The organism is Novosphingobium sp. B1, assembly GCF_900176395.1.
In the GTDB taxonomy this organism is placed as follows: domain Bacteria; phylum Pseudomonadota; class Alphaproteobacteria; order Sphingomonadales; family Sphingomonadaceae; genus Novosphingobium.
Map to the genome: position 1 here is coordinate 1 of NZ_FWXL01000016.1, position 57,021 is coordinate 57,021.

53 protein-coding genes are annotated in these 57,021 nt (G+C 62.9%); 28 read left to right on the forward strand and 25 right to left on the reverse strand.

The window, feature by feature from the left end:
• Both B9A23_RS18500 and B9A23_RS18505 read left to right on the forward strand, forming a co-directional pair.
• On the forward strand, positions 1 to 741 hold a 741-nt coding region (locus B9A23_RS18500), incomplete at its 5' end, for a 4-hydroxybenzoate 3-monooxygenase (RefSeq protein WP_254895188.1).
• Positions 742 to 862: 121 nt separating this feature from the next.
• On the forward strand, positions 863 to 1,537 hold the full coding sequence (locus B9A23_RS18505; RefSeq protein WP_084280628.1) for a response regulator transcription factor: 675 nt from the start codon (positions 863 to 865) through the stop codon (positions 1,535 to 1,537).
• Here the strand turns inward: B9A23_RS18505 and B9A23_RS18510 are convergent.
• The 4 genes from B9A23_RS18510 to B9A23_RS18525 all read right to left on the reverse strand — a co-directional run bounded on the left by B9A23_RS18510 (position 1,534) and on the right by B9A23_RS18525 (position 6,787).
• Positions 1,534 to 2,022 (reverse strand): SRPBCC domain-containing protein, encoded by a 489-nt coding sequence (locus tag B9A23_RS18510; protein WP_217806626.1) that lies wholly within the window; start codon positions 2,020 to 2,022, stop codon positions 1,534 to 1,536. The two genes, B9A23_RS18505 and B9A23_RS18510, sit on opposite strands and share 4 nt — an antisense overlap.
• On the reverse strand, positions 1,997 to 2,365 hold the full coding sequence (locus B9A23_RS18515) for an ArsR/SmtB family transcription factor (RefSeq protein ID WP_084280630.1): 369 nt from the start codon (positions 2,363 to 2,365) through the stop codon (positions 1,997 to 1,999). The genes B9A23_RS18510 and B9A23_RS18515 overlap by 26 nt, the downstream gene beginning before the upstream one ends.
• A 97-nt stretch (positions 2,366 to 2,462) precedes the next feature.
• On the reverse strand, positions 2,463 to 5,141 hold the full coding sequence (locus B9A23_RS18520) for a TonB-dependent receptor domain-containing protein (RefSeq protein WP_084280631.1): 2,679 nt from the start codon (positions 5,139 to 5,141) through the stop codon (positions 2,463 to 2,465).
• 92 nt (positions 5,142 to 5,233) lie between these two features.
• Positions 5,234 to 6,787 carry a hypothetical protein gene (locus B9A23_RS18525; protein WP_084280632.1) on the reverse strand — a complete coding sequence of 518 codons (1,554 nt, stop codon included), beginning with the start codon at positions 6,785 to 6,787 and terminating at the stop codon, positions 5,234 to 5,236.
• A gap of 263 nt (positions 6,788 to 7,050) precedes the next feature.
• Between B9A23_RS18525 and B9A23_RS18530 the strand changes: the two genes are divergently transcribed.
• The 3 genes from B9A23_RS18530 (at position 7,051) to B9A23_RS18535 (ending at position 8,729) form a co-directional block, all read left to right on the forward strand.
• Positions 7,051 to 7,437, forward strand: coding sequence for a hypothetical protein (locus B9A23_RS18530; protein WP_084280633.1), 387 nt, complete (start codon positions 7,051 to 7,053; stop codon positions 7,435 to 7,437).
• Between the two features lie 341 nt (positions 7,438 to 7,778).
• Positions 7,779 to 7,946, forward strand: a complete 168-nt coding sequence (locus tag B9A23_RS22930; RefSeq protein WP_176218069.1) for a hypothetical protein — start codon at positions 7,779 to 7,781, stop codon at positions 7,944 to 7,946.
• A gap of 297 nt (positions 7,947 to 8,243) precedes the next feature.
• Positions 8,244 to 8,729 (forward strand): helix-turn-helix domain-containing protein, encoded by a 486-nt coding sequence (locus tag B9A23_RS18535; RefSeq protein ID WP_084280634.1) that lies wholly within the window; start codon positions 8,244 to 8,246, stop codon positions 8,727 to 8,729.
• 2 nt (positions 8,730 to 8,731) lie between these two features.
• Here the strand turns inward: B9A23_RS18535 and queF are convergent, their stop codons facing one another.
• Positions 8,732 to 9,199 (reverse strand): preQ(1) synthase, encoded by a 468-nt coding sequence (gene queF, locus B9A23_RS18540; RefSeq protein ID WP_084280694.1) that lies wholly within the window; start codon positions 9,197 to 9,199, stop codon positions 8,732 to 8,734.
• Between the two features lie 153 nt (positions 9,200 to 9,352).
• Here queF and B9A23_RS22395 point away from each other — a divergent pair, with 153 nt between their 5' ends.
• From B9A23_RS22395 to B9A23_RS18610, 14 genes are all read left to right on the forward strand, one after another.
• Complete coding sequence (locus tag B9A23_RS22395) at positions 9,353 to 10,570, forward strand: hypothetical protein (protein WP_139797560.1); 1,218 nt, start codon at positions 9,353 to 9,355, stop codon at positions 10,568 to 10,570.
• Between the two features lie 126 nt (positions 10,571 to 10,696).
• Positions 10,697 to 11,539, forward strand: coding sequence for a 3-mercaptopyruvate sulfurtransferase (gene sseA, locus B9A23_RS18555; protein WP_084280638.1), 843 nt, complete (start codon positions 10,697 to 10,699; stop codon positions 11,537 to 11,539).
• Between the two features lie 39 nt (positions 11,540 to 11,578).
• Positions 11,579 to 12,820, forward strand: coding sequence for a cystathionine beta-lyase (metC, locus tag B9A23_RS18560; RefSeq protein ID WP_084280639.1), 1,242 nt, complete (start codon positions 11,579 to 11,581; stop codon positions 12,818 to 12,820).
• Positions 12,817 to 13,755 carry a mechanosensitive ion channel family protein gene (locus B9A23_RS18565; RefSeq protein ID WP_254895189.1) on the forward strand — a complete coding sequence of 313 codons (939 nt, stop codon included), beginning with the start codon at positions 12,817 to 12,819 and terminating at the stop codon, positions 13,753 to 13,755. The genes metC and B9A23_RS18565 overlap by 4 nt, the downstream gene beginning before the upstream one ends.
• Before the next feature lie 99 nt (positions 13,756 to 13,854).
• Positions 13,855 to 14,625, forward strand: a complete 771-nt coding sequence (gene cobA, locus B9A23_RS18570) for a uroporphyrinogen-III C-methyltransferase (protein ID WP_084280642.1) — start codon at positions 13,855 to 13,857, stop codon at positions 14,623 to 14,625.
• Positions 14,622 to 14,918: a DUF2849 domain-containing protein gene (locus B9A23_RS18575; protein ID WP_084280643.1), complete on the forward strand. Its 297-nt coding sequence runs from the start codon at positions 14,622 to 14,624 to the stop codon at positions 14,916 to 14,918. The genes cobA and B9A23_RS18575 overlap by 4 nt, the downstream gene beginning before the upstream one ends.
• A 1-nt stretch (position 14,919) precedes the next feature.
• Positions 14,920 to 16,572, forward strand: coding sequence for a nitrite/sulfite reductase (locus tag B9A23_RS18580; protein ID WP_084280644.1), 1,653 nt, complete (start codon positions 14,920 to 14,922; stop codon positions 16,570 to 16,572).
• Positions 16,565 to 16,996 carry a DUF934 domain-containing protein gene (locus tag B9A23_RS18585; RefSeq protein WP_084280645.1) on the forward strand — a complete coding sequence of 144 codons (432 nt, stop codon included), beginning with the start codon at positions 16,565 to 16,567 and terminating at the stop codon, positions 16,994 to 16,996. Before B9A23_RS18580 ends, B9A23_RS18585 begins: the two co-directional genes overlap by 8 nt.
• A gap of 24 nt (positions 16,997 to 17,020) precedes the next feature.
• Positions 17,021 to 17,821: a phosphoadenylyl-sulfate reductase gene (locus B9A23_RS18590; protein ID WP_084280647.1), complete on the forward strand. Its 801-nt coding sequence runs from the start codon at positions 17,021 to 17,023 to the stop codon at positions 17,819 to 17,821.
• Between the two features lie 241 nt (positions 17,822 to 18,062).
• Entirely contained in the window at positions 18,063 to 18,728 is a 666-nt protein-coding gene (locus B9A23_RS18595) for a hypothetical protein (protein WP_084280648.1), read from the forward strand.
• On the forward strand, positions 18,728 to 19,471 hold the full coding sequence (locus tag B9A23_RS18600) for a hypothetical protein (RefSeq protein WP_084280649.1): 744 nt from the start codon (positions 18,728 to 18,730) through the stop codon (positions 19,469 to 19,471). The genes B9A23_RS18595 and B9A23_RS18600 overlap by 1 nt, the downstream gene beginning before the upstream one ends.
• A gap of 16 nt (positions 19,472 to 19,487) precedes the next feature.
• Entirely contained in the window at positions 19,488 to 20,834 is a 1,347-nt protein-coding gene (locus B9A23_RS22400; RefSeq protein WP_139797561.1) for a tetratricopeptide repeat protein, read from the forward strand.
• Complete coding sequence (locus B9A23_RS18605; RefSeq protein ID WP_176218070.1) at positions 20,773 to 21,942, forward strand: HupE/UreJ family protein; 1,170 nt, start codon at positions 20,773 to 20,775, stop codon at positions 21,940 to 21,942. Before B9A23_RS22400 ends, B9A23_RS18605 begins: the two co-directional genes overlap by 62 nt.
• Before the next feature lie 51 nt (positions 21,943 to 21,993).
• Positions 21,994 to 23,091: a potassium channel family protein gene (locus B9A23_RS18610; protein WP_084280652.1), complete on the forward strand. Its 1,098-nt coding sequence runs from the start codon at positions 21,994 to 21,996 to the stop codon at positions 23,089 to 23,091.
• 21 nt (positions 23,092 to 23,112) lie between these two features.
• On the opposite strand, the gene B9A23_RS18615 is transcribed toward B9A23_RS18610, so the two are convergent.
• From B9A23_RS18615 to ccoN, 12 genes are all read right to left on the reverse strand, one after another.
• The gene (locus B9A23_RS18615; protein WP_084280653.1) at positions 23,113 to 25,896 is read right to left on the reverse strand and encodes a phosphoenolpyruvate carboxylase; all 2,784 of its coding nucleotides are present in this window, start codon (positions 25,894 to 25,896) and stop codon (positions 23,113 to 23,115) included.
• 24 nt (positions 25,897 to 25,920) lie between these two features.
• Positions 25,921 to 26,535 carry a bifunctional 4-hydroxy-2-oxoglutarate aldolase/2-dehydro-3-deoxy-phosphogluconate aldolase gene (gene eda, locus B9A23_RS18620; protein ID WP_084280654.1) on the reverse strand — a complete coding sequence of 205 codons (615 nt, stop codon included), beginning with the start codon at positions 26,533 to 26,535 and terminating at the stop codon, positions 25,921 to 25,923.
• 126 nt (positions 26,536 to 26,661) lie between these two features.
• Positions 26,662 to 28,011 carry an oxygen-independent coproporphyrinogen III oxidase gene (gene hemN / locus B9A23_RS18625; RefSeq protein ID WP_084280656.1) on the reverse strand — a complete coding sequence of 450 codons (1,350 nt, stop codon included), beginning with the start codon at positions 28,009 to 28,011 and terminating at the stop codon, positions 26,662 to 26,664.
• The gene (locus tag B9A23_RS18630; RefSeq protein ID WP_084280657.1) at positions 28,001 to 28,261 is read right to left on the reverse strand and encodes a hypothetical protein; all 261 of its coding nucleotides are present in this window, start codon (positions 28,259 to 28,261) and stop codon (positions 28,001 to 28,003) included. Before B9A23_RS18630 ends, hemN begins: the two co-directional genes overlap by 11 nt.
• The gene (gene ccoS / locus B9A23_RS18635; RefSeq protein ID WP_084280658.1) at positions 28,258 to 28,407 is read right to left on the reverse strand and encodes a cbb3-type cytochrome oxidase assembly protein CcoS; all 150 of its coding nucleotides are present in this window, start codon (positions 28,405 to 28,407) and stop codon (positions 28,258 to 28,260) included. The genes B9A23_RS18630 and ccoS overlap by 4 nt, the downstream gene beginning before the upstream one ends.
• On the reverse strand, positions 28,404 to 30,527 hold the full coding sequence (locus B9A23_RS18640) for a heavy metal translocating P-type ATPase (RefSeq protein ID WP_254895190.1): 2,124 nt from the start codon (positions 30,525 to 30,527) through the stop codon (positions 28,404 to 28,406). Before B9A23_RS18640 ends, ccoS begins: the two co-directional genes overlap by 4 nt.
• Positions 30,524 to 30,994 carry a FixH family protein gene (locus tag B9A23_RS18645; protein WP_084280659.1) on the reverse strand — a complete coding sequence of 157 codons (471 nt, stop codon included), beginning with the start codon at positions 30,992 to 30,994 and terminating at the stop codon, positions 30,524 to 30,526. Before B9A23_RS18645 ends, B9A23_RS18640 begins: the two co-directional genes overlap by 4 nt.
• Positions 30,991 to 32,508, reverse strand: coding sequence for a cytochrome c oxidase accessory protein CcoG (gene ccoG / locus B9A23_RS18650; RefSeq protein ID WP_084280661.1), 1,518 nt, complete (start codon positions 32,506 to 32,508; stop codon positions 30,991 to 30,993). The genes B9A23_RS18645 and ccoG overlap by 4 nt, the downstream gene beginning before the upstream one ends.
• Positions 32,509 to 32,531: 23 nt before the next feature.
• Positions 32,532 to 33,455 carry a cytochrome-c oxidase, cbb3-type subunit III gene (gene ccoP / locus B9A23_RS18655; RefSeq protein WP_084280662.1) on the reverse strand — a complete coding sequence of 308 codons (924 nt, stop codon included), beginning with the start codon at positions 33,453 to 33,455 and terminating at the stop codon, positions 32,532 to 32,534.
• A complete protein-coding gene (locus B9A23_RS18660) occupies positions 33,448 to 33,618 on the reverse strand; it encodes a cbb3-type cytochrome c oxidase subunit 3 (RefSeq protein WP_084280663.1) in 171 nt (56 codons plus the stop codon). Before B9A23_RS18660 ends, ccoP begins: the two co-directional genes overlap by 8 nt.
• Positions 33,615 to 34,364: a cytochrome-c oxidase, cbb3-type subunit II gene (gene ccoO / locus B9A23_RS18665; RefSeq protein WP_084280664.1), complete on the reverse strand. Its 750-nt coding sequence runs from the start codon at positions 34,362 to 34,364 to the stop codon at positions 33,615 to 33,617. The genes B9A23_RS18660 and ccoO overlap by 4 nt, the downstream gene beginning before the upstream one ends.
• Before the next feature lie 24 nt (positions 34,365 to 34,388).
• A complete protein-coding gene (ccoN, locus tag B9A23_RS18670) occupies positions 34,389 to 36,035 on the reverse strand; it encodes a cytochrome-c oxidase, cbb3-type subunit I (protein ID WP_084280696.1) in 1,647 nt (548 codons plus the stop codon).
• A 235-nt stretch (positions 36,036 to 36,270) separates the two neighbouring features.
• Here ccoN and B9A23_RS18675 point away from each other — a divergent pair, with 235 nt between their 5' ends.
• Positions 36,271 to 36,957 carry an OmpW/AlkL family protein gene (locus tag B9A23_RS18675; RefSeq protein ID WP_084280666.1) on the forward strand — a complete coding sequence of 229 codons (687 nt, stop codon included), beginning with the start codon at positions 36,271 to 36,273 and terminating at the stop codon, positions 36,955 to 36,957.
• A 311-nt stretch (positions 36,958 to 37,268) separates the two neighbouring features.
• Positions 37,269 to 39,680 carry a TonB-dependent receptor gene (locus B9A23_RS18680; protein ID WP_084280668.1) on the forward strand — a complete coding sequence of 804 codons (2,412 nt, stop codon included), beginning with the start codon at positions 37,269 to 37,271 and terminating at the stop codon, positions 39,678 to 39,680.
• A gap of 58 nt (positions 39,681 to 39,738) precedes the next feature.
• On the opposite strand, the gene B9A23_RS18685 is transcribed toward B9A23_RS18680, so the two are convergent.
• From B9A23_RS18685 to B9A23_RS18700, 4 genes are all read right to left on the reverse strand, one after another.
• The gene (locus tag B9A23_RS18685; protein ID WP_084280698.1) at positions 39,739 to 40,626 is read right to left on the reverse strand and encodes a bestrophin family protein; all 888 of its coding nucleotides are present in this window, start codon (positions 40,624 to 40,626) and stop codon (positions 39,739 to 39,741) included.
• 323 nt (positions 40,627 to 40,949) lie between these two features.
• Positions 40,950 to 41,645 (reverse strand): Crp/Fnr family transcriptional regulator, encoded by a 696-nt coding sequence (locus B9A23_RS18690; protein ID WP_084280670.1) that lies wholly within the window; start codon positions 41,643 to 41,645, stop codon positions 40,950 to 40,952.
• Between the two features lie 252 nt (positions 41,646 to 41,897).
• Positions 41,898 to 42,386, reverse strand: coding sequence for a flavin reductase family protein (locus B9A23_RS18695; RefSeq protein WP_084280672.1), 489 nt, complete (start codon positions 42,384 to 42,386; stop codon positions 41,898 to 41,900).
• 58 nt (positions 42,387 to 42,444) lie between these two features.
• Positions 42,445 to 43,356, reverse strand: coding sequence for a CmcJ/NvfI family oxidoreductase (locus B9A23_RS18700; RefSeq protein ID WP_084280699.1), 912 nt, complete (start codon positions 43,354 to 43,356; stop codon positions 42,445 to 42,447).
• A gap of 252 nt (positions 43,357 to 43,608) precedes the next feature.
• Between B9A23_RS18700 and B9A23_RS18705 the strand changes: the two genes are divergently transcribed.
• Positions 43,609 to 45,384 carry a DEAD/DEAH box helicase gene (locus B9A23_RS18705; protein WP_084280674.1) on the forward strand — a complete coding sequence of 592 codons (1,776 nt, stop codon included), beginning with the start codon at positions 43,609 to 43,611 and terminating at the stop codon, positions 45,382 to 45,384.
• An 82-nt stretch (positions 45,385 to 45,466) separates the two neighbouring features.
• Here the strand turns inward: B9A23_RS18705 and lepA are convergent, their stop codons facing one another.
• Positions 45,467 to 47,284, reverse strand: coding sequence for a translation elongation factor 4 (lepA, locus tag B9A23_RS18710; RefSeq protein ID WP_084280676.1), 1,818 nt, complete (start codon positions 47,282 to 47,284; stop codon positions 45,467 to 45,469).
• A 351-nt stretch (positions 47,285 to 47,635) separates the two neighbouring features.
• Here lepA and B9A23_RS18715 point away from each other — a divergent pair, with 351 nt between their 5' ends.
• From B9A23_RS18715 to B9A23_RS18740, 6 genes are all read left to right on the forward strand, one after another.
• Positions 47,636 to 49,039, forward strand: a complete 1,404-nt coding sequence (locus tag B9A23_RS18715) for a porin (RefSeq protein ID WP_254895192.1) — start codon at positions 47,636 to 47,638, stop codon at positions 49,037 to 49,039.
• Between the two features lie 153 nt (positions 49,040 to 49,192).
• Entirely contained in the window at positions 49,193 to 49,567 is a 375-nt protein-coding gene (locus tag B9A23_RS18720; RefSeq protein WP_084280700.1) for a glycine zipper 2TM domain-containing protein, read from the forward strand.
• 164 nt (positions 49,568 to 49,731) lie between these two features.
• Positions 49,732 to 51,006 (forward strand): SAM-dependent methyltransferase, encoded by a 1,275-nt coding sequence (locus tag B9A23_RS18725; protein WP_084280680.1) that lies wholly within the window; start codon positions 49,732 to 49,734, stop codon positions 51,004 to 51,006.
• Positions 51,007 to 51,147: 141 nt separating this feature from the next.
• Positions 51,148 to 52,497 (forward strand): aldehyde dehydrogenase family protein, encoded by a 1,350-nt coding sequence (locus B9A23_RS18730; RefSeq protein ID WP_084280682.1) that lies wholly within the window; start codon positions 51,148 to 51,150, stop codon positions 52,495 to 52,497.
• 94 nt (positions 52,498 to 52,591) lie between these two features.
• Entirely contained in the window at positions 52,592 to 53,305 is a 714-nt protein-coding gene (locus tag B9A23_RS18735) for a sulfotransferase family 2 domain-containing protein (RefSeq protein ID WP_084280683.1), read from the forward strand.
• An 83-nt stretch (positions 53,306 to 53,388) separates the two neighbouring features.
• Positions 53,389 to 54,603 (forward strand): argininosuccinate synthase, encoded by a 1,215-nt coding sequence (locus B9A23_RS18740; protein ID WP_084280684.1) that lies wholly within the window; start codon positions 53,389 to 53,391, stop codon positions 54,601 to 54,603.
• Positions 54,604 to 55,410: 807 nt separating this feature from the next.
• Here the strand turns inward: B9A23_RS18740 and B9A23_RS18745 are convergent.
• From B9A23_RS18745 to B9A23_RS18755, 3 genes are read right to left on the reverse strand one after another with little or no spacing between them, the layout of a single operon-like run.
• Complete coding sequence (locus tag B9A23_RS18745) at positions 55,411 to 55,761, reverse strand: hypothetical protein (RefSeq protein WP_084280686.1); 351 nt, start codon at positions 55,759 to 55,761, stop codon at positions 55,411 to 55,413.
• Positions 55,762 to 55,801: 40 nt separating this feature from the next.
• Entirely contained in the window at positions 55,802 to 56,437 is a 636-nt protein-coding gene (locus B9A23_RS18750) for a TadE/TadG family type IV pilus assembly protein (protein ID WP_084280687.1), read from the reverse strand.
• Positions 56,438 to 56,452: 15 nt separating this feature from the next.
• Positions 56,453 to 57,013, reverse strand: a complete 561-nt coding sequence (locus tag B9A23_RS18755) for a TadE/TadG family type IV pilus assembly protein (RefSeq protein WP_254895191.1) — start codon at positions 57,011 to 57,013, stop codon at positions 56,453 to 56,455.
• Between the last annotated feature and the right edge of the window lie 8 nt (positions 57,014 to 57,021).

Below are 57,021 nucleotides of genomic sequence, written 5' to 3' on the forward strand. Positions count from 1 at the left end.
AGCTCATTCGGTATGGCAGGTTCTTTGCGTCGTGACATAGTGGGACTCCTTGTTGCCCATTATGCCCGGCCACACACGGAAATCCTGACAGTCCCATACGAGAGGGTCTATCCCTTCGGCTGGCTGGGCATCCTTGCAGACGTGCCCCCGTGCAACCACGAACTGATCTATGCCAACCACGAACGCGGCTTTGCGCTGGCCTCGATGCGCAGCCACACGCGCAGCCGCTATTATGTCGATGTGGCGCTGACCGAAAAGGTCGAGGAGTGGTCCGATGACCGGATCTGGGACGAACTGGCCATCCGCCTTGGCCCTGAAGCTGCTGCCAACATGACACGCGGCCCTTCGATCGAGAAGTCGATCGCTCCGCTGCGCTCCTATGTGTTCGAACCCATGCGGCACGGCAATCTGCTGCTGTGCGGCGATGCTGCGCACATTGTGCCGCCAACCGGGGCCAAGGGACTCAATCTTGCAGCAAGCGACGTCCATTATGCTGCCGAGGCGCTTTCGGGTTATTTCAAGCGAAAGGACAACGATGCGATCAGCGGCTATTCGGCCAAGGCGCTGGCCAGGGTCTGGAAGTCCGAACGGTTTTCCTGGACGCTCACCAAGCTGATGCACCGCTTCCCCGAGGATGGCCCGTTCGAGCGCGCGATGCAGGTGGCCGAACTCGAGTACATTGCAAGCAGCAAGGCAGCGCAGACGAGCATCGCCGAAAACTACGTCGGCTTGCCGGTCTGATCGCCGAGCCGGGCCGAAACTGAACTGGAGCCTGTCCCAAGAGGGGCAGGCTCCTGTAACATGGTCATTTCCCCGTCACAAAGCCGCGACAGAAAGCCTCTGAGACAGGGGCATCACTTCAATGCGGCATATCGACATTCTGCTGACCAGCGATCTTCCGGGCGGGCGCGAGGCTTTTGCGCATTCGGACCTGCGGGTGGTGTTCCACCGCTGGAAGTCCGCAGCGCCGCTGCCACTGATGGAGGGTCGTCCGTGGGCGTTCATCGATTGGGTCCTGGACGATATGTCGGGACTGGAACTGTGCCGTCGGCTTAGATGCGCCGACAGCCTCGGGCAGGACGCCCATATCACGATGATCCTCGAAGAGGACGACGCCGAGGCCAAGCGCCGGGCGTTGCGGGCTGGTGCCGACGATTACGTCGTAGCCCCTGTCGAGCGCAGCACCGTGCTCGACCGCGTGCTTTCCCTACAGTTGCCGGAACACGTCATCCCTGCCCGCGTGCTGAAGCTTGGCGAACTGACGCTGGATCTGGCAGCGCTGCAGGCGCGTTGGCGGGACAAGCCGCTCGGGCTGATGCCGAATGAGCTGCGCCTGCTGCGCTATCTGATGGAAAAGCCGGGTCATGTTTTCAGCCGCCAGCAACTGATCACGGCGCTGGGCAAGCATGATCAGCCGATAGACGAGCGGACCGTCGATGCCTGGGTCAGCCGCTTGCGGCGGGCCTTGCGGGACGTGGGTGCAGGCTCTCCCCTGCGGACAGTCCGCTCGCTCGGCTATGTGCTCGACAGGCCCTAGCCTAGCAGGAAATCCTCCAGTTGGCCGAGGCTCTCGATCGTGCCATCGCAAGCGCCGGACGCAAGCTCCTGCTCCATTGCCTGACCCGTCGGAAAGAGACTGGACATTGCGACTTCGGTCAAACCGCCGACTTCAGTGAACACAACTGAGGTAATGGCGCCGTCAGGGCTTTCCTCATTGGTCCAGACGATCAGACGGTCTGCCTCGACTTCGAGATAAGTGCCGAAGAAGGCCATGGGCTGGTCATGCGCCGGATGACCGATCTCAAGGCGATACGTACCGCCCTTGCGCACATCCATTTCGCAAGAAATGAGCGTCATGCCGTAAGCCTGCGGAATCCACCACTGGCTGAACAGCGCTGGGTCCGCCCAAGCCCTGTACACGAGATGCACGGGGGCATCGAAGCGTCTGGTTACCACCAACTCGCGATCGGAACGGCGTTCAACCCTGGTGCGGCCATCATCGCTGACCATCTGGCTGCTCATCGGCTTTCTCCCTTCGCTTCAAGTCTTCTAGCAGGACATCGAGGCTGCTGAAGCGGGCGTCCCACATCTGGCGATAACGCTCGAGCCATGCCGCCGCTTCCTCCATCTTGCCCGGCCCCAGCCGGCATTTGCGCACGCGGCCGACCTTTTGCGTGACGACAAGGCCGGCCTCTTCAAGCACGGCGACATGCTTGCTCATGCCTGGCAGCGTCATGCCGAAGCGGCTGGCCAGATCGCTGATCGAGGCATCTGCCTCGCCGAGCTGGAGCACCACGCCGCGACGCGTGGCATCCGACAGGGCCGAAAACGTCACATCGAGGCAAGGCGACTCATACTGAACCATATGGTTTAGTATTGCGCCGAACGTGTGCATTTGCAACGCCGAAAAAGAAGGCGGCCCGTGCGGGCCGCCTTCGGCAGCTGCGATTTTGCGAGACGAGCTAGAACGTCAGCGACGCCGACAGCGCGAACGTTCGACCGACGTCATAGGTATTGACCTCGACGCGGTTGCTGCCCGCCTGCTGGTATTCGATATTCTTGCGACCGGTCAGGTTGCGGGCCTCGAACTTCATCTCGAGATCCTTCGAGAAGAGCTTGAAGCCCTGGCGCGCAACGAAGTCGACGCGCAGGCCCGGGTCCTGCAACACATCGGGCTGGCCGGTGTTGAGCAATCCGCGGCTGAAGACGCGCTTGCTGGCGTAGCTCAGCAGGATCGTCTGCTGCGACAGCCTGTCGGTATCTTCAAGGCCGAGCTGGACGTTGGCGATGTGCTCGCTCTGCCCGGTCAGGGGCGCGCCGTTGGTAAAATAGTCGAGCGCGCGGGTCGAGGCCGCGAGGTAGTAGGATGTCTGGTCACCTTCCTTCACCTTCAGCTTCGACTTTGTGTAAGTGTAATTGGCGATCAACGCGAAGCGCCGCGATTCCCACATGCCGCCCCAATCGGCGAGATCGAAATACTTCTGCAGCTCGACTTCGGCGCCATAGAGGTCGGCCTTGGGCGCGTTGGCGAAGCTGGTGATGAAATTGTCGCTCTCGAGGCTCACGAAGCTTTCGATCGGCTTGTCGATGCGCTTCCAGAACCCCGCTACCGAGAAGCGCTGATCTCGGGCGTAATACCATTCATAGCGCGCCTCGGCGTTGGTAAGCGTGCTGTCCTGGAGGTTCGGGTTGCCGCGATAGGTGCGGTTCGAGTCCGGATCGAAGTAGAACTGGTAGATCAGCTCGCGGAACTGCGGGCGCGCGATGGTCTTCGACGCGTTGGCACGCAACTGCATGTCGTCACGAAACGACCAGGTGAGTGTTGCGGCCGGCAGCCAGAAATCGTTGTTGATGTTCGTCGGCGCGGTTCCGGCCACGACATCGTTGAACACCGGGATGGCGTCGACGACCATCTTGCCCTTCTCGTAGCGGACGCCTGCATCCAGCTGCAGCTCATCGGTCAGCTGGGCGTCGATCTTGGCATAGGCGCCATGGTTCCTGAGCGTGGCGACGAAGGCGGGGTTGCCTTCGTTGGTGTCAACCAGGCCGATGTTGAAAGCCTTGGTGACGGCGTTGCTGAGGAGATAATCCGGGCGGAACAGGTTCACGCCATCGGGCAGTTCGACCGCGCGCCACTGGAAATCGCGACGCGAGCTGGTGCGGCGGGTGTCTGCATAGGCGTAGCCCACGGTGGCGGTGATCGCCGGCGAGAGCTTGTACGAGACGTCGATGCCACCCGACCACAGGTCTTCGTTGAGATCGGAGAAGCTGACCGTCGCACGCCCGGCGTTGCCGTCGAGATTGTTGACGAAATACTGGCCGAGCGGATCGGACGCCACGTTTGTGCGGACATACTCGAAGCTCAGTTCGTAAGGAGCCTCGCGCTGCGAATTGGCAAAACCGCCGCGCAGATCGACGCTGAGACCGTCAACCGGCTTGAGTTCGGCAACGATCTGGCTGTCGATCAGCTGGCGTTCGTACCACGCGGTATCCTGCTGCTGGTAGTCGACCGTCGTCTGGTTGCGCTGGCCGAGGCTGATGCGCGTGTGCTTCAGAGTGTCGCGGATGTAGAGGTTAGTCCAGCGGATCTTGTTGCGATCCCATTCCAGACCAAGCCCGAGCATGCCGTTGACCACAATCCGGTTGTCGGTGTTCACGCGGCGGAAGTTCGACTGAAGATCGGCCAGATCGTCATCGACCGAGGTCTGGCTGATTATGTCTCGCGTCAGCCACTTGTTGTTGTAGCCCGCCGTGGCGATGACACCAAGCGTAGCTGCCCCCAGTTCGAAGGACTTGCCAGCCGACAGCGACAGCGAGCCGTTGCCCGGCATGTTCGGGATTTTCTGAGTGAGGCCGTTGCGGGTATTTACGATACCCTGCCCGATTGCGACCGCATCGACCGTGCCCGCGCTGATACGCTCGCCGCTGGCGAAGAAGGTCTTGAGAGCGCTGGTAAAATCACGCTGGCCATTGTCGAACCCAGTCCAGTCGGTGCTGGAACCATAATAGGTGTAGCCAAGCTGATTGGTGGTTTCGGTATCCCACGAGCCGCCAACACCAATGCTGACGAAGGCTTCCTGTGGCACCGACTTGGTCGTGAGGTTGACCACGCCGCCACCGAATTCGCCCGGGTAGTTTACCGAATACGACTTTTGGACGAGCGACGAGGCGATGATGCTCGACGGGAACAGGTCGAGCGGGACGACGCGCTTGAGCGGCTCCGGGCTTGGCAGGGGCGAGCCGTTGAGCAGAGCGAGCGAATAGCGGTCGCCCAGGCCGCGCACGTAGACGTAACCGTTGCCGACCACACTGAGACCCGTGACGCGGCCGAGCGCGCCAGCGATATTGCCTTCGCCCGTGCGGGCGATTTCGGCGGTACCCAGGACCGAGACGACTTGCGGGGCGGCGCGCTGGATATTGCGATCACGCTGGCCAGTGACGACGATCTCGCCACCCGGGATGGAGACTTCCGGGGCTGCTTCCTGAGGCTGGTCGACCGGAGTATCGGTGGCGGATTGCTCGGCCGCAGCTTCGGGAGCCGGAGGCGGCGTCTGCGTAGACACGTCTTGTGCATGCACGATAGCCGGGCAGAGCAGCGCGGTTGAGAGCAGCAGCAGGTTTGCGAGCCGCGAGGTATTCATCTGTCGTCCCCCCTGGGGAAAAGGAATGTTCTGTGGTGCGGAAAAGGGGGCAGCCGTTACCGGCCACCCCCCGATTTCCGAAAGGCGGCCGATCAGGTGATCGGCAGCAGCGTGCACGACTGGCTGGTCGTGCCGAAGTTTGCTGCGGCGCTGTTGCAGGTCCAGCCTGCGTACCAGGTATCCGAAGCGTTGCGCACGGCACCCACGTAAGGCGCTGCCGAGAAGAACGAGGACAGCGTGGTCACGTCGAAGGCGGTGACGGCAGTTTCGTTGGCGCCGTTGATGAACCCGCCGGTCAGGGTCGAGGTGAAGGCATCGTTGTTGTTGTTCGAGCCCGAACCGAAGAAGGTCTGGACCTGCGCCGCGGTGTAGGTGCCGGTGCCGAGGTACTTCGTGCTGTTGCAGGTCATGACGACCGAGCGCGCGGTAAGCGTCGATGCAGCACTGCCGCCCGAGCCATTCATGCGGATGCACTCGTTGTTGGGCGTGTTGACGACACCGTTGTAGAGCGAGATGTCCGAGTTGCCACGGAACAGCAGGGCCGCCTGGTCAGCCGCCTCGTTGTCCGGGCTGGTCTGAAGCTGGACAGCGGTGAAATTCGCGATGCGCGAAACCTGACGCGGGGTCTGGGCCTCGTTGCCGTTGCTGTCGAGTTCCATCAGGGCATCGCCGCGGCCGGCACGCTGGATCAGCAGCAGGTACTGCAGGTTCGCCTGGACGCCGGTATCCATGTCGAGGCTATCATCGTCGGCACCCACCGAGATGTAGTGCTGCATGTTGACCGAGCCGCCGAAGAATTCGGCGCCGTCGTCGGAGCTGTTGTAGCTCTGGATATAATCGAACTGCGTGCCCGAGCCGACGCCTTCGAGAGTGAGCGCCTGAAGTTCCGAGTTCGCGCCGAGTACGTAGCCCGAGTAGCGGATCTGCACGTACCTCATCGTGCCGCTGCTGTCGGCGCTGTTGGTGCCGCCGAACAGGGCAGGATCAGCCGAACCTTCGGTCTGGCGTTCGCAGGTGCTGGCGGTCGAACCGCTGGCGACCGAACCGGTGGTGCAATCGGTGACAGGTGCACGCCCCATCAGGACCACGCCGCCCCACTGCCCTTGCGAGGTTTCGGTGTTGAGGCCGAGAACGTTGTCGCGGCTGGTGAAGATGATCGGCGCCGTCGCGGTGCCGACAGCGTTGATCTTGTTGCCACGGTTGACGGCGAGCCACGAGGTGCCGGTGTTGCCGAACAGGATGACGCCTGGCTGGATTGTCAGTGTCACGCCGGTGCTGGTGCTGCTGAAGCCGGCATCGGTGCCGACATCGACCCGCCCGTTCATGGCATAGAGCAGGCCAGGAATCTTCGGGAGGTTAGACGAACGCGTGATGCGAGCCGGAAGGGTGCAGACGCGCCAGGAACCCTGCGATGATGTCACCGTACCCGAGTCAGTAAGGCCGGTAGGGTCCTCGATGGTCGGGCAGCCTGCAGCCGCCGTGACCGTCGGGGTGGGCGTCGGCGTGGGGGATGGCGTGGGCGTCGGTGCAGGCTGATTGATCACGACGTTGCCGCCGGTGCCGGGCGAGGCAATGTCGGTCGGGCCGCAACCGGCAAGTGCGATGGCGCTGCAGCCAACAAGGAACAGGCCGTTGATCTTCTTCACGTGAAATCCCCCATGGATGGCGGCGAGGTACGGTCCCGCCCGGATCGATGGGTGATCTAGGCCTGCAAAGTGACAGGCTGTTTGCGGTTTCCTGACAGATATATTTCAGTTTTTTCGACCGCGGCGTGACAGTGGTGATGCGCAACCGCTGTTTTCCGCCGACTAATGAATTACACTTTTGTGACAATGTTGCAGTTTGATTGCACCCTATCCTTTTCGAGGCATACTCCGACTCAATCACGCGAAGAACAGGAGAGCCCCGGATGTCGAACATGGTAATTCTTGCCGCTGCATTGATGGCGCAGGCACCCACTGCCGCGACGGCCAACCTGACTGTCCCGGCCCCCGCGACCGACGCGAGCAATGTAGCCTATCGCGAGATCATGACCGGCCGGCCCCAAGCCGCGATCGACCGGCTGGAGCAGGTGCTGACCGTCCGCCATGATGACCCGCTCGCGCTCATCAATCTTGGGACGGCATACAAGATGGTCGGGCGTACGTCTGATGCAGCACGCATTTACCGCAGTGCAGCAACAAGTTCGGACCGATACGACGTGCAACTATCCGATGGGCGCTGGATCGATTCACGGCGCGCCGCCAGCATCGCCATCAAGAACCTCGCAACCGCTGAAGTGATAGCCCTGCGGTAATCTTCGCCTTTGTCGCGGAAGATAATGGCCGGTTCGGAAGCGGCTGCCTTGGGCAGTCTCGCTTTGGGGCCGGCATTTATCATGTACCAAAAAAGGACAGATTTATAACTTTCGATAATCTATCCGAACCAGAACTATCTGGTCCATATTGCATCTGCGAAAGCAAGTCCCGATGGAGCCTTAGGTGTTCTTACTTAGCTGCCTACTTGGCTTTCATCGCCCGAAACGCAGTGAAGTCAGTCGCCAGAACTTTTTCCACGTCGCATCCTGCAAATCATGCGGGAAGGCGATCCGCAGGCTGCGCAAAGGTCGCTGGATAAGGCATCAAGGGTTTCGCCAACATGGCTGAAACCTTGTTGACCCCTGCGCGTGAGCCCGATCTGAACCGACTGCGACGTTCGATTTCCGAAGCGCTTGAACTTGCCGACCTGCTCGAACTGCGCATGGTCGGAATTTATCTCAGCAGCGCGCTCGAACTTTTGCGCGACGAGGATGCGCGAGGAACATAAGCGCACGCCCGCTGCCAGAGACACAGGCAGACCACGGATAACCTGCCGGCCGACTCGGACAGCTTTCGAAACAATCCCCGCGATTAAAAAGCCGGCGGACCGTGGAGGCGCACGCATTTCACCGCTCGGTTATTGAAACAATGGCCGATCAGGCGCAGGATACTAACTTAAGATATTACCCAAACCCTCCTAAGATGATTAACAAATGCCTGTTTTGCATGAAAATTCAAACGTTTGGCATTGCCTTCCGATTGCGATTTCTTCATAAGAAGCTGGGGCTGATCGGGAAGATCGATTATGAACAGGGACGAAATCAAGCGACTGGCCGGCATCGCCTCGCTGCTCAGCGAGATGCTTGAAGACGCCAGCATGAACCCTGTTTCGCAAATCGTGCCCACGCAAGACATGCTCGTCGAGACTGCGAAGGCCGAAGCGCGCGCGCGTCGTCGCCGCCAAGAGCTGTTTCCCGGCATCCAGGTGGCCGATCCTGCGTGGGACCTGATGCTCGAACTGTTCATTCATAGTGCCGAGGGCCGCCGCATCTCGGTGACCGGCCTTGGCCTGAGCGCCAACGTGCCCGGCGCGACCGTGCTGCGCTGGCTGGCAATGTTCCAGGAAGGCGGGCTTATCCAGCGCGAACCCGACCCGCTGGATCGTCGCCGCATCTGGGTCAGGCTGAGCGAAGATGGGCACAATCGCGTGGCACAGGGCATTGCAGCCTCAATCGCCAATGCAACGGTCCCCGCTCCGGTTTCCCTCGGCGGGCGGCAGCTCGCCGCCTGACGTCATCCGCGTCCGCGATATGACGCCACGCCCTGGTCCGGCAGCCACAAGCCAGCCGGTGGGGCGCTGCTCTGCCAGAACACGTCGATCGGAATGCCGCCGCGAGGATACCAGTATCCACCGATCCGCAGCCACTGCGGCTTCATTTCGGCAAACAGGCGCTGACCGATGCCGACAGTAACGTCCTCGTGAAAGCCGGCGTGGTTCCTGAACGAGCCAAGAAAAAGCTTGAGCGCCTTGGATTCCACGATCGTTTCGCCCGGTGCATAGTCGATCACCAGATGGGCAAAGTCGGGCTGGCCGGTGACCGGACACAGCGAGGTGAATTCCGGTGCGGCGAAACGGATCATGTAAAGCGTGCCGGGCCGCGGATTAGGCACGTAATCGAGCACCGCCTCTTCGGGAGAGGTGGGCAGCGTGCTCGTCTTGCCAAGGTGCAGCGGCAGCTCGGCCTTGTTCTCTTGAGCCATGGTATCTGGTAATCCTGATTGCTTGAAGGCAAAGGGAAGTTCGGGCTTGCCCGGATGTGCGCCCCATGCACCTGTCGCAATCACAGGGCAAGTCGGCGGGGCATGCCTGTTGGTTCATTGGAGATTAAACCGATGGCGCGCCAGCGCTGCGACATGAGGTTCACGGGGTTATGTTCTGCGCGGGTTCTCCTGAGCCTGGCGGCAGTCGTCCATGCGGCAGGCACGCAGGCACAGGATACGGGCGGCTACCAGCTGCCGCCTTCGAGCACGGCGACTCCGCGCGCGCAGGGGCCAGTCGACAGTTCCGCTCCGCCGCCGCGCGTGGTCTCGACAACCCCGGCGCCAGCACCTGACGCTCCGGTCGTCATTCCCTCCCCTACGCCGACGGTGAGCGCCGCACCGCGCCCCGCCCCGAGCGCTTCGCCCGTCGTGCGGCCCAGCGCTTCTGCCACCATTTCCCCACGCAGCCAGACGAGCAGCGCAGCGGACCGGCAGAACGCTCCTGCCACGATCGATCCGGCACCGGCGCCAGCCCTGCCGACAAGCGCCGAGACCCAGGCTGCTGCGGCGCCCTCGCCAACGCCTTTGCCAACCCTGCCGACCTTCGCGCCAGATATTGCCGCGTCAGGCAACTCTCCCTCGCCGAGCAACGCCGAAGAGTCGGTCGATGCCAGTACCCTGCTCTGGGCCCTCGTCGGCATCCTGCTGGTCGGGACAATTGGTGGCGGATTGCTGCTGCTTTACCGCAGACGCCGCGAGCACGCGCCGGAAGCGACCTTCGTGCCGCCGGTTATTGCAGGAAACGATAGCCGCCCCCGCCCCGAGGCCTCGCCCAGGCCGGCAGTGGTTCCAGCTTCAAGCGAGCGCGAGCCTGTGTCGCAGCGGCCGGCGGTCAGGCTGGAACTGGCCTCGGCAAAGCTGAGCGCCAGCCTGGTCAACGCGACGCTGAGCTACAGGCTGGTGGTCGATACGCTGTCAGAGCTTGCCGACGTCAGCCTGCATGGCGAGATGACCTCGGCCCATGCCTCGCGCGCAGCGGCAGAGCAGTTCTCCGGCAGCGAGACGCCGCTCCTGCATCACCTCGCAGGCGTGCCAGCCGGGCAGGAGCACGTCTTCGCCGGTGATATCCGGCTGCCTCTGGCCGCAATCACGCCGATCCGGCACGGGACGGCCTCGCTGTTCGTGCCGCTCGTGCGGTTCGAGCTCCGCGCAACCTGCAATGGTGCGCCCGTGCGTGTGCGCAGTGCCTTCGTCGTCGGTCTTGAGGACGGCGCCCGCGATGCAAGGCTTCAGCCTTTCCGGCTGGACCATGGACCTCGGGTCTATTCGCACGTTGCGACAAGGCCTTTGACTTTGCCCGAGTTTGCCTGAGCATGGCGCGATACGCGCATCCCGCCGAGTTTTAAGGGTCGACGCGTCGGTTCGCGATGTCTAGTCTCTGACGCGACGAACCTGCGCAAGACGGGTCGCACGCAGCAGGCAGGAGCACGACAAGCAATGGATTCGCTGGTTTCAACCCAGTGGCTCGCCAACGAAATGGGCGCGAGCGACCTACGCATTATCGACGCGAGCGCGTTTCTTCCCGAGCATGGACGCGTGCCGCAGCTTGAGTATGAAGCGTGCCACATCCCCGGCGCGGTGTTCATGGACTTGGCTGAGCTGGTCGACAGCGCTTCGCCTGTACCCAACACCCTGCCATCGGCCGAGAAGTTTGCAAGCCGCATGCAGACGCTGGGCCTGGGTGATGGCAGCCGGATCGTGATATACGACGACAGCCCGATCAAGTCGGCAACGCGTGCCTGGTTCATGCTGACCAAGTTCGGCGCGCAGAACGTGGCACTGCTCGATGGCGGGATTGCCAAATGGAAAGCCGAAGGCCGCAAGTGCGCGCAAGGCGCCGAAAAACAGCGGGAGCGCCACTTCACGGTGTGGTCGGACGACAGCCATGTCCGATCGAAGGCGGACATGCTTGCCAATCTGGACACCGGGGCCGAACAGGTGATCGATGCGCGTGGCGCCGGCAGATTCACGGGTGATCTTCCCGAAACGAATCCGGCACTGGCAAGCGGTCACATCCCCGGCGCGCGCAACCTGCCCTATTCCAGCCTGTTCAACCCGGACGGCACATGGAAATCGCCCGACGCGATCCGTGAACTGTTCGAAGCTGCGGGCATCGATCTGACGCGCCCGCTGATCTCGTCCTGTGGCTCGGGAATGACCGCCAACGTGCTCATTTTCGCGGCCCATCTTATCGGCAAGGAAGACGTCTCGCTCTATGACGGGTCATGGAGCGAATGGGGAATGGACCCGGCGACGCCCAAGGCAACCGGTGCAGCCTGAGGTTTCTGCGGCGGACCATTGCTGCTATCGCCCCTGCCCATGAGCAGTTCTGACGATCTGGAGAATTTTGGCGCGGCCACCCGTGGCGTTCTTGCCGGCCGACGCGAGGAGTGGACGGGGACGCCAGGCCATCCGGGCGCTATCGTCAATCCCGCGGTGTGGCGCGCATCGACGCACCTTTATCCCGACATGGCGGCGCTCAGGGCGCATCCGGCAAACGAGGACGGACGCTTCTACTATGGCAGGCGCGGCGCGCCGACGCAGTGGGCCCTGGCCGAAGCTCTGACGCAGCTTGAGCAAGGCGCAGCCGGGACCGTGCTCTATCCATCGGGCGTGTCAGCCATTGCCGGTGCGCTGCTCACAGTGCTGCGGCCGGGAGACGTGCTGCTGATGACAGACAACGCCTATGAACCCTCGCGCGTGATGGGGCGCGGGCTGCTCAAGGATTTCGGGATCGAGACGCGCTGGTTCGACCCGACCGACCTTGCCGCGTTCGAGGCGGCCTGCTGCGAGCGGACGCGCTGCGTGCTGCTGGAAAGCCCCGGCAGCCTGACGATGGAAGTGCAGGACGTAGCAGCGCTTGCCGCTGCAGCGAAGGCACGCGGGATTGTCAGCGTGGTCGACAATACCTGGGCCTCGCCGCTCGGCTTTCAGGCGCTGCGGCATGGCGTGGACATCGTTGTTATGAGCCTGACCAAGCACGTGTCCGGCCATTCCGACTGCATGATGGGCAGCGCCAGCGCGGGACCGGACTGGTACCGCAAGCTGCGGCTGCGGGCGCAGGGCCTTGGCAACGTGGTCTCGCCCGATGATGCCTCGCTCATGCTGCGGGGCCTGCGAACCATGAAGCACCGGCTCGAGGCCGAGTCTGCCTCGGCGCTGGCAATTGCGGAGTGGTTGGAAGGAAGGCCGGAAGTGGCGCGGGTGCTGTGCCCGATGCTGCCCGGATCGCCGGGACATGCGGTGTGGGCACGCGATTTCACAGGCGGGTGCGGGCTGTTCAGCTTCGTGCTGGAAGGCGGGACAAGCGAAGCCCGCGATGCTTTGATCGACGCGCTGTCGCTGTTCGGCATCGGCTATTCCTGGGGTGGTTTCGAAAGCCTGGCAACGCCGGTGGACCCCGCATCGATCCGCACGGCAAGTGCCTGGCCGCTGGACGGCATGGAACCCGAGGACCGCTTCGGGGTTCGCCTCTCGATCGGCCTTGAGGACACGGCAGACCTGATTGCCGATCTGGAACGCGGCCTTGCCGCTTGGGCGGCCCAAGGAGCAGCGGCGTGAGCGAAGTTAAGCAGCAGATCGGGGAAGTGATCCGCCTGCTGAACAGCATCGGCTTCGATCTTGGCACCTATCACATCTCCGTGTGGGGCGCGCTGCGCATCCTGATCGTGCTTCTGCTGGTGATCGTCTTCGCACAGCTTCTGGGCAAACTCGCCCGGCGCCTGTTCCGAAAGCTTACCAGCCTTGATCGCACGCAGCAGTTGCTGGGCGAAAAGATCGCGACGATCGTTGTCTGGGGCATCTCGATCCTTGTCGGCATCGACGTTTTGGGAATCAGCCTGACTGCGCTGACCGTGTTTTCCGGCGCCTTTGGCCTTGCCATCGGCTTTGGCTTGCAGAAGACCTTCGGCAATCTGATCGCAGGGATTATCCTGCTCATGGACCGCTCGATCAAACCGGGTGACGTTATCGCGGTAAACGACGGCAAGGGCAATTCGTTCGGCGAGGTCAAGAAAATCGGCATCCGCGCGGTTTCGGTGACCACGCGCGACAATCGCGAGTACCTGATTCCGAACGAGAACCTGATGACTCAGCAGGTTGAGAACTGGTCCTATTCCTCGCGCGAGGTCTCTATCGCGATTCCGGTCGGCGTGGCCTATGGCAGCGATCTTGATCAGGTCGAGAAGCTGATGCTGCAAGCGGTGGCTTCGGTTCCGCGCGTGTTGGCATTTCCGTCTTCGGGGGTGCTGCTGAGCGCGTTCGGGCCAAGTAGCGTCGACATGACGATCATCGCCTGGATCGGCGATCCCGAAGCGGGCGTCGGCAATGTCAAATCCGACATTCTCAAGGCCGTGTGGCGGCTGTTTCGGGACAACGGCGTGGAAATCCCGTTCCCGCAGCAGGATGTGAACCTCAAGGACACCGAAGCCCTGCGAGCGCTGGTTGAGGCTTTGAAGGGCGGAGATACGCAACAGTCGCCTATGGGAACTGTATAGCCCGATCCGCGATCGACATCCTCGCTGCTAAAGAACATCTAGCGGGGGGCAAAAGCATTCTCGCTGGTGACTTGTACCTGTCGCGCCCATCTGGCCCCCATGAGCAATCCCTCTTCAAGAGTCGGAACCGTATTCCTTGTCGGTGCAGGCCCCGGTGATCCGGACCTGCTGACGCTGCGTGCGGCGCGGCTGGTGATGAATGCGCGCGTGCTGGTGCACGATGGCCTCGTCGATCCCGCGATCCTCGCGATGGCGCCGAAGGGCTGCCGAATGATATCCGTCGCCAAGCAGCGTTCGCGCCACACGATGCGGCAGGAGGAAATCAACGCCCTGCTGGTGCGCGAGGCTCTGGCGGGCAATGACGTCGTGCGCCTGAAGGGCGGCGATCCATTCGTGTTCGGACGCGGCGGCGAAGAAGCGGAAGACTGTTTTGCCGCGGGCGTGCCGGTGCAGGTCGTGCCCGGCATCAGCGCGGCGATGGGCGCGGCCGCTTCGGCGATGATACCCCTCACCCACCGTGATGCGGCAAGCATTGTCTCGTTCGTGGCTGGCCAGTGCAAGGGGCTGACCGACCAGAACTGGGCGGGCCTCGCCGGGGTTGGCAGGACGCTGGTGATCTACATGGGCGTTGCGACATCCGAAGCCATTGCCGAAAAGCTGATGGCTGACGGGCTTGCGCCGGACATGCCGGTGGCGGTCATCGAGAACGCCGCGCGGCCGCAGATGCGTGTGCTGCGCGGAACGCTGGCGGCGCTCGGGCCGCTGGTATCGGACAACAAGGTCAAGAGTCCTGCCCTGATCGTGATCGGCGAAGTGGCAGGCCGGGGAGACATGATGGAATTGAAGCAAGTTTTGGAGGCGGTTCAGTGAAGATCATTACCGGAAGTGATCTGCGCACCGGCGACGTGATCTGGTGGACCGGCGAAGGCTGGTCGCGCCATGTCAACGATGCGGTGGAAGCAGGCGAACATGCCGAGGCGATCATCGCCCGCGAGAACGCCAAGCAGATCGTCACCGACACGCAGGTGATCGAAGCTACCCGCACCGACGATGGCGTGCGCCCGGCGCACATCAAGGACCGCATCCGTGCGCTGGGTCCGACCGTCCGCCTCGACCTTTCCCTCAAGCCTGCCGACACTGACGCCGGCACCTGGGTGATCTGAAATGTATCAGTACGACCAATACGACCAGGCCATGGTCGACGCCCGCGTGGCGGAGTTCCGCGACCAGGTGGAGCGCCGCCTTGCCGGTGACATCAGCGAGGACCAGTTCAAGCCGCTGCGCCTGAAGAACGGCCTCTACCTGCAGCTGCACGCCTACATGCTGCGCGTGGCCATTCCCTATGGCACGCTGAGCAGCCGCCAGATGCGCATGCTGGGCGATATCGCAGACAAGTATGACCGCGGTTACGGCCACTTCACCACGCGCCAGAACATCCAGTACAACTGGATCAAGCTGCAGGACGCGCCCGATATCCTCGCCGATCTCGCCTCGGTCGAGATGCATGCGATCCAGACCAGCGGCAACTGCATCCGCAACACGACGTCGGACCAGTTCGCTGGTGCTGCGGCGGACGAACTGGTCGATCCGCGCCCCTACGCAGAACTTCTGCGCCAGTGGTCGACGTTCCATCCGGAATTCGACTACCTGCCACGCAAGTTCAAGATCGCGATCATCGGTTCGGAAACTGACCGCGCGGCGATGAAGCTGCACGATATCGGCATCCAGCTGGTGCAGAACGATGCGGGCGAGATCGGCTGCAAGTTCTACGTCGGCGGTGGCATGGGCCGCACGCCGATGATCGCGCCGGTGATCGGCGATTTCGTGCCGCCGCTGCAGATGATCTCGTACCTCGAGGCCTGCCTGCGCGTGTACAACCGCTATGGCCGCCGCGACAACAAGTACAAGGCGCGCATCAAGATCCTCGTGCACGAGATCGGCGCCGATGAATATCGCCGTCAGGTCGAGGAAGAGTTCAAGCACATCCTCACGCTCGGCCTCGAGCCGCCTGCGGCAGAGCTGGAGCGCATCAAGGGCTTCTTCGAACAGCCGGGCTTTGACGCCAATGCTTCGGATGAACTTGACCTCAGCGATCCCGACTTCGCGCTGTGGGTGGACCAGAACGTGCATGCCCACAAGCAGCCGGGCTATGCCATCGTCAACATCAGCCTGAAGCCGGTTGGCGGTATTCCGGGCGATGCCACGGCTGACCAGATCCGCCTGATGGCCGACCTTGCACTCGAGCATTCCTTCGACGAACTGCGCGTGACCCACGCCCAGAACATCGTGCTGCCGCATGTGAAGAAGGCCGATCTCTACGGTCTGTGGCAGAAGCTTGATGAAGCTGGCCTTGCGTCTGCAAACCTTGACCTGATCGGCGACATCATCGCCTGCCCGGGGCTTGACTATTGCGCGCTCGCCAACGCCCGCTCGATCCCGGTGGCGCAGAAGATCTCCGAGCGCTTTGCTGACCTTGGCCGCCAGCGCGAGCTGGGCGAGCTGAAGCTGAAGATCTCGGGCTGCATCAATGCCTGCGGGCATCACCACGCAGGGCACATCGGCATCCTCGGCGTCGACCGCAAGGGCGTGGAGAACTACCAGCTCCTGCTCGGCGGATGCGAGGGCGCGGATACCTCGCTCGGCACGATCACCGGCCCCGGCTTCAACGAGGACGGGATCGTCGATGCGGTGGAAAAGGCCACCGACGTCTATCTTGCCAAGCGCGCCGAAGGGGAGCGTTTCGTCGATACCTTCCGCCGCATCGGCATGGCTCCGTTCAAGGAAGCGATCTACGCCAAGGAGACGGCGAATGGTTGAGCAGACCCTGCGTTTTCGCGATGACGAACCCGTGGGCGATCCGGCGGTGACCGTCGACGCCTTTGCCGACCAGAGCAATGCCACTGCCGTGCGGATCGAGCCGGGCGACGATGCCCGCGCGCTGCTGCCGCATCTCGATCGGCTGGCGCTCGTGGAAGTGAACTTCCCGGCCTATACCGACGGGCGCGGTTATTCGGCGGCGCGCATCCTGCGCGAGCATGGCTATGCCGGCGAACTGCGCGCAGTGGGCGATGTGCTGCTCGACCAGCTTTCGCACATGCGCCGCTGCGGGTTCGACAGCTTTGCACCCAACCAGGCAATCAGTGCGCAAGCCGCCGAAAAGGCCTTCGCGACCTGGCCCGAGGTCTATCAGAAGACCGTCGACGGACGCCCTGCAATCTGGGCGAAGCGTCACCCCGCCTGAACTGCGGGACCGAGGAACGAAGCAATGGACAGCACCGTGCAACGCAAGATCGACCTGATCGACACGCGACCGCGCTTTACCGAGACGGACGCGATCCGCCTGAACAACCTGTTCCGGGGCACCGACACGCAGGAAATGCTGCGGTCGGTAATCCGTGACGGGCTTGCAGGCGATCTTGCGGTGGTTTCGAGCTTCGGCGCGGAAAGTGCTGTCCTGCTTCACCTTGTTGCCGAGGTTGACCCTTCGGTGCCGGTGCTGTTCCTCGAGACCGGCAAGCACTTCCCGGAAACCGTGGCCTACCGCGACGAACTTATCGGGTTCCTGGGGATGACCAATCTCCAGATCATCGAACCCGACGCCGAGGTCATCGCCAAGAAGGACGAGAACGGGCTGCGCTGGTCGTGGGACCCTGATGGCTGCTGCGAGATCCGCAAGGTCGAGCCGCTGGCCAAGGCCCTGCTGCATTTCGATGCCTCGCTCACCGGGCGCAAGGGCTTCCAGTCGAAGACCCGCACCGGGCTGCCGCGCTTCGAGATCGACCATTCGGACGCGCAAGGCCGGCTGAAGATCAACCCGTTGGCTTCATGGGACAAGACGGCGCTGGAAAGCTACTTCTCGCAGCACGGCCTGCCTGCACATCCGCTGGTGGCGCAGGGCTATCCCTCGATTGGCTGCGCGCCCTGCACCAGCAAGGTCGCCCCCGGCGAAGACCCGCGTTCGGGGCGCTGGAAAGGCTGGGACAAGACCGAGTGCGGCATCCACTCGCCCACCGATGGGCAGAAGCCGGGCGATGAACTGCCCCCAGGCTACGATCCGGTTTTCTGATCGTACGACGATTGCAATTGAGGGCGTCCGGGCGGTCCGGGCGCCCTTTTTGGGCATTGTTTCGTAGTTTTTCTGAGAATCCCCTTCACCATGTCGCCGCTTTCGGGTTAGAAACGCGGCAACGGCCTCCGGCTGAATCGCTTTTTACCTGCGTGTGAAGCACCGCACAGCGATTCGCTCAGAATGAGGCGAAAGAGTGGTCGCGCCTTCTTTCGTCTGAATTCGAGTGGGGAGATTCACCGTGCGCCGCATCTTCAAGACATTGCTGGCGGGTAGCGCCGGGGCGGCCAGCCTCGCAGCGCTGATGGTTGTGCCAACCGGCGTTGCGACAAGCGCCGATCACCTCGATCCAGGCGCCCGCACTGACGCCGGCGTCGACCCGACGCCCGACATTCCGGCCGACATTGCCGACGTCTTTGCCTGGCACGCCAATGGCACGACGCGGGTGGCGATGACCTTTGCCGGCCCCGTACCGACGACTGCGCCGACATATTATGACCGGGATGTACTGTACAGGATCAACATCTCGACGCAGGCACCCGGCAATACGCCGGAATTCGTGATCAAGGCGCGCTTCGGCAAGGGCCAGGGCGCGAACGACTGGGGCGTCCGGTTTGAAGGTATTCCCGGCGTGACTGGTGCCCTGGAGGGGCCGGTAGAAACCACGCTGACTGCCAACGGCGTAAAGGCACGCGCCGGCCTGATCGACGAACCGTTCTTCTTCGATCTGATCGGCTTCCGCGAAACGCGCTCGTTCGGCACGATCCGTATCCGCAACGATCGCAATTTCTTCGATGGCCAGAATGACACCGTGATCGTCTTCGAGATTCCGGACGCAAACCTCGGTTCGAACGTCAGCAAGATCGACGTCTGGGGCCAGACACTTCGCTTCGGGGGGAACATCTGATGTTGGGCAAGTACACCCGCTCCGTTCGCAGGCTCGCGAAGTTCGCAACCCCGTTGGCGCTTGCCGCGATGATCGCTTCGTGTGGTGAGAACGGCTCGGGCAGCCAGGTCGTGGTTCCGGCACCACTGCCGAGCACCACTTCGACCAGCACCCCGACGCCCACGGCGACATCGGTCAGCTATAATGTTGACCGGTGCTTTACGCAGGCGATCCAGGGCGAGAACGGCGCCACGCTGACCTCGATCCTTATTCCCGACACGCTCAAGGTCGATCTGACGCGTACGTCGCACTATCCCAACGGGCGCGACCCCGACGATCAGGTCATCGACATCCTTCTGGCGACATTGCTTCTGGACATGACCGTTACCGGACAGGGTCCGAACACGCTGGCAGGCGTGCCGCTGAACCCGCCGACAAACGACAAGCCATTCAGCGTCACCTTCCCGTTCTTCGCGCCGCCCAACGGGGCGCCGCAGATCGCTTCGGGCACGGGTAGCGGGTTCAATTTCCGCAACGACCCGGATTCGGGCTATGTTTCGGTTGACCGAATGGGCAATCCGGCGGTGGCCACAGCGCTGATCGGATCGTCGATGAAACTGGCGTTCAACGACGACACGCCAACCGGCGATGTGACGAACCAGAAGTATCTGGCCGAATACAAGAACGAGCTGCACAAGCTGTTCGACCTGATCGGCGATGATCTGGAGAACCTGCAGCTGAAGATCTGCGCCACCAAGTCCTGACGAGAGGCGCAAGCGAATGACGGCAGAGCGCGGCCGCAAGTGGCCGTGGATCCTGATGGCGGCGGTGTTCCTGGTCACCGCCGCCAGCATCGTTTCCGACAAGATAAAGGCGAGACAGGGCCCACCCGACCCGCTCCCGGCCGAGGTGAAGCCCTGGTTTGGCCCACGCAACCAGACCGAAGCGCTGACAGCCGCCGACAATGGGGTAGCCAACGCGCGGGGCCGCTTGCAGAACGCGCCGGACGAGTGGCTGCGGCTGGAGATGCTGGGGCGCGCCTTGGCCGCACGTTTTCGCATATCGGGAAGCTATGCCGATCTGGCAGAGGCAGACGCTGTGCTGGCGCGGGGCATGGCGAACTCCGAACCCCCGGCAGGCCCCAGTCTTTCGCGCGCGACGGTGGCCGTGCTTGCGCACCGACTGGACGCTGCCGATGCCGCGCTCAAGCGGTTCGACAGCCAGAAGGGCGAACCCACCAAGGATGAAGAGGCCGATGGCTGGGCTATCAAGGGCGACATTGGCTTCCAGCGCGGCGACATCAAGCGTGCCCGGCTGGCCTATGCCCGCGCCGAGGAAGTAGAGAGCAATGCCAGCATTGCCCTGCGCCAGTCGATGCTCGCCCTGCGTACAGGCGATCCGTTGCTGGCGCGGCGCAGGGTCAATGCCGTGCTGCGCGCAGGCAAGCTTACCCGCAGCGCCAAGGCGCAAGCCGCGCTCATGCGCGCGACGATCGCCTATGGCGAAGGTGACTGGAAGACGGCCGGCGTGTGGGCACGCTTTGCCGATGGCTTCTTTCCGGGCAATCCACTAGCCATGGCCTACGTGGCGCAACAGCGGGCCGTGGACGGTGATCCTGCAGGGGCGGTAAAGCAGTACGAGGCGATCCTGGCCAATGCACCTTTGCCCGAAATCATGGATGCCTTGGCCTTCACGCTGCGCCTGCAAGGCAAGGGTGCGGAAAGCCGGGTCTGGGCGAACAAGGCCGGGGCATTGTGGACGGAGCGCTATCGCCAGTTGCCCGAAGCGGCAGCCGCGCATCTGGTCGAGCATGAGCTGGCACTGGGTGATCCCGCCAAGGCCTTGCCGATTGCCGCTGCCGACGCGACGCGCCGTCCGCACGGGGCGAGCCTGATCCTGCTGGCACGCGCGCGATTGCTGACGGGCGATGCCAAGGGCGCACTGGCGACGCTTGCGCGCGCCGAGAAGACAGGCTGGCGCTCGGCGGGGCTTTACCTCGCCCTTGCCGATGTTCACACCGCACTGGGTGACACCGATGCAGCCGACGATGCGCGGGAGGAAGCGCTTGATCTCAATCCCAAGGCAACCGATCCGGCAGCGCGTTTCATCTGGTTCGGCCACGATTAGAGCGCTAATTGCCGTCCTTCTCACATTCTGTCTGGTAAGCGCAGCACAAGCCCATCTGACCCCCAATTCCGAAATCCGGCTCGATTTCGCGCCGGGGCTGGTCAAGGCTGACGTAGTCGTGCCCCAAGCCGAATTTGCCTATGCCACCGGGCTTGCCACTGACAACCGCGCCGCAAGCCTCGCGCGCGCAAAGGCACGCGTGCTGGCTGACATGGCCGTGCTCAGCGGCGATGGGCGCGCATGGCAGATCAATGTCGATCGCATTGCCTTCGAGAAGATTGCAGGACCGCCCGACCTCCACCTCGAACTGACGCTCATGCCTCCGCCGGGCGCTTCCGACCGCAGGCTGCTCTGGCGCTGGCACGTGGTGACGCGCGAGGCGCCGAGCCACTTCGCGCTGCTGGTCGTCGATGGCGATCTGGCAGGCGGCGTGAAAGGAGAGCGCGAGCTCGTCGGCGCGCTGACCGCGGAGCGGACCGAATTGCTGGTCGACCGCGGGCACGCGGGTCTGATCGGGCTGTTCGCAAATGCCTTCGGTCTCGGCGCGCACCATATCGCCGAGGGTTATGACCATCTGCTCTTTCTACTGGCCCTGCTGCTGCCTGCGCCTCTGCTTGCCGCGGGCCAACGCTGGGGCAGAGCGCGGCCGGCGCGCGACACGTTCCGGGCACTCGCGTGGATCGTCACCGCCTTCACCATCGGCCATTCGACTACGTTGATTCTTGCCGCCTTCTTCGGCGTGCGCCTGCCTGCGCAGCCGGTTGAGGCCGGCATTGCCTTCTCGGTGCTGGTTTCGGCCATCCACGCGGCGCGGCCTCTGTTTCCCGGAAAGGAACCCTTGATCGCAGGCCTGTTCGGGCTGGTTCATGGGCTGGCCTTTGCCACGCTGGTCAGCAACTTCGGCCTCGGCACCGGCACGCGGGCGACGGCAATCCTTGGCTTCAATATCGGGATCGAGGCGGTGCAGCTTGTCGTGGTGGTGCTGGCCCTTCCTGTGCTCCTGCTGCTGGCACGGCATACATGGGGCGCCAGGGTGCGGCTCTGCCTCGCAGCCATGACCGGGCTTGCCGCCCTTGTCTGGCTGGCAGAGCGGCTGGGGCTTTCCTGATATGGACAAGCTGGCCGGTGGCCCCCTATCACCCCAGGAGAAGGGGCCGCGATGCAACGGGAAGGCGACAGTTCTGCACTGACGCAGGGGGCGAATTCGGTCCTCGGCTCGCCGCTGCGGCTGCTGACGGGGACGCTGATCTTCGTTCTGGCGGTGTTCGTGGTTTCCACTTGCGGCTTCGTGCTGGCCGGCTGGCCGATGAGCGACGCTGCCTACATGGTTCTGCTGACGATCTTTTCGGTGGGCTATGGCGAGATCCGCCCGGTCGACACGACCTTTCTGCGCTGGTGGACGAGCGCCACGATCATGCTCGGGTGCACCGGCATGATCGTGCTGACCGGCGCCCTGGTGCAAGTCTTCACCCTGTTTCAATTCCGACGCCTGCTGGGCATGGACCGCATGATGACTGAAATCGAAAAGCTGGACGGCCACGTGATCATCTGCGGCTATGGCCGCATCGGCGTGCAACTGGCCAAGGCCATGACCGAGGCGAAGCGGCCATTCCTGATCCTCGAGCGCGACCATGCCAAGGCCGACGACGCCAAGGCCCAGGGGTTCCTGTGCATGGTCGGCGAAGCAACGCATGAAGAGACGCTCAAGGCCGCCGGCATTGCGCGCGCCAAGGTACTGGCAACGGTCCTGCCCGACGATGCTGCCAACGTTTTCATCACGCTATCGGCGCGCAATCTGAACCCCGGCATCGAGATCATCGCGCGCGGCGAGGCGCCTACGACCGAAAACAAGCTGTTCCACGCCGGCGCCGACAAGGTGGTCATGCCAACGCACATCGGGGCAGAGCGGATCGTCGAAATGATCCTTTACCCTGCGACCGGGCAACTGGACGACATTGGCGCGGTGCGGCGCAACCTGCATGACTTCGGGCTGGACATCGAAATGGTCGAGATGACGGCTGCCAGTGCCTTGACCGGCGAGACAGTTGGCGAGGCCGAGCGACGCGGCAACGGCGCGTTCTTCGTCGTTCAGATCGACCGCAGCAGCGGACAGTCGATCCACCACCCGGGCGAAGACGTGACGCTTGAACAGGGGGACAAGGTCATGCTGGTCGTGCGCGGCAGCAGGTTGTCGGCTGGCGCGGTGTTCAGCGCCGCCAAAGGGCCGATCCGGCACGGACGGACGTTCGTGGGGTGAGCTGGGCTCACCCCGCAAGGCTTATCCGTGCGCGCCGAAGTAGTTGGCGATGGCGACGGCGACGCGGATATTGAGGGCCTGGGCACGCTCAATCGGATCGATGAAGCGGGCACGGATGGCGCCGTAGTCTTCGCCGCGATGATCCGGATAGTCGGTCGGCTCGTCCACCGGGAAATCGGTGATTTCGGGCTCGATCACCGGATAGGCGCGGCGCAACTGGGCGAGCGCGTCGTCCACGCGGAGCGACAGGACCATTTCCAGCACGTCCTCGCGGCTGACATCGTTGGAACGCGCGAAGGGCGGGACCTGCACGGCGCGGATGAACATGTGCATCAGCAGCGCAAGGCGCACCGATTGCAGCAGGCCGATGTTGCGGCGGTCGGCGTCCTGCGCGGCATCGCGGCCAGCCTTCTGGCCCGGAACCAGCGAGAGCAGGCGGTGCAGCTTCATCCAGTCAACCCGCAGGCGCGAGGTCAGGCGGCGAAACACCCCTGCCCTGTCGTCCTTGGTGAGATATTCGGCCAGCGCGAGGCAGGCGCCTTCTAGGGCGGTTTCGGTGCCGCGATAGGGACGGCTGGCCCAATAGGCCGAGTTGAACAGCTCGCCATGGGCCGCAACCGTCTTGATCGAGGCGAGGCCATTGGCCGCGCGAAGCAGGCGCACGAGCTGGTTGCCGCGTTCCGAACGGCCGAGCAGTTCGGCAACCGATTCCATTTCCTCGCCGGCAGCGGTGCCTGCTCCGGCGATCACGTTCACCGGGTAACCGATCTGCTGGAGGATGGCGTTGTGCGGGATGGCGCGGATCTGGCGCAGGCTCATCGTGCGGTCTGCCCCGATGTCCGACTGGCGACGCGAGACGCGGCTGCCGGTGCCTTTGAGCAGGCCAAGCCCGAACGCCGTCAGCGCGCGCGAATAGGTCGCGCTTTCCAGATGTTCGCGCTGGACGCGGCGGATCGAGCGGTAGAAATCTAGGCTCAGATCGGTGCGGTCGTAAAACGGATCCTTGGCGGACAGATCCTGGTCGCGCGCCTCATGCTCGGCGATGCGGGTGAGCGTGGCGAGAGCAAGTTCATCATTGCGGAAGAACAGGTAGCCGTCGCCGCCCTGGAAGCTGGCTTCGGGTTCGATCGTGACGCCAGCCTTGGCGAAGCGGCGGCGCGCCCAGCCCGACAGCGGCCAGGTGAGACGATCGGCAAAACCCGTGGGATGCGCGCCGCGGCCCATGGATTCACCGTGGGTATTGAAGATCAGCGCGGCAACGTCGGTCAGACCATTGGCCTTCATGGCTTCAGCAAGGCGGCCTTGCAGGCGTTCAATGGCGAGCGCGGCGGGGATCTGGCCCATGAAGCGGCCAGCATCGGAAAAGCCGGTCTGGATCGACACCCGGCCGCGCCTGCGGGCGTAGCTGCGGTAGGATTCTTCCGACAGCAGCGCTTCAAGGAAGCGGCCACCGTGCTCCAGCGCAGTCTCGGTCTCGAACAGAGGCGAGACGTCGACCTTGCCTTCGATGCCGAACAACTTCGCGAAATAGAGCGCGGCCAGCACGGTCTGCGGCTGTTCGCATTCGGCGATCAGCATGCGGATTGGCGCATCGGCATCAATATGCTGGAGCATCTTCGCCATGACCAGGAACTGGCGCATGGCGGTGCTGGTCTCGATAGCGAGCGCGCCGAAGTTGACGCGGAGCGGCTTCACTTCGGCAAGCAGTTCGCGCAGGCGCGATAGCGCGCTCTTGCTGCCAAGGTCGAGCGTGCCTTCCGGGTCGATGCGGCGGCGCAGCGCGTTGAGCAGTTGCGACGAGTTCACGCGGAAGTGGATCCAGCCAATGCCGAGGCCATCGGCGCGCATAGCGGCGGCGAGCGTGGCAAGCGGCACGGCCTTTTCGTCGTCCGCCTTCCTTGCTTCGGCTTCGAGCGCTTCGATCAGCGGAACGAGGCTGAGCAATTTGGCATCGTCGTCCGCGCTCAGGCGGTTGGCGGCAGCGGCAAGCGCTTCCGGACTGTCGAGCGGGGAGGAAAACAGCTCGGCCATTTCAGCCGAGTGCGCATGTGCCGCATCAAGCGTGGCTAGCAGCGGGTGTGCTTCGTCGATGGCACGCAGAGATGCCGCGTAACTGCCGAGGCGCAGCGCCTTTTCGCGCAGGCGGAAGGCGATCGAAGTGGTCCAGCCGATGTCGGTGCGGCCATCCATGTCGTAGCCGACCCACGTCGCAAAGCGGAACGGCAGCGGCCTGAAATCGAGCCAGCGGCCCGGCCAGCGCTTGCGGGCATGGCCAAGCAGCGTGGCGTTGATCGCATCGCGTGCCTTGCCAGCGCGCTGGATGGCGTTGCAGACTTCGACATGCTCGAATTCGAGCGTGATCTTCGGGCCTTCGTGCGGGACTGTGCAGACCGTGGAGGCCTGTGGATCGTCGGACAGCGCGGCGGTGGCCACGGCGTCGGACTGTGCCGGGCTGAGCAGGAAAGTCGGGTGCGCGGTGAAGACTGCATGGAGAAGCGGCTTCTCCCAGCGCTGGCGGAATTCGGAAAAGCCCGCCTCTTCGGGGTTCAGCGCCTCGATCGTTGCAAGATTTTCGGCTGGTGCCGTCGGGGCAACGAGACGCTTGAGCCGGGCCGCGCGGCTTTTCAGCGCCTCACATTCAAGTTCGGCAACCAGTGCGTCCATGTCGGACAGCGAAATTTCGCCACCTTCCAGCGAACGCGAAAGATCGTGGCTGAGCTGGAAGACCGGGTTGAACAGCGGCGTTTCGGCCGTCCGCTCATGGAGTTTCTGCAACCTGGCCTTGAGCTTGGCGACCGTCTTCATCTGCCGAATATTCCCCTGAATTCGTTACTTCCCCAAAGCCGAGGCTTCGCGCGCTGCGGCTTCGATCGTTGCTTCATCGGGCGCGCCCTTGCCGACCACCCAGCTGCCACCGACGCACAGGACCGGATCGAAACCCAGCCACTCGGGCGCGGTGGCGGCGGTAATGCCGCCGGTGGGGCAGAATTTGCACTGGTAGAACGGGGCCGCCAACGCCTTTAGTGCGGGAAGCCCGCCCGAAGTGGAGGCTGGGAAGAACTTGAAATGCGACAGGCCAAGATCAAGGCCGCGCATGATGTCTCCGGCCGAAGCGATGCCTGGCAGGAAAGGAATTCCCGATGCGACCGCAGCCTTGCCAAGGTTTTCGGTCAGGCCCGGAGAGACGATAAATTCTGCGCCAGCGTCAATAGCGGCCTTGAGCTCATCAGGGTTGGTAACGGTGCCCGCCCCGACAATTGCGCCTTCGACGGCCTTCATCGCGTGGATGACGTCAAGCGCGGCGGGCGTACGGAGCGTAACCTCAAGAACGCGCAGGCCGCCCTTGACCAGAGCGCGGGCCATCGGGAGCGCATGATCGACGTCCTCGACCACCAGGACCGGGATGACCGGCGCGGTGCGCATGATGGATTCGATCGGCTTCATGGCGTCTCCCCTCGGCGCAAGACAGATGCGCGCTTCGTTTGGTGAAGCGGACTTAACGCGACTCAACCGTATTGTGCACCTGCTAAGGACAGGCGCATAGCTATTCTTGGAAGAGGTGCAGGCGGTTCAGACCGCAGAGCTGAACTGACGCTCGCCCGAGCGGTAGGAATCGAAGACAGCGGCTATCGAGCGGGCGTAAGGCTCGTTGCCGGCCTGGAGTTCGAGAGCGTTGCCATCAAGGCGCGCAAGGCCGCGCGCGATGAACGGCTCCAGCCGGGCGCGGTTCATGGCCAGCAGGTCCGCATCGATCAGCGCCCTGCCCCGACAAAGGATATCCGTGATGATCTTGCCACGCCGGCGATCTTCAGGGTTGCTGACAATGCCCTTGCGACCCGGCAATTGATCGGCCCCGACGAGCATCCGGTAACGGCCGGCGTTCTTTTCGGTCTGCACGTAGAGGTCCGGAAACTCGCTGATCGAGGACGCACCAAGGCCAATCAGGACTTCGGACTGGTCTTCGGTGAAGCCCTGGAAATTGCGGCGCAGCGTTCCTGAACGCGAAGCCCTGGCGAGGTCATCCTGCGGAAGGGCGAAGTGGTCGAAGCCGACGGCCTGGTAGCCTGCACTGACAAGACGCTGGTATCCTTCTGCCGCCATGCGGAAACGGGTGCGCTGATCCGGCAGCTGGCTGGCATCGATGCGCTGCTGCCGTGGTATCACATGGGGCACGTGGGCATAGCCGAACAGGGCGAAGCGATCGGCGCCCATCGCCACCGACTGGTCGAGCGTCTCGGCGAGAATATCGTCGGTCTGGAACGGCAGGCCGTACATGAGATCGAAATTGATCGAATCCACCCCAGCCTTACGCAAGCCTGCCACCGCGCGTTCGATATCATCGCGGGGCTGGACACGCCCGATGGCTTGCTGGACGCGGGCATCGAGCGTCTGCACGCCCAGGCTGGCCTTGATCACACCGATGCCGCGGATTGCCATGAACCAGCCCGGCTCAAGCGTACGAGGATCGAGCTCGATCGACAGAACCGGCTTTTCGAGGCGGAAGCTGAGGGTCAGCTTGTCGATCAACCGGACGAAGTCGGTCGGTTTGATGGCATTGGGGCTGCCGCCGCCGAACGCTATGCGCGACACCCTGACCGACGGATGCAGCAGGCGCGAGACCAGATCGATCTCGTGATGCAGCGCTTCCATATAGGCGGCGAGGCGCTGGGTCTTGTTGGCAGCGCCCGTGTTGCAACCGCAGTACCAGCAGATTTCGCGGCAATAGGGGATATGGAGATAGAGCGAGACGGTGCCTCGAAGCGCTTTCAACGCCTCGCGCTGGCGGTCCTCGAAGCTTTCCTCGACGAATTCGGCGGCAGTGGGATAGCTGGTATAGCGCGGAACAGCCCGTTCGAGCAGTTCGGGCCAATAGGTCCATTGGCCGAAGACTTCGGGCCCGGTCATCATGTCAGCAGCCATCGCCTTCGCCTTCTCCGTCATCGCCGTTTTCACAACAGCTATCGGCGCTGGCACGCTTGCGCATTGAGATATGACAAATCTTGCAGCAGGGCAGATTCTTGGTGCCATCGTCCTTTGCAGGGATGCGGATCGGGATCGGCGCACCGCCTCCGCCGCAGGATGCGACCATCATTACGCTGGCGTGGGCGGGCGACGGCATGGCCATCTGCAACATGGCAAGAGGCGCGAGCAGGCGCAGCAGGCGGCTCATGGCTGGTCATCTTCCTCGATCAGGATGCGCGCGGCGGCTCCATCGAGATCGCTGAACTGGCCGCGCTTCAGCGCCCAGAAGAAGCCGGCCAGCCCGAACAGGCCCATGCCGAGCGCGATGGGGAGCATGAAGGCGATCCCGTTCATTTGCCTTCTCCTGCAAGACGCAGCGAATTGGCCACGACGATCAGCGAACTGGTCGACATGGCGACGGCAGCGATCAGCGGTGTGACCTGGCCGAGAATGGCAAGCGGCACCGCAAGCAGGTTGTAGCCGATGGCAAGCGCGAAGTTCTGGCGAACGATGCGCATGGTTGCCCGCGAGACGCGGATAGCGCGGGGGATCGCGAGGAAGGAGTCACCGGTGAAGACCATGTCCGCCGCCTGCCGCCCGACGTCGCTCGCCGAGCCGGGCGCAATCGAGGCATTAGCGGCAGCAAGCGCCGGCCCGTCATTGAGACCGTCGCCCGCCATCATCACTTTCAAGCCGGCGCGTTGCAGGCGCTGCAGCGCCTCCTGCTTGTCGGCGGGCGATGCGGCGGCCTGCGCAGTCAGACCGGTCGCGCGGGCAACAGCCGCCACGGCTGGCACAGAGTCGCCCGAGAGGATCGACGATTCCACCTGCAAGGCCTTTAGTTGTTCAAGTGCTTCGGCTGCATCGGGACGGAGGCGATCGGCAAAGGGGATGACGCGGACGGCATCGCCTTCGATGCGGAAAGCCGTGGCCATGCCTTGCGAGGAGGCCGGACGGCCCAGCGCCACGGCAAGACCGTTCCAGCGCGCGGTGATGCCCTGCCCTGCCTCCTCGCGCACATCTTCGAGCGTTGCAGCGCGCACGCCGCGCGCGCCAAGTGCTTGTACCAAGCCGAGCGACAGCGGGTGACGGCTATGGCTGGCGAGCGCCATGGCGACAGACGCTTGTGCATCGGTCAGCGCGCCCAAGGCCACCTCGTCGGGCACGGGACGGCCGAGCGTGAGCGTGCCGGTCTTGTCGAGCAGGATGCGGTTGACCTCTGCCATGCGTTCGAGCGCGGAGCCGTCCTTGACCAGCACGCCGCGCTTGAGCAGTGCACCCGCCGCGACGACTTGCGCCACCGGCACGGCAAGGCCCAGCGCACAGGGGCAGGTGATGATGAGCACCGCGATGGCGATGACCAGCGAATGATATACCCCTGCTCCGGCGATCATCCATCCCGCGAAGGTGAGCGCTGCCAGCGTGTGAACTGCGGGCGCATAGAGGCGTGAGGCGCGATCTGCGATGCGGACGAACTTCGAGCGGGACTGGCCTGCCGCTTCCATCAGGCGCGCAATCTCGGAAAGCGCGGTGTCCTGCCCGATGGCGGTGACGCGCACGTCGACCGGGGCATCGACGTTGAGCGTACCGGCGTAGACGTGCGTGCCGGGTGCGGCTTCTACCGGAGCGCTTTCGCCGGTCAGTAGCGACTGGTCAAAGCGGGTGGTGCTGCGCAGGACTTCGCCGTCGGCGGCAAGGCGTTCGCCCGCAGCCACGCGCATGAGCATGCCGGGTTGCAGCGACTTCGTATCGAGCCAGCGGGTTGCGCCGTCCGCCTCGACAACCATGGTGCCGGTAGCCACCTGCCGCAGCAGGGCATCGACGCCCGAGCGGGCGCGGTCACGCATCGTGGCGTCGAGCACGCGCCCGGTCAGCAGGAACATCAGCAGCATGAGCACGCCGTCGAACCATGCCTCTGTGCCGCCGGCCAGGGTTTCATAGAACGACAGGCCGGTGGCGATGGTAACGCCGATGGAGATCGGCACGTCCATGTTGGTCTTGCCGTGACGCAGGACTTTCCACGCCGAGGCGAAGAACGGGCGTCCGGCATAGACGATGGCGGGTACGCCGATCATCGCCGAGACCCAGTGGAACAGCGAGCGCGTGGTGCCGTCGGCGCCGGACCAGACGCTGACCGACATCAGCATGACGTTCATGCAGGCAAAGGCAGCGACGCCGAGTGGAGCAAGCAGCGGTTTGACCGCCGAGACTGGTTCGGTCTCGATCTCGCGCGGTTGGGCGTCGAAGCCGGTGGCGGCGAGCGTTGCCACCAGCGTGGGCATTTCAACCTGGGGGGTGTGGACGACTTCGACCGTGCGGGCCGTGAGGTTGGTCCGCGCACTGGCGACCCCATCAAGCGAGGCAAGCGCCCGCTCGACCTTGCCCATGCACCCGGCGCAATGCATGCCGGGCACTGCGAGCACGGTGTGGATCGCATCGTCGGGGACGACACGAAGGCGGGCGGGCGCGTTCACAGCACTTCGCCCACGGTGCGCCAGACCTTGCCATCGGCTTCGACCGTGACCCGCAAACGCCAGCGACCGGCTTCCAGCGGAGCAGCGTAAGCGCCAGGGCCGGTCTTGCGCAGGGTCAGGTCAGTCTCGGGCCGCTGGCCAAGCGGGTGTTCGGCAACGGCGGTGACCTTTGCGCTGGCAATGGTGCCGCCCTTGCTGTCGCGCAGGGTAATGGCCGCCCTGCCCTGCGCATCGCGAGCGATTTCGGCCTTCCAGCCGAGCGCCTGTTCTGCGCTCGCTTCCTTGAGCCAGCCGTTGAACTGCTGGCTCGCCACATAGGAATTCTCGACCACGACGCCGCCGAATGTCGAGGTGGCAAGCCGCGCCATCAGGATGTTAACCGCGATGACCACGCCAAAGAAGCTGACGAGGATCAGGGTGATGTGCTTGCCCGTGAAGGCGCGCGCGATACGGCAGTTCTGGGTCATTCGCCGCCTCCTTCAGGAAGGGTGAAGCTGGTCTCGCTACGGTCCATGCCGCCCTCGTCATCGGGCGCAGTCAGGACGAAGGCGAATTCGCCGTGGCCCCGTTCGCGATGGCCTTCGCCGTGTTCGCGGTGGTGTTCGCCATGTTCAGCGCGGCGCCGGTCGATCACATAGATGCGCAGGCGCCGCGTGGTGTCGGCGGGGACGCGGAACGTGAGTTCACGCTTGGCTGCGGCTGCGTCCATCTCGTCGGTGAACATGGCTGCGCCTTCGAGACCGTCGAGCGCGACGCGGAAAGTGCGCGGGCGCTCTTCCATGTTGCGCAGCTTGATCGTCCAGGCATTGCGGACGGTGCCGTCCGACAGCATGACGAATTCGGGATTGCGATCCTTGGCGACCGATATGTCGAGCCGCGCGCGCTGGCCGAGCATGAACAGCATGGCCGCACCGATTGCCGACCACACGCCGAGGTAGATCAGCGTACGCGGGCGGAAGATGGTCTTGAGGACCGGCGTCGGCTCCTCGCCCTTCTTCTCCTTTTCGGCATCTACCAGCGTGCAGTAGTCAATCAGGCCACGCGGACGACCGACGTCGGCCATGGCCTTGTCGCAGGCGTCGATGCAGAGCGCGCAGGTGATGCAGCCGATCTGCGGTCCTTCGCGAATATCGATGCCGGTGGGGCAGACCGCGACGCACTGCATGCAGTCGATGCAGTCCCCCAGCGGGGTGGCCGCCTTGACCGCGCTCTTGACCGAACCACGCGGTTCGCCGCGCCAGTCCTTGTAGGTGACGATCAGGCTCTTCTCGTCGAGCATTGCCGTCTGGATACGCGGCCAGGGGCACATGTAGACGCAGACCTGCTCGCGCATGAAACCGCCGAAGATGAACGTGGTCATCGTCAGGATGAAGGTGGTGCCATAGGCGACCGGATCGGCAGCGCCGGTCCAGAAATCGTATTGCAGCGTCGGCGCATCGGCGAAGTAGAAGATCCACGCGCCGCCGGTGGCGAAGCTGATGGCGAGGTAGATGCTCCACTTCAGCGCGCGCTTGCCGATCTTCGCTGCGGTCCACGGTGCCTTCTGCAGGCGCAGCTGTGCGTTGCGATCACCGTCGATGAAGCGGTCAACGTGCTGGAACAGGTCGGTCCAGACCGTCTGGGGGCAGGCATAGCCGCACCAGGCGCGGCCGACCGCCGAGGTAACGAGGAACAGGCCGATGCCTGCCATGATCAGCAGGCCCGCCACGAAGTAGAACTCGTGCGGCCAGATTTCGATGTCGAACATGAAGAACCGGCGGTGTGCGAGATCGATCAGCACCGCCTGGTCAGGGGCATAGGGGCCGCGGTCCCAGCGGATCCATGGCGTGCCCCAGTAAATGCCAAGGCACACGATCATGACCAGCCACTTGAAACGGCGGAATGGTCCATTGATGGCCTTCGGGAAAACCGCCTTGCGCTTTTCGTAAAGACCGATTTCGTTCGAGTGGTCCGCGCGGAGTTTGGGATCGTGCGCAGTCATGACCGTGTTGTCCTGTTTTCGGTTTATTTGGCGGCAGCGGGGGCTGCAGCAGCTTCAGGAGCGGCGGGAGCAGGTGCTTCCTCGCCGCCACCCAGCGAGTGGACGTAGGTTGCCAGCATCTTCACCGTGACCGGATCGAGACGCGCGCCCCATGCCGGCATCACGCCGTAGCGGGCGTTGGTCACGGTCTGAGTCAGCGTCTTGCGATCACCGCCATAGAGCCAGATCGCATCGTTGAGCCTGGGCGCACCGAAAGCGCGACCGCCCTCACCGCTGCCGCCATGGCAAGCGACACAGTTCGCAGCGAAGATTTCTGCCCCACGCTGCGAGGCACCGCTCGGCTTTTCCTGGCCGCTGATCACGCGGACGTGGCTGACCACATCCTGCACCTGGGCAGCATCGAGGATGCCATCGCGCCCGAAGGCCGGCATCTGGCTCATGCGGGTGGCGTCGTCGCCGGGCTGGCGTATGCCGTGAAGCAGGGTCTGGTGGATCGTGGCGACGTCGCCGCCCCACAGCCAGTCATCGTCGTTGAGGTTGGGATAGCCTGCGCTGCCAGCCGCACCGTTGCCGTGGCACTGGATGCAGTTGACCTTGAACGCGGCGCGGCCACCGTCGATCGCGGCGCGGCGCAAGCGCGGATCGGCAGCGATCTGTCCGATCGAGGCCTCGTCCAGTTCGGCCATGAGGCCAGCCTTGCGCGTGGCTTCGGCCTTCATTTCCTGATCGAGTTGGCCGCGGCTGGTCCAGCCAAAGGTCCCCGCTGTCGCCTTGTCGATCATCGGCCAGGCCGGATAGACCACGCAATAGGCAATGGCGAAGGCGATGCAGGCGTAGAAGCTCCACAACCACCACCGCGGCAGGGGGTTGTTCAGTTCCTCGATGCCGTCCCATTCGTGGCCGACGGTTTCGACGCCGGTTGCGTCGTCGATGCGCTGCTTAGACATCGGTTTCGTCCTTGAAGATCGAGTTCGCGACTTCGCGGTTCAGCGGCTTGGCGCCGGGACGGAACGGCCAGAGGCAAAGCCCCAGGAATATTCCGGTCATGACTACGAGGCCCCAGCTATCGGCGAGATGCCGCAGCAGGTCATAGGTGGAGTGGGTGCTCATCGACCCTTCTCCTTTGCGAGCTTTTCCTGCGCGGCAGGGGCGTTCACATCGACCAGCGTGCCGAGCATCTGGAGATAGGCGACGAGCGCATCCATCTCGGTCAGACGGGCCGGATCGCCATCGAAGTCACGCGCCTGCGCCTTGGGGTAGCGCTTGAGCAGATCGCTGGCGTCGGCGTTCGGGTCGGCCTGCGCCTTGAGGTCCTCATTGGCCTTCTCGATGTCGGTGTTCGAATAGGGCACGCCAACCTGATAGAGCGTGCGCAACTCTGCGGTCATGTCGCCCGGGTTCAGGTCATGCTCGGCAAGATGAGCGTAGGTCGGCATGATCGATTCCGGTACCACGGCGCGCGGGTCCTTCAGGTGCTGCACGTGCCATTCGTCGGAGTAGCGGTTGCCGACGCGGGCAAGATCTGGCCCGGTGCGCTTCGAGCCCCACTGGAACGGATGGTCGTACATCGATTCCGCGGCGAGGCTGTAGTGGCCGTAGCGCTCGACCTCGTCGCGGAACGGACGGATCATCTGGCTGTGGCAGACATAGCAGCCTTCACGAACGTAGATGTCGCGTCCGGCCTGCTCGAGCGGGGTGTAGGGGCGCATGCCGTCCACCTTCTCGATCGTGTTGTCGATCCAGAACAGCGGGGCGATCTCGACGATGCCGCCCACGGTCACCGCGGCAAAGGCCGCGATGCCGAGGAGAGTCACGTTGCGCTCCAGTTTCTTGTGCTTTTCCACGATTGTGGTCATGGGATTTTCTCCGGATGCGTCTGATCAGGCCGCGGCGGGCGCGGTGAGGATCGGACGGTCCTTTTCGGGATCGTAGGCGGCGTCGCGCATCGGCGCTTCTTCGCGCATGTGGCCAAGGATCGTGCGCCAGACGTTGATCGTCATGATCACGGCTCCAGCGAGATAGAGCAGGCCACCGAAGGCGCGCAGGAAGAACATCGGCTTCAGCGCAGCGACGGTTTCGGCAAAGCTGTTCACCAGGTAGCCGTCAGCGCCGTATTCGCGCCACATCAGGCCCTGGGTGATGCCTGCCACCCACATCGAGGCGGCGTAGAACACGATGCCCACAGTCGCGAGCCAGAAGTGCCAGTTGACCATGCGCAAGCTGTACAGGCGCTCGCGGTTCCACAGGCGCGGGACGAGGTAGTAGACGGCGGCGAAAGTGATCATGCCGTTCCAGCCGAGTGCGCCGGAGTGGACGTGGCCGATGGTCCAGTCGGTATAGTGCGACAGGCTGTTGACCGACTTGATCGACATCATCGGGCCTTCGAAGGTGCTCATGCCGTAGAAGGCGAGCGCCATGACCATCATGCGGATGATCGGATCGGTGCGGACCTTGTCCCAGGCGCCGTTGAGCGTCATCAGGCCGTTGATCATGCCGCCCCAGCTCGGCATCCACAGCATGACCGAGAAGACCATGCCCAGCGTCTGCGCCCAGTCGGGCAGCGCGGTGTAGTGGAGGTGGTGGGGCCCCGCCCAGATGTAGAGGAAGATCAGCGCCCAGAAGTGGATGATCGACAGGCGATAGGAATAGACCGGGCGTTCGGCCTGCTTCGGAACGAAGTAGTACATCATCGCCAGGAAGCCGGCGGTGAGGAAGAAGCCGACCGCATTGTGGCCGTACCACCACTGCACCAGCGCACCCTGCACGCCCGCGAAGATCGGGTAGCTGCGGCTGCCCACGAAGCTGACCGGCCAGTTCAGGTTGTTGACGATGTGCAGCATCGCCACGGTGACGATGAACGACAGGTAGAACCAATTCGCCACATAGATGTGCGGTTCGGTGCGCTTGACGATCGTGCCGACGAAAACCGCGAGATAGGCCACCCAGACAACGGTCAGCCACAGGTCGACGTACCATTCCGGCTCGGCGTATTCCTTGCCCTGGGTGATGCCAAGCAGATAGCCGGTCGCAGCCAGCACGATGAACAGTTGGTATCCCCAGAACACGAAACGGGCGAGGCCGGGGAAGGCCAGCCTCGCCCGGCAAGTACGCTGCACGACATAGAACGACGTGGCGATCAGCGCGTTGCCTCCGAAAGCGAAGATGACCGCAGAGGTGTGCAATGGGCGCAGGCGGCCGAACGCAGTCCATTCCAGACCGAGGTTCAGCGCCGGAAGTGCCAGCTCGAGGGCGATATAGAGCCCGGCAAGAAAGCCGGCCATGCCCCAGAACACCGTCGCAATCACGCCCCAGCGGATCACGTCGTCGTCATAGCGCCCCTGGTCCGGAGCCAGAATGGCCTTGGACAGATCCACGCCGCGCAGCGTGACGACCAGCCCGATGATGCAGGCGAGCGCAACGATGCCCATGTGGATTGCGAAACCCGTGTCGACGGCTGCAGCGCAGGCGGCGACGGCAATGAGTAGCGCAACAAGCCAGAGGCCTGCGCGCGATAGTGCCAATTCCATGGAGCCTTCCCTTCCATGAGTGATGTGCATGCCGCGCTGCACCCACGAGCGAGAAGGAACATTGACCGGAGTCAAATCGCACGAAATCAGTCTGGTACTTTGGTCGTAGATCGCGATTTCGCAATTTTGCGCTTCGTCAATGTCTCGTGATTCGGTGAAGTGCATCAGGCTGTCCAAGCCGCGGACGATCTTGGGCCAGCGAGGGGCTGGCCATCCGCGGTGCAGGACAAGACCGATGAAGAAGCTGATTACCGCAGCCCTGCCACTGGCATTTGCAGCCGCCGCGCTCGTCCCGGCACCGGCGTTCGCCGGCTCGGCCGATGGCAAGCTGCAGGTCAAGGTGATGGGCACCGCAGTGCTGCCCGATGGCAAGATCGTCGAGGTGCAGAAGGACCCCCTCGGCCTGACCAAGGGTGCCCAGACCAAGGCGGACGACAACTACGTCCCCACCCTCGCGGTCGAATACTTCCTGACGCCGAATATCTCGGCCGAGACGATTTGTTGCTTCACCCAGCACCATGTCAGCGGCGAAGGCGCGCTGGCACCGGCTACCAGCATCGTGAGCCACGTGCTGATCCTGCCGGCCACGCTGACGCTGAAGTACCATCTTCCCCTGCCCGGCGGCATCAAGCCCTACGTCGGCGCAGGCCCGTCCGTGTTCATGATTTTCGGTGAGAAACCCGGTGCCAGCGTGACCCCGCTCGGCGTGAACAAGGTCAAGATGTCGAACGAGGTCGGCTTTGCGCTGCAGGCTGGCGTGGATGTTCCCTTGAACGATCAGGGTCTGGGCCTGAGCCTTGATGCCAAGAAGTATTTTCAGGACACGACCGCACACTTCTATGCCGGCAATGCCGAAGTGCTGACCACCAAGCACTCGCTTGACCCATGGGTTGCAAGCGCCGGGCTCGCCTACCGCTTCTGACGAAATCCCCTTCCTGTCCGGCGCCCCCCACGCGCGCCGGGCCTGGGGACGGCGGGCAGGAAATCACGAGGTTCTGGGATCGCCTCGCTGGTTTCCTGCCCGCCACTTTTTGTTTGCAGTGCTTACAAATATGCCGGTTTCAGGCATTTTTGCCCCTGTTGCAGGCCAGCCACAGGCTGAACCGAATAGACAGGGCTGCCCCTTAGCCGGATTGCGCCACAAGCTTGCTCTGGCGCATTGAGCCCACAGCGCTTGTCAACGAACAAGTTGCGACTGCAACTACAATTGCACCATTTTGGGAGGAAACAAAAATGGCTAACCCAGCCCCTGTTCGCAGGATCCTGCTCTCGTCCGTCGCCTCGCTGGTAATTGCGACGCCCGCCCTTGCCCAGACCGCCGAAACCGATGATGCTGGCACCGGCAACGAAATCGTCGTGACCGCCACGAAGCGCGCACAGACGATCCAGGAAGTTCCGTTTTCGGTCAACGCGCAGACGGCCGCCGATATCGAGAAGACCGGCGCCACCTCGATCGAGGACATCTCGCGCTCGGTCGCCGGTCTGACCGTGCAGAACCTCGGGCCCGGCCAGAGCCAGGTATCGGTTCGCGGTGTTTCTGCCGGCCAGATCGTTCGCGACCAGCCCGGCGTGAAGGAACAGGTCGGCATCTATCTCGATGAATCCGTCACCTCGCTCTCGTTGTTCACGCCCGATTTCGACCTGTTCGACCTCAACCGCGTCGAAACGCTGCGCGGGCCGCAGGGCACGCTGTTCGGTTCAGGTTCGGTCGGCGGCACCGTCCGCTACATCACCAACCAGCCCAAGCTTGGTGCAACCGAAGGCCAGGTGGCCGCTGACGTGAACGTGCTCGATGGCGGCGATGTCGGCTATTCTGCCAAGGGCGCGGTCAATGTGCCGCTGGGCGAAAATGCGGCGTTGCGCGTTGTCGGCTATGGCGAGCACTTCGCCGGATTCATCGACGCAGTCGGCCCGGCTGCGGGCAAGAACATCAACGACGGCGAGCGCTATGGCGTACGCGCGGCGCTGCTGTTCGAGCCGGTTGCCGGCCTGAAGATCACGCCGCGCGTGGTCTATCAGGACATCAAGACCAATGGCTTCAACCGCGCCGAAGTCTATCATCTCTATCAGAGCCCGCTGGCCGGCGCTCCTGCCCTGCCCGAGAACACGCAGTACCTGAAGCTGCGCGAACAGTTCCGCGACAAGACCACGCTTGCCGACCTCACGATCACGGCCCCGGTGGCCGACACGATCGACGTGACCAGCGTGACCACCTACATCCATCGTGACATTCTGGTGAGCCGCGATGCTTCGGCGCTGACGGGTTCCGTCTCGGTCTCCCCGTTCATTACCGCGCTCGGCGCCAATCGTGCGCTCGGCAACCTGGCGTCGAACCTGCGCGACAGCACCAAGCTTGAAACATGGACGCAGGAACTGCGGCTGGCATCGACCGGACCGGGGCCTTTGCAGTGGGTCGTCGGTGGGTTCTACAGCAAGATCGACCGCGTCTATGCCCAGCGCCTTCCAACGCCGGGTTATGACGCGTTCATCGACGCTGCGCTTGGCACGGGCGTCTCTGCAGGCGCCGCAAACGGCTTCCCGCTCAACTCGCCATACAATGCCGACATTCCCTACGACATCGAGCAATTCGCCGTGTTCGGCGAAGCCAGCTACAAGTTCGGCGATTTCAAGGCGACGGCTGGCGGCCGCTACTACGACTTCAAGGAATCGCGCGACTTCATTTCGGGCGGCGTCTTTGCCAACGGTGACCGCAATATCGGCGACAAGACGAAGAGCGATGGCTTCAACCCGCGCTTCATCGTCAGCTACCAGCCGAGCCGCAACCTGTCGGTCAACCTGCAGGCTTCGAAAGGCTTCCGCCTTGGCGGCGTGAACGATCCGCTGAACATTCCGCTCTGCTCGGGCGGAGCCAACGGACCTGATGCAAAGACCTATGGCAACCGTCCCAACTACAAGGACGAATCGCTGTGGAACTACGAAGCTGGCGTGAAGGTCGCCAGCGGACCGGTGACGTTCAACGCCGCAGTGTTCTACAACGACATCCGCAACCTGCAGGTCACGGCCGATGCCGGCAGCTGCTCGTCGCGCGTCGTGTTCAACGTGCCCAAGGCGCACACCATGGGCGTCGAGGTTGAAATGGGCGCAGACCTCGGCATGGGCTTCTCGCTCGCCGTAAACGGGTCGGTGATCGAATCCGAATTCGACAGCAGCGTGCGTGATGGCTCCGGTGCAATCGTCGCCGGGATCCGCGATGGCAATCGCCTGCCGACTGTTCCGAAGTTCCAGATGTCGGCAACGGCAGGCTACACCACGGAAGTGTCGGACGGCATGGACTTCGCAGCCAATGCCAGCTTCCAGCATGTCGGCAACCGCTTCACACAGCCATCGGACCAGGAAGCCGGTGCCGGCGTGTTCGGCAGCGCGATCTTCTACAATCCGGTTACCCTGGCAAACGGCACGGGCGCCTACAACTTCGGCTCGCTGCAATTGCCCAGCTATAATCTCGTCAACATTTCGGCGGGGCTGAACTGGGACAACGGGCTGTCGGTGCTGGTCTATGCCAACAACCTGTTCAACGAAACGCCTCTGCTCTCGCTCGATCGCGAGCGCGGTGGCCGCGCTCGTATCGGCTACAACGTGGGCACGCCGCGCAAGGTGGGGATGACCGTGCGCAAGTCGTTCTGATCAGGCTGTAAGCTTGAGCATCAAGGCCGGTACCCCGTGGGGCCGGCCTTTTGCTTGCCTACCACAGAATGCCCTTGCGATCGGGCTGGATCGGCTCGGGCGCGGGAAGCCCCATCGACTGCAACAGGTCTATCTCGATCGTGCGGCACATCGCGCACAGCGGCAGATCGTGCACATCGTTGGCGAAAGGGTCGACCAGATCGTCGCCGATCGCCAGCACGGCCAGAAACATCAGCCCGGCAATGGTCGATCCGAGCGGCGTTGCAAAACCCAGCGTTTCGACAAGACCGAAGGGCAGAAGAACGCAGAACAGGTGGACGAACAGCACCGGGAAGAAGCGGTAATGGTTGGGCAGAGGCGTATTCTTGATCCGCTCCATCCCGCCTTGTGCATTGGCAATGTCGACCAAGACTCGCTCCATCTGGGTCTGCTGGATAGTGTCGAGCCAGCCAGAGCGCTGCGCCTGGTCGATCTTGCGCCCCAGCCCGTCGAGCAGACCGTTGGCAACGTTGGTGCGATCAAGCGCCGAACTTGCGTCAGCCTTTGCGATGTAATCCATAACCGCGTCATCAAGCGGCTGCCTGCGCAGTTGGCAACGCAGGGCGTTGACGTAGGCAATCTGGCGGAAAGCGATCTGCCGCTTGAGTTCGGCCGCTTCCGGGTCGGGCATGAAGTTGCGGGCTGCACGGCCGATGTTGCGACTGGCGTTGATCATCAGGCCCCACAGGCTCCGCCCCTCCCACCACCGCTGATAGGCCGAATTGCTTCGGAAGCCGAGGAACAGGGCGACGGCAGAACCGAACAGGGTGAACGGCAACTCTGGCGCACGGAACGGCAGGACGTAGTACGTGACAGTCACGATCACGTCCCACACGAAAAGCACCAGCGCCGGTTTCCAGACCTCTGCAATGATCGTCTTGAGCGACGGGACCGGCTTGGTAATCAAGCGCCCTGATCCTGGCTTGCTGCGGCCGACATTGCTGACGCGGCCGAGGAGACCGGTCGCAAGCGTAACCATTCGGGATGGCCTATGGCTGCAAGAAAGATTGCCAGAACAAGGCCCGTGGCGATGAGGGCAAGAACAGCGCGCAGCGACTCTTCCCGATCTTGCCCGGGCCACTGTGGATGGTTTTGACGCATTACCGCTCCTTGTGCGCATTGCATGGTGTGCATTGGATGCGCGCAAGTAAATGATCGTGGGGTCGGTAATTTCCGTGTCAAATCTTGTCCGGTCACGAGCCTGCCCCAAAAGGCACGCGCCTGACCGGATTATCCTGCCAACGCGACGAGCGCACCGCGGTTGAGGATTTCGACTTCGCGGCGCGATGGCAGTTCGATCACGCCTTCATTCTTGAGCTTGGTGAATTGACGGCTGACGGTCTCGATGGTCAGGCCAAGCACATCTGCGACCTGCTGGCGCGAAAACGGCAGCGAGAAACGCTTTGCCGGCCCGAATGCGGGCGTGCAACCGGTCTCCGCCAGCCGGTCGGACATTTCCAGCAGGAAAGTGGCGATCTTTTCCGACGCATTCTTGCGGCCAAGCAGCATCATCCACGAACGCGTGCGATCCAGCTCTGCCAGCGTACGCTCGAGCAGCTTGTGCTCGAGTTCGGGATGCTCGCGCGCGAAACGGTCGAAGTCGTTGCGCGAGAATACGCAGACCCGCGCATCGGTGAGCGCGACCACGCTCGCACTGCTTGTCTGACCGAAAGGCCGTCCGATGAAATCTGAAGGATAGGCGACACCGACAATCTGTTCGCGGCCGTCCTCGGTGCTTGTCGTCAGCTTGAGCACACCTTCGATGACATTGGCGACTAGCAGCGAGTCATCGTCTTCCCAGATCAGCGGCTCACCCGCTGTGACCATGCGGCGACGGCCAATATGGTTGAGTGCTTCGATCTCGCGATTGTCGAGCCCGGCACAAATGGCACGATTGCGAACAACGCAGGTATCACATGACGACATGGAACATCGTTATCATTCATGACGATTGCGGGCAATTGGCGAAAGGGTTCAGACTTTGGTCTGTCCAACCTGCAAAAAAAATGGGGCGGTCCGCAAGAACGGGCCGCCCGAGTTGGGGAGAAATCGCCGGAGCGGGTCAAAGACCGGTGGGGGAGTTCGGCCCGCTCCGTCACAGGCATGATTACCCGCGCAGCCGCAGGGCCGCGTTGACGGAAGTCAAAAAATCGAACTTTTTCCGCGAAAATCGCGCTGTCAGAGGCCGGGAAGCTGCGTCACGTCGTGATACTGGCCGCGGAAGAACAGCAAAGGCGTGCCCTCCTCGCGCCGGTCGAGTGTCCCGACCGCGCCGACGACCAGATAATGGTCGCCGATATCCTCAATCCGCTCGACCGTGCAGTCGATCCACGCGATGGCGTCTTCGAGCAGAGGCATGCCCGACGGAGTGTGGTCATGCGCCAGCTCGGCAAACTTGTCTTCTGCCCTTGCGGCAAAGCGTTTACACAGTTCAAGCTGATTGGCGCCGAGCACATTGACGCAGAACCGGCCCGTCTCTGCGATCTTGGGCCAGGTGCTCGAACGCTTGTCCGGAAAGAAGCCGACCAGCGGCGGATCAAGCGAAATCGAGCTGAACGAGCCCACCACGAGACCGTGGCGTGTACCGTCCGCTTCAACGGAGGTAATGACGCAGACACCGGTTGGCCAGGTGCCGAGAACGTTACGGAAATGGCGGGGATCGATCATGCGCGCCTGCCTGTCGCCAAATCGTGCAGGCGTCAAGCGTCCCTCGCGGGAACATCCGCTACTCGAAGAACGCGATGCACCGCACCTCGATGCTCTCGCGCGTCCGCGTATCCGGCAGGCTGGTATCGTGAAAGGCGGTGTGCGGGCAGCGCCAGGTCACCGAATGATCGCTGTCCTGGAACTTGAACAGAAGCACATCGTCGGCTTTCATGTTCGAGAAGTACCACCAGCGGTGCCGATCACGCTGGCGGAAGATGGTTGCAGCGATCATCTGGTCTTCGCCTTCGACCGGCGCGGTCAGGGCATCGCCAACCGGAAATTCATCGACCACGAACAGCGTGTTGGAAGCGGTTTCCTCGTCCGCAACCGTGCGCCCGTCGCAGACTGCCAGGGGCCAGTCCTGCGGTCCGGGCGAGAACGTGCGCCATAGCGAGAAGCAAATATAGCGGCTGTAGCCGGGACCATCGGGAAACCGGTCGGCATAGACCCGTGCGGCCGCGCGTCGGCCGGTGACCTCGTTGTAATCGACATGCGCCTCGCCCGCAGGCGGCTGGATGCCGCCGGAATGCTGGTAGCCCTCGACTTTCTGCCTTGCTCGCGCCGAAAGATCGGCAGAAGTCCTGATCATCCAGCCTTGGGCGGCTGTGCGCGTGGCGCCGGACAAACGGGTTACCAGCTCTTCGACCTCGGCGAGATAGCCCGCGTCCACGGCAGCCCTGTCATGAAAATCGTCAATGGCGGACCGATGCTTACCCAGGACAAACCCGTGCGTGTCGAGCGTGAAATGATCACGAATCGCCATGCCGTCGCGCACTGCGCAAGGATAATCGAAGTAGTCGCCGGTGTTCATTTCGGCACCTTGGGAAACATAGCGGCGGGTGACGTAGTCGCCCTCTCCCAGATACCGGATCAGCGCGGGTGCGCGGCGGACGGTTTCCTCAAGCGATTCAAGCGGCGCCATGGTTGTCATCTGCCTCTCCAGGCCGTTTGTCGTAATCCGTACCACCATCCCATATGTTAGTATGCCTAATCAAGTGGCGCCTTGAAAAGAAATGCAAGCCAAACGCGTAAAAGGCGTGTAAGGGCCGCCGCACAGGTATCGCCGTGCACTGTGTGGGAACGGGCTGAGGCGATTCGCGCCGGGGATTACGCCCGGCCACCCAGCCGATATTGGCCCAACATACTGCAATGTCGCTTCGGCGGCAGGAATGGCGATTTGATAATGTCTTTTGAACACCTCCCCAGCCCGCTTGCGCAGGCTCTCGAAGCGCATGGGTACTCCGCGCTGACACCAGTCCAGGCTGCAGTCACCGAAGCCGAGGCCGCCGGCCGCGATCTGGTCGTGTCGGCACAGACCGGCTCGGGCAAGACCGTGGCCTTCGGCCTTGCCATGGCACCGGAACTGATCGGCGATGAAAGCGCCCTGCCTTTCGCCACCGCACCGCTCGCTCTGGTGATCGCACCCACCCGCGAACTCGCGCTGCAGGTCAGCCGCGAACTGCAATGGCTCTATGCGCCCACCCACGCGCGCATTGCCACTTGCGTTGGCGGCATGGACCCGTCGCGCGAACGGCGCACCCTGCAGGGCGGCGCGCATATCGTCGTCGGCACTCCCGGCCGCCTGCGCGACCATCTTGAGCGTGGTGCACTCGACCTCTCTGCGCTCGCCTGCGTCGTGCTCGACGAAGCGGACGAGATGCTCGACATGGGCTTCCGCGAGGACCTCGAGGAATTGCTCGACGCCACGCCGGAAAACCGCCGTACGCTGCTGTTTTCGGCAACCATGCCCAAGCCGATCGAAGCGCTGGCAAAGCGCTATCAGAAGAACTCGCTGCGCATTTCCACAGTCGGCGAGAATCGCGGCCATGGTGACATCGCCTATCGTGCCGTCGCGGTCGCCCCGGCCGAGATCGAAGCCGCCGTGGTAAACCTGCTCCGCTTCCATGAAGCCGAGACCGCGATGCTGTTCTGCGCCACGCGCGACAACGTGCGCCGCCTTCACGCCACGCTGATCGAACGCGGCTTCACCGCCGTGGCGCTTTCGGGCGAGCATAGCCAGTCCGAGCGCAACAACGCGCTGCAGGCCCTGCGCGATCGCCGCGCCCGCGTTTGCGTCGCAACTGACGTCGCAGCGCGCGGCATCGACCTTCCCTCGCTCAGCCTCGTCGTCCACGTGGAAATTCCGCGCGATGCCGAAACGCTGCAGCATCGCTCCGGCCGTACTGGCCGCGCCGGCAAGAAGGGCACCGCCGTCCTCATCGTGCCGTTCCCGCGCCGTCGCCGTGTGGAAATGATGCTGCGCGGTGCCAAGATCAACGCCGAGTGGGCAGAAGTGCCGACGCCTGAAGCGATCCGCGCGCAGGACCGCGAGCGCCTGCTCGAGACGATCCTCGCACCGGTCGAGCCGGACGAGGCCGATCTCGACATCGCCCGCACCCTGCTGGAACAGCGCAGTGCCGAGGAACTGGCTGCCGCACTGGTCCGCGCCCACCGCGCCGCCCTGCCGCAACCCGAAGAACTTCTTTCGGGCAGCGACGCAGGCCGCGCGCAGGCTGCCCACCGTCCCGGCTTCGATGACGTCGTGTGGTTCCGCATGGACGTGGGCCGTCGCCAGAACGCCGACCCGCGCTGGATCCTTCCGACGCTGTGCCGCCGTGGCCATGTTTCGCGCCAGGAAATCGGCGCGATCCGCATCGCGCCCAACGATACCTGGTTCCAGGTCCCGCGAGCGATTGCCGACCGCTTTGCCGAAGCCGTGCGCCGCACTGCCGATCCCAAGGGCGAAGACGAGAACGGCATCCACATCGAAGCAGCTCCCGACGGCCCGCGCGAGATGGCGCGTGACAACCGCCGCGGTGCCAACGATGGCCCGCGCAAGTTCCAGCGCAACGATGGTCCGCGCAGCAATGACGAGCGCAGGGGCCCCCGCCGTCCTCACCCGGCCGGACAGCGTCCGCAGGGCAAGCCACACCGCAAGGGCCCGCAAGGCGCGCGCTGAGACATCTGGCGCATAGAAAATAGAAAAAGGCCCGCCGGTACGATCCCGGCGGGCCTTTTTTCTGGCTTCGAACAGTTGGCGTCTATTCCTCGCCCATGCGCAGCGCGGCAATGAACGCTTCCTGCGGAATGCTGACATTGCCATATTCGCGCATGCGGGCCTTGCCCTTCTTCTGCTTTTCGAGAAGCTTCTTCTTGCGGGTGATGTCGCCGCCGTAGCATTTGGCAGTGACGTCCTTGCGCATGGCCGCAATCGTCTCGCGCGCCACGACCTTGCCTCCGATCGCGGCCTGGACCGGGATCTTGAACAGGTGACGCGGGATCAGGTCCTTGAGGCGCTCGCACATGTGTCGCCCGCGCGCTTCGGCAGCGCTGCGGTGTACGATCATCGAAAGCGCATCAACCGGTTCGTTGTTGACGAGAATGCTCATCTTGACGAGGTCGCCCTCGCGCAGGCCGATCTGTTCGTAGTCGAACGAGGCATAGCCACGGCTGATCGACTTGAGGCGGTCATAGAAGTCGAACACCACTTCATTGAGCGGCAGTTCGTAGGTGACCTGCGCACGACCGCCGACATAGGTCAGCCCGGTTTGCACGCCACGCCGGTCCTGGCACAGCTTCAGCACCGAACCGAGGTATTCGTCAGGCGTGTAGATCGTGCCCTTGATCCACGGCTCGTCGATCTGCTCGATGCGGCTGGGATCGGGATAGTCGGCCGGATTGTGCAGCAGGATCTCGCGTGCATCATCGTTGCGGCTGGCACGCAACTGGATGCGGTAAACCACTGAAGGTGCAGTGGTAATAAGATCAAGGTCGTACTCGCGGCTGAGGCGCTCCTGGATGATTTCCAGATGCAGCAATCCCAGGAAGCCACAGCGGAAGCCGAAGCCCAGGGCCGCGCTCGATTCCATCTCGAAGCTGAAGGAAGCATCGTTCAGGCGCAGCTTGGCGATGCTTTCACGCAGCTTTTCGAACTCGGCCGCGTCGACCGGGAAGATCCCGCAGAACACCACAGGCTGCACTTCCTTGAAGCCCGGCAGAGCCTCCTTGGCACCCTGCTTCACCGTGGTGATCGTGTCACCCACGCGGGCTTGCGCCACTTCCTTGATCTGTGCCGTGATGAAGCCGATCTCGCCCGGTCCAAGCTCATCGAGCGTTTCGATCTTCGGACGCATGCAGCCGACACGGTCGATCAGGTGTTCGGTTCCGCCGGCCATGAACTTGACCTGCAGACCCTTCTTGATGACGCCATCGATCACGCGCACGAGGATGACGACGCCGAGGTAGGGATCGTACCACGAGTCCACCAGCATCGCCTTCAAAGGCGCGGTGCGATCGCCCTTCGGCGGCGGAATGCGCTCGACCACGGAATCGAGTACTTCCTCGATGCCGATGCCGGACTTGGCGCTGGTCATCACCGCGTTGCTCGCGTCGAGGCCGATCACGTCCTCGATCTCGGCCTTGACCTTTTCCGGTTCGGCAGCGGGCAGATCGATCTTGTTGATGACCGGCACGATCTCGTGGTCATGCTCGATCGACTGGTAAACGTTGGCCAGCGTCTGCGCTTCGACGCCCTGCGCCGCGTCAACCACCAGCAGCGCGCCTTCGCAGGCCGCCAGGCTGCGGCTGACTTCATAGGCGAAGTCGACGTGTCCCGGCGTATCCATCAGGTTCAGCTGATAGGTCTTGCCATCCTTCGCCTTGTAATCGAGACGCACGGTCTGCGCCTTGATGGTGATGCCGCGCTCCTTCTCGATGTCCATGTTGTCGAGCACCTGCTCTGACATCTCACGCGCGGAAAGGCCGCCGGTGTACTGGATCAGGCGATCCGCCAGCGTGGACTTGCCGTGGTCGATATGGGCGATGATGGAGAAATTGCGGATAAGCGCGAGATCGGTCATGTCGGTCTTTGAAAAGAAAGCGGTGCGGTGCGCAACGCAAGCGCCGTTAGCAGGACTGCGCCCCGGAGTCACGATGGCCAGCAAGGCCGGACCGATTTCGCTCGCAGCAACATTTTATTACACTACAGAGTCACTTTCGTGACGGGTGAAACACGCGCGAAACAGAGACACAAACGGCCAAAATTCAGCAGTTTATGCTGGATTGACGAGTTGAATGCCTTCGGCCGCACGTCAATCGGCTGTCACAAACCCGTCATTTTGCAGCCCTAGCGGCGGGCCAAGAGCAAACACGGAGATCCCAGCGTGGCGGGCAAGACAGCGTTCAAGGCAGCACTGGCAGCAAGCGTATTCCTGTCGGCACCGCAGGTCGCGGCTGCAGCGGAAGATCAGGACGCCCGGATTGCGGATCTCCAGCGCCAGGTCGATGAACTGAAAGCGATGGTCCGCGCGCTTCAGTCGGCGCAGGGAGCAGCCCCTGCGATGGCGCAGGCCCCTGCCCCGGCCACCATGGCCACCGCACCGTCCTCGCCAGTCTCCTCGTCGCTAGCGCCAGTGCCGGGCGTTCAGGTCGCCTCTGTGGCTGCCAACGCCAAGCCCGCGCCAAAGAAGAAGGCGTGGTACGACAAGCTGATGATCCGCGGGTACACGCAATTGCGCCTGAACGAGGTCATCAATGGCCCCAAATCTGCCCCCAACGGCGTTTCACGCCTGCGTTCGGTGCAGGACAGCGGCATCAACGAGAACGGCAACTTCTCGCTTCGGCGGGCTCGCCTCGTCGTTCAGGGTGATATTTCAGACCGCGTGTCGCTGTATCTGCAAGGTGACATGGCGGCTGCAGTCAGCAACCAGTCCGGGACGGAATCGCGGCAGCACTTCTTCCAGATGCGCGATGCCTATGCCGACGTCTTCCTCGACAAGGCAAAGACGCTCAAGGTCCGGTTTGGCCAGTCGAAGGTTCCTTATGGCTGGGAGAACCTGCAAAGCTCGTCGAACCGCATTCCGCTCGATCGTACCGATGCCATCAACGCCCCGGTGCCAGGGGAACGCGATCTTGGCGTGGTGCTTTATTACACGCCGCCCAGGATTCAGAAGATCTGGGACGAGCTCACGCGCGACGGCCAGAAGCTGTTCGGCAACTACGGCGCCTTCGCGGTTGCGGCCTACAATGGCCAGGGCACCAACCGCACCGAACGCAATGGCGGTTTGATGACCGTGGCGATGGCAACCATGCCGATCCGGCTGGATGGGATCGGGCTGGATGGTCAGGTCGCAGAATTCGGCGTGAGCGCCATGCGCAACCAGTTCCGCCCTGAGGTTCGCTCGGGCGGGGTCTCGACTGTTTCCTACGATGACAACCATGTGAATTTCCACGGCATGATCTACCCCAAGCCCATCGGCATCCAGGCCGAATGGACTTTCGGCAAGGCCCCGCAATGGGACCGCACGCTGAGCGCGATCCGTTCGCAGCGGGCATCGGGCGGCTATGTCATGGCGATGTACCGCGTTCCGGAATCGGCGGTGGGCCAGATCATTCCTTTCGCGCGGTGGCAGAAGTATCGCGGCGGCTGGAAGGCGGCAACCAACGCCCCCCGCCTCGAAAGCGAAGAATACGAAGCCGGCGTGGAATGGCTGCCCCTGAAAGAGCTCGAAATCACCATGAGCTATTCGCGCATGATGAAGAGCGAAGCCGACGAGCGGCGGCTTGGAATTGCGAAGGGTGATGTGTTGCGTGCGCAAGTGCAGTGGAATTATTGATACGTTTCCGCAACTCATCGCAGCCGGGCCTCCGACCGTCCTTAATCCTGTATCATTTTGTAGCGTTCATCTGGCGTTGTGGATCAACTCGCGATGCTCCTTGTTGTCCGAGCGAACCCGCAAGGGTGCTTCGAAATTCCAAGGGAGCAAATGATGAAGAAGACCATCCTCGCCGCCACTCTGGCCGCAATCGCAATTCCCGCCGCGCCGGTCCTTGCCGATCCTCCGGGCTGGGCCCCGGCCAACGGCTATCGTGACAAGCAGCGTGGCGTCTACGACAGCCGTGGCCGCTACATCGAGCCGCGCCGTCTGACTCGCAACGACCGCGTCTGGCGCGGAAATGACGGCCGCTATTACTGCAAGCGGAACAACGGGACGACCGGCCTGATCATCGGCGGCGTGGGCGGTGCCCTAATCGGCCGCACGATCGACAACCGTGGTGACCGCACGCTGGGTACCGTGCTCGGCGCCGCAGGCGGCGCCCTGCTTGGTCGCGAAATTGAACGTAGCGGCGCCCGTTGCCGCTGATCGTGGCGGTTGCAGGTAAATGACAATACCGGGGCGGTGCATGATGCGCCGCCCCTTTTTGCATGTGCTACGAAAGCGCAAGCGAGAGGACGATGACATGTCAGGTGCAATTGCCCGGTCGGGTTTTCCCTTGCGACCTGCCGCTAACCGCATAATCTGACGTCATGTGGTTGCTAGACAAGATGCTCAGCCGGTTGATCCGCAAGGGTCAGCTCATCGTAATCGACCATGATGGCCGGGAATACAGTTACGGCGAGACGTCCGCCCACCCGCTGAAGATCCGCTTCACCGACAAAGGCGCCGCCATGCACGTGGCCAGGGATCCGCGCGTCGGTGCGGGCGAGGCTTACATGGATGGGCGGATGCTGATCGAACCGCCGCATGACGTGCGCGATTTCGTGCTGTTCGTGATGGGCAATGCCAAGAGTTCCGGCGGGATCGACAGCAAAGGCCCGCTTCGCAAGGTGGCAGAGAAGGTTTTTTCCCGGCTAGACCAGATCAACGAGCGTGCGCGCGCCTCGAAGAACGTGGTCCATCATTATGACCTCACGCGCCAGTTCTACGAGCTGTTCCTCGACGAAGACCGCCAGTACACCATGGCCTATTTCCGGGATCCGGAGAATTCCCTGGAACGTGCGCAGGTCGACAAGAAGGCGCTGATCGCTTCGAAACTGCGACTTGTGCCCGGGCAGAGCGCAGGGCTTCGCGTGCTGGATATCGGCTGCGGCTGGGGCGGGCTGGCGCTTTATCTCAACCGCCATTTCGGCTGCGAGGTTCTGGGGGTGAGCCTCGCACCGGACCAGATCCGCTTTGCGCAGGAGCGGGCCGAGGAAGCCGGCGTATCCGACAAGGTGAAGTTCCAGCTGATCGACTATCGCGACGTCGAGGGCCAGTTCGATCGCATCACCAGTGTCGGCATGATCGAACACGTCGGTGCGCCGAACTTCGGCGAGTACTTCGCCAAGACCAACGCCTTGCTTGATAGCGATGGGATAATGCTGACCCATACCATCGGCCGCACCGGACCGCCGGGCGGTACCGACAAATGGACGCGCAAGTACATCTTCCCGGGCGGCTACATTCCCGCGATGAGCGAACTGGTATCCGCCCTCGAAACAACCGGGTGGGAAATCGGCGACATCGAGATCCTGCGCTATCACTACGCTTACACGCTGGCGGAATGGTATCGCCGTGCCACGCTGCACCGCGAAGAGATCACCGCGCTCTACGACGAACGCCTGTTCCGTATGTGGCAGTTCTACCTGGCCGGCGCGGAGCAGAGCTTCCAGCACGGCAGCATGGTCAATTTCCACATACAGAGCGTGAAGAACCGCGCCGTCTTGCCGATGACGCGCAACTACATGCAGGACGAGTGGGCGAGGCTTTCGGCGCTCGACGAGGCACCTTTCTGGCATCTTGAACGGCAGGCGGCGGAATAGACATGCAGCGGGATGCGCGGGCACCGGCGATCATCTGGTGAAATCGCTGGCCGCAGGGCGTTGCCGTTCCTGCGACCGGTTGCCAGATGCTCGGCGGTTCGTTAGCACTACTAACGAACAAGCCTTGCAGGATGCCCGATCATGACCGCTCCGACCGCCGCCGATCTCTCTGCCGAAATCCAGCGCGTATTTGCCTTGCAGCAGGCGCACATGTGGGAGGCCAAGGCTTCGAGCGCTGCGGAACGGAAGCAAAAGCTCGCCCGCCTCAAAGCCTCGGTCGAGGCTCATGCAGACGACATTGTCGCCGCAGTGCTGGAAGACACCCGCAAGCCCGTGGGCGAAATTCGCGTCACCGAAGTCCTCAACGTCACTGGCAACATCCAGCGCAACATCGACAATCTCGATCAGTGGATGAAGCCGACCGAAGTCCAGACGACGCTCAACCCGGCAGACAGCGCGCAGATCATCTACGAGGCGCGCGGCGTATGCCTGATCCTCGGGCCGTGGAACTTCCCGCTTGGCCTCGCGCTGGGGCCGGTGGCCGCCGCGATTGCGGCTGGCAACACCTGCATCGTCAAGCTGACTGACCTGTGCCCGGCGACAGCAAGGATTGCCGCCACGATCATCAAGGAGGCCTTCGACGAGAAGGACGTCGCCCTTTTCGAAGGCGACGTATCGGTCGCGACAGCCCTGCTCGACCTGCCATTCCATCACATCTTCTTCACTGGAAGCCCGCGCGTGGGGAAAATCGTGATGGCTGCGGCTGCCAGACACCTGACCAGCGTGACACTGGAACTGGGGGGCAAGTCTCCGGTCATCGTCGACGACAGTGCGGATATTGCCCAGGTCGCGGCGCAGCTTGCCGCAGCCAAGCAGTTCAACGGTGGACAGGCCTGCATCAGCCCGGACTACGTCTTCATCAAGGAAGACAAGAAGGCCGCGCTGGTTGAGGGCTTCCGCGCCAACGTCGCGAAGAACCTCTATGACGATGCCGGCAAGCTCAACAAGGACGGCATAGCGCAGGTCGTCAACGAGACGAATTTCAACCGCGTCAAGGCGATGTTCGACGACGCGGTCGAGAAGGGAGCCACGGTTGCCGTCGGCGGCGCGTTCGAGCCCGAGGACCTGACCGTCCACCCGACGATGCTGACCGACGTGACGCCACAGATGAAGATCTTGCAGGACGAGATTTTCGCCCCGGTCATCCCGGTGATGACGTACGACACGCTCGATCAGGCGATCGGCTACATCGAAGCCCACGACAAGCCGCTCGCCCTGTACGTTTACAGCCAGGATGAAGCGAACGTCGAAAAGGTGCTTGCGCGCACTTCGTCAGGCGGCGTTACCATCAACGGCGTTTTCTCGCATTATCTCGAGAACAACCTGCCCTTCGGTGGCGTCAACACCAGCGGCATGGGCAGCTACCACGGCTATTTCGGTTTCAAGTGCTTCAGTCACGAGCGAGCTGTCTATCGACATATTCAGCCCTGATCGAACGATATAGGTCGGAATCCGATCAGTCACCGCTCGAAATTGCCGGGACCTTTCCGTTACGCTTTCCGCGCGACAACGGGAAGGGTTCGAGTTGATAATTTGCCATTCGCGACAATTCGTCTTGCTTGCGCTATGGAAGACAGCGAGCCAGACCTGCCACGCAAGTCTGGAGCAGTGGAACGAGAGCACTTACAGCCGTTTCTTTCACTATAATCCATCGCTGGGTCGCGTTGTTCATCAGCACGCGACCCTCGCCGATCTCATGGCCATGCCCGAAGGCAAACTGGGATATCGGCTCGCTGCCTTCGTCCGCAATCCTTATGACCGTGCCTACTCAGGCTTTCGGCAGATCCAGCGCGACTTCGAAATGCAGCCCAGAATCGACACGCAATGTGATTGGGTGAATGCACTTGTCCGAACGCAGATCGCGGAGAACATGGCGCGTGTCATATCTGCTGGCTTCGATTTCGATGCCTGGATTGCCGCGCTCCCCGAATACGAAATCTACGATGCCGGGCCCAATACCAACATGCCCTTGCACCCTGCGCATTACTGGACGCACCTTGGCGATATTTGCGCGGACTACATCGGCAAGGTCGAGCAGTTCGACCACGATTTCGCAACCTTCTGCACAACGATGGGCATCCCCGTCCCGCCAGTGCAGGTCATGAACGCGAGCGCAGACCCGGTCACGAACACGAACTCGTTCTCCCGCTATGCCAATCGGATGTCGCGCCGCTCGCTTGACCGGATCAACGACCTCTTCGCCCGCGACTTCGAACTGTTCGGATATGATCGGCTATGACGGCTGAGCGGGCAAGCGAACTTGCACCCCTGCCCCCTCCCTGTTAGGCGCGCGGCGCGTAATCCTCGGGAGTCGTAGCGCCCATGTCCGATATCAAGAAGGTCGTCCTCGCTTATTCCGGCGGCCTCGACACCTCCGTCATCCTCAAGTGGCTGCAGGTCACCTATGGCTGCGAGGTCGTGACCTTCACCGCCGACCTTGGCCAGGGCGAGGAGCTGGAGCCTGCGCGCGCCAAGGCCAAGCTGATGGGCGTGCCGGATCACAACATCTATATCGATGACCTCCGCGAGGAGTTCGTCCGCGATTTCGTCTTCCCCATGATGCGGGCCAATGCTCGCTATGAAGGCGATTATCTGCTTGGCACGTCGATCGCGCGTCCGCTCATCTCCAAGCGCCTGATCGAGATCGCGCGCGAAACCGGGGCCGATGCGGTCGCCCACGGCGCGACCGGCAAAGGCAACGATCAGGTTCGCTTCGAACTTTCGGCCTATGCGCTTGAGCCCGGCATCAAGGTCATTGCACCGTGGCGCGAATGGGACCTCACCAGCCGGACCGCGCTGATCGCCTGGGCCGAAGCGCACCAGATCCCTGTACCCAAGGACAAGCGGGGCGAAAGCCCGTTCTCGACCGACGCGAACCTGCTTCACACCTCGTCCGAAGGCAAGGTGCTGGAGGATCCGTGGGAGGAGACTCCAGACTATGTCTATTCGCGCACCGTCAACCCCGAGGATGCGCCGGATCAGCCGGAATACATCACGATCGATTTCGAAAAGGGCGACGGCGTAGCGCTCAATGGCCAGGCCATGTCGCCAGCCACGCTTCTGGCCGCACTCAACGATCTGGGCCGCAAGCATGGCATCGGGCGCCTCGATCTCGTCGAGAACCGTTTCGTCGGCATGAAGAGCCGGGGAATGTACGAAACGCCCGGCGGCGAGATCTATGCGCGCGCCCATCGCGGCATCGAGAGCATCACGCTCGATCGTGGCGCTGCGCATCTCAAGGATGAGCTCATGCCGAAATACGCAGAGCTGATCTACAATGGCTTCTGGTTCAGCCCCGAGCGTGAAATGCTGCAAGCAGCCATCGATCACAGCCAGGCACGCGTCAACGGGACCGTTCGTCTGAAGCTGTACAAGGGCAGCGCCTTCGTGGTGGGTCGCAAGTCGCCCGACAGCTTGTACTCCGAACGTCATGTCACGTTCGAGGACGACGCCGGTGCCTACGATCAGAAGGACGCCGCCGGCTTCATCAAGCTCAACGCGCTCCGGCTGCGCCTTCTGGCGCAACAAGGCCGCTGACCGCTGCGCTTCGGCGCTGCACAATAGCTATCCACCGAAAGGTGCGGGGGTTGTGGATAACTCCTGTACTTTTCGCTTGCGCGACTCACAATCGAGGCGCAGCTTTGATGTGTCGAGAGCGAAAACTTCTCTGAAAATCGGCAGCCAAGCTTCTGATTTTCAAGATTTAAACAAGCGCCGATGCGAATATGACAGGTTTCCAGCGTAACCAACCGGCAGGTGCCACGCGGCTGATCTGCGGATGTGCGAAACTGTGACCCCAGTGTTCGGAAATGGAACGCGCAAAGGCTTTTTCTGACCACGCAAACGCTGCAGGGACCTTGGTCTTCAACCAGCGTGAAGCAAGAGTTACGAAAAGTTGGCGGCGTTACACACCTGCTGTCACGAGATCCATCCTGGCATTGCGAGAGCATAGACCGGGGTGGGATTGGTGGCGGAAGGCAACGCCCGGAACGACGCTTCCCGGACAGCTCGTCAGAGCAATCGGTTGGCGGTCAGACGCGGTGACAGGCGGATGTTCGCATCCGCCGGGTCGGATATGGTTCGAGTGATAGCGGCGCGACCCTGTGTGAAAGCACGGATCGGCAGCAGCCCAGGGGCTTTGCGCCCCGGACGGCATCCTTCGAGACGTAATCGGCCAGTGCACCGCGAGGGACAATGGCAAACGCGCTCGACGGTCAGCAATGTCCGATTGAGCAGGAAACCATAGTCCCAGGCTGCTGAAACAGCGGCGGGAAGGACGTGAAGTGGGGGCCGGCAGAAATGCTGGCCCCCATTTTCCTTCTGGCCTCTACGGCAACCTCATTGTCATTCGATGCGCGGAACATTGCAGATGGTGCCGCGCAATGGTGGTGGCACGTCCGCAAGACGTGCAACGGCGCCGAAGGCCTGCACCGACGGCGAGACCGTGTCGTCTTCGGCCAATCCGTTGTCAGGCTCGGGATCGACCGTGTCCTCAAAGCGATCCGTTTCAATTCCAAAGCTTCCTCCAGCCGGAGGAGGCGCCGCTTCCACCCGTGCCACTCGTTCCGTCCTGCCCGCGGCTTCGCCTTGCACGGCCGGAGTGGGTCCGCCGGCAAATGAGCCCGTGGTGTCAAACAGCACCGAGACCAGCAGCAGGACCAGAGCGCTTACGGTTATGGCAAGATTTCGGTTCACCGACCTGCACCTTCCGGATGCCTGACATTCGCGTTCACCATCAGCACGATTTCACCGCGAGACGTTGGGTGTTGGTGATATTCTGATTGGTTCGCTCACGCACGTTGAACGCGCTCTCGTAGCGGATGTCACCTGCGATACCGCCTATGCCCGTGAAGAAGACGGGCTCGTAATGATACGTCACCTCAACGAACATCACAGCAGTGCCGGATGCGGACGTGATCTTGTTTCCGGTGAGGCCCATGCCGGCGGCCAGGCTTGCATCCGTGCGCCCTGCCCCTTGCCTGCCGTACGCCGGGTTGATGGCAAGACTGCCATAGCAACGCTGCCAATTGATCACCTGCCCTGCATTGCCGCCAATCTGTCCGTTCGGCTCTAGCGACGACAGGACGACCCGACCCTTTTCGGGAAAGTCGATGTTCTGGCCGATCAGCGCTGCGCCGGCGAAAACCTCGTAGATGTTGGATTCATCGATACCGGTGCGAACACGGCCCGCATTGTCGGCAACGGTAATTGCGATCTGGCTTATCCGCATGTGCGTCAGCACGAGGTTCGCCAGTTCCAGGCCTCCGAAAGTGAGCAGCACCAGCAACGGGATCGCCAGTGCAAACTCGATGATCGCCACTCCTGTTTGCGACGACCTGAGCTCACGCAATGTCCGATATCCGATTTCCATTGGCGGCGGACCTCCTCAAACACACACGGTGGGTGGGATGCGCTGCCGAGCGTAAGGCTGGTTGCGCACTGCGGTTTCGCCGGAGATCACGTAATTGGGAGATAGCGGCAGGAACTTGTCAATTGGAAACAGCCGCGGCATCGTAACCGTGACCGTGTAATACGAGACATCATCCGCTCCACCGACACCGTCCCGGCCGGCGTCCGTATCGAAGCGGCCATTCTCGTTCAGATCAACGAAGCAGTCTCCGGCATCGTAGGCGCCATTCTTGTTGTAATCGGTCACCAGCTTCTCGCTGCGGCCCACAGTCGAGAAGTCGTAGAAGTTGCGGATGCGGACGGCGTAGGTCGCATCGCGCGCAACCACGTCCGAACGGCGCTTGATTGCACACTGGACCTTGTCCGTCAGCGTGCCGGTCTTGCACTCGAGATCGGGCGCTTCAAGCGAAGCCGTGCGCGACACGTCGTTGAGTGCGCCTTGGACCACGGTCTTGAGATAGACCTGGTAGGCGAAATCGAAACTGCCGATCACCATCACCACCAGGGGCACCGACAGCAGCGCAAACTCGACCGTCACGACTGCGC

Excerpts from the sequence above, each read along its gene's own strand:
- B9A23_RS18505 (WP_084280628.1), top strand. The coding sequence starts at position 863 with ATGCGGCATATCGACATTCTGCTGACCAGCGATCTTCCGGGCGGGCGC.
- B9A23_RS18510 (WP_217806626.1), bottom strand. The coding sequence starts at position 2,022 with ATGAGCAGCCAGATGGTCAGCGATGATGGCCGCACCAGGGTTGAACGC.
- B9A23_RS18515 (WP_084280630.1), bottom strand. The coding sequence starts at position 2,365 with ATGGTTCAGTATGAGTCGCCTTGCCTCGATGTGACGTTTTCGGCCCTG.
- B9A23_RS18520 (WP_084280631.1), bottom strand. The coding sequence starts at position 5,141 with ATGAATACCTCGCGGCTCGCAAACCTGCTGCTGCTCTCAACCGCGCTG.
- B9A23_RS18530 (WP_084280633.1), top strand. The coding sequence starts at position 7,051 with ATGTCGAACATGGTAATTCTTGCCGCTGCATTGATGGCGCAGGCACCC.
- B9A23_RS22930 (WP_176218069.1), top strand. The coding sequence starts at position 7,779 with ATGGCTGAAACCTTGTTGACCCCTGCGCGTGAGCCCGATCTGAACCGA.
- B9A23_RS18535 (WP_084280634.1), top strand. The coding sequence starts at position 8,244 with ATGAACAGGGACGAAATCAAGCGACTGGCCGGCATCGCCTCGCTGCTC.
- queF (WP_084280694.1), bottom strand. The coding sequence starts at position 9,199 with ATGGCTCAAGAGAACAAGGCCGAGCTGCCGCTGCACCTTGGCAAGACG.
- B9A23_RS22395 (WP_139797560.1), top strand. The coding sequence starts at position 9,353 with ATGAGGTTCACGGGGTTATGTTCTGCGCGGGTTCTCCTGAGCCTGGCG.
- sseA (WP_084280638.1), top strand. The coding sequence starts at position 10,697 with ATGGATTCGCTGGTTTCAACCCAGTGGCTCGCCAACGAAATGGGCGCG.
- metC (WP_084280639.1), top strand. The coding sequence starts at position 11,579 with ATGAGCAGTTCTGACGATCTGGAGAATTTTGGCGCGGCCACCCGTGGC.
- cobA (WP_084280642.1), top strand. The coding sequence starts at position 13,855 with ATGAGCAATCCCTCTTCAAGAGTCGGAACCGTATTCCTTGTCGGTGCA.
- B9A23_RS18580 (WP_084280644.1), top strand. The coding sequence starts at position 14,920 with ATGTATCAGTACGACCAATACGACCAGGCCATGGTCGACGCCCGCGTG.
- B9A23_RS18585 (WP_084280645.1), top strand. The coding sequence starts at position 16,565 with ATGGTTGAGCAGACCCTGCGTTTTCGCGATGACGAACCCGTGGGCGAT.
- B9A23_RS18590 (WP_084280647.1), top strand. The coding sequence starts at position 17,021 with ATGGACAGCACCGTGCAACGCAAGATCGACCTGATCGACACGCGACCG.
- B9A23_RS18600 (WP_084280649.1), top strand. The coding sequence starts at position 18,728 with ATGTTGGGCAAGTACACCCGCTCCGTTCGCAGGCTCGCGAAGTTCGCA.
- B9A23_RS22400 (WP_139797561.1), top strand. The coding sequence starts at position 19,488 with ATGACGGCAGAGCGCGGCCGCAAGTGGCCGTGGATCCTGATGGCGGCG.
- B9A23_RS18610 (WP_084280652.1), top strand. The coding sequence starts at position 21,994 with ATGCAACGGGAAGGCGACAGTTCTGCACTGACGCAGGGGGCGAATTCG.
- B9A23_RS18615 (WP_084280653.1), bottom strand. The coding sequence starts at position 25,896 with ATGAAGACGGTCGCCAAGCTCAAGGCCAGGTTGCAGAAACTCCATGAG.
- eda (WP_084280654.1), bottom strand. The coding sequence starts at position 26,535 with ATGAAGCCGATCGAATCCATCATGCGCACCGCGCCGGTCATCCCGGTC.
- hemN (WP_084280656.1), bottom strand. The coding sequence starts at position 28,011 with ATGGCTGCTGACATGATGACCGGGCCCGAAGTCTTCGGCCAATGGACC.
- B9A23_RS18630 (WP_084280657.1), bottom strand. The coding sequence starts at position 28,261 with ATGAGCCGCCTGCTGCGCCTGCTCGCGCCTCTTGCCATGTTGCAGATG.
- ccoS (WP_084280658.1), bottom strand. The coding sequence starts at position 28,407 with ATGAACGGGATCGCCTTCATGCTCCCCATCGCGCTCGGCATGGGCCTG.
- B9A23_RS18645 (WP_084280659.1), bottom strand. The coding sequence starts at position 30,994 with ATGACCCAGAACTGCCGTATCGCGCGCGCCTTCACGGGCAAGCACATC.
- ccoG (WP_084280661.1), bottom strand. The coding sequence starts at position 32,508 with ATGACTGCGCACGATCCCAAACTCCGCGCGGACCACTCGAACGAAATC.
- ccoP (WP_084280662.1), bottom strand. The coding sequence starts at position 33,455 with ATGTCTAAGCAGCGCATCGACGACGCAACCGGCGTCGAAACCGTCGGC.
- B9A23_RS18660 (WP_084280663.1), bottom strand. The coding sequence starts at position 33,618 with ATGAGCACCCACTCCACCTATGACCTGCTGCGGCATCTCGCCGATAGC.
- ccoO (WP_084280664.1), bottom strand. The coding sequence starts at position 34,364 with ATGACCACAATCGTGGAAAAGCACAAGAAACTGGAGCGCAACGTGACT.
- ccoN (WP_084280696.1), bottom strand. The coding sequence starts at position 36,035 with ATGGAATTGGCACTATCGCGCGCAGGCCTCTGGCTTGTTGCGCTACTC.
- B9A23_RS18675 (WP_084280666.1), top strand. The coding sequence starts at position 36,271 with ATGAAGAAGCTGATTACCGCAGCCCTGCCACTGGCATTTGCAGCCGCC.
- B9A23_RS18680 (WP_084280668.1), top strand. The coding sequence starts at position 37,269 with ATGGCTAACCCAGCCCCTGTTCGCAGGATCCTGCTCTCGTCCGTCGCC.
- B9A23_RS18690 (WP_084280670.1), bottom strand. The coding sequence starts at position 41,645 with ATGTCGTCATGTGATACCTGCGTTGTTCGCAATCGTGCCATTTGTGCC.
- B9A23_RS18695 (WP_084280672.1), bottom strand. The coding sequence starts at position 42,386 with ATGATCGATCCCCGCCATTTCCGTAACGTTCTCGGCACCTGGCCAACC.
- B9A23_RS18700 (WP_084280699.1), bottom strand. The coding sequence starts at position 43,356 with ATGACAACCATGGCGCCGCTTGAATCGCTTGAGGAAACCGTCCGCCGC.
- B9A23_RS18705 (WP_084280674.1), top strand. The coding sequence starts at position 43,609 with ATGTCTTTTGAACACCTCCCCAGCCCGCTTGCGCAGGCTCTCGAAGCG.
- lepA (WP_084280676.1), bottom strand. The coding sequence starts at position 47,284 with ATGACCGATCTCGCGCTTATCCGCAATTTCTCCATCATCGCCCATATC.
- B9A23_RS18720 (WP_084280700.1), top strand. The coding sequence starts at position 49,193 with ATGAAGAAGACCATCCTCGCCGCCACTCTGGCCGCAATCGCAATTCCC.
- B9A23_RS18725 (WP_084280680.1), top strand. The coding sequence starts at position 49,732 with ATGTGGTTGCTAGACAAGATGCTCAGCCGGTTGATCCGCAAGGGTCAG.
- B9A23_RS18730 (WP_084280682.1), top strand. The coding sequence starts at position 51,148 with ATGACCGCTCCGACCGCCGCCGATCTCTCTGCCGAAATCCAGCGCGTA.
- B9A23_RS18740 (WP_084280684.1), top strand. The coding sequence starts at position 53,389 with ATGTCCGATATCAAGAAGGTCGTCCTCGCTTATTCCGGCGGCCTCGAC.
- B9A23_RS18750 (WP_084280687.1), bottom strand. The coding sequence starts at position 56,437 with ATGGAAATCGGATATCGGACATTGCGTGAGCTCAGGTCGTCGCAAACA.